This is a genomic window from Myroides guanonis (assembly GCF_900114085.1).
Taxonomy (GTDB): domain Bacteria; phylum Bacteroidota; class Bacteroidia; order Flavobacteriales; family Flavobacteriaceae; genus Flavobacterium; species Flavobacterium guanonis.
In genome coordinates this window covers 1-57,671 of sequence record NZ_FORU01000003.1, presented here as the reverse complement: position 1 = coordinate 57,671, position 57,671 = coordinate 1, and the positions used below count along the sequence as shown (strand labels likewise).

Annotated in this window: 28 protein-coding genes (1 of these 28 running past the window's edge); 20 read left to right on the top strand and 8 right to left on the bottom strand. The window is 33.6% G+C overall.

The genetic code is table 11. The features are described 5' to 3' along the window. Both glsA and BM024_RS03735 read right to left on the bottom strand, forming a co-directional pair. Window positions 1-259, bottom strand: the 5' end (the start) of a protein-coding gene (gene glsA / locus BM024_RS03740; protein ID WP_090678126.1) for a glutaminase A. The gene continues 743 nt to the left of window position 1, outside the view; the window shows 259 of its 1,002 coding nt (coding positions 1-259); it begins with the start codon at window positions 257-259; its stop codon lies off the left edge, out of view. 101 nt (window positions 260-360) lie between these two features. Beyond that, the gene (locus BM024_RS03735; RefSeq protein ID WP_090678125.1) at window positions 361-1,611 is read right to left on the bottom strand and encodes a DEAD/DEAH box helicase; all 1,251 of its coding nucleotides are present in this window, start codon (window positions 1,609-1,611) and stop codon (window positions 361-363) included. Window positions 1,612-1,799: 188 nt separating this feature from the next. Here BM024_RS03735 and BM024_RS03730 point away from each other — a divergent pair, with 188 nt between their 5' ends. From BM024_RS03730 to BM024_RS03710, 5 genes are read left to right on the top strand one after another with little or no spacing between them, the layout of a single operon-like run. Next, complete coding sequence (locus BM024_RS03730) at window positions 1,800-2,603, top strand: GLPGLI family protein (RefSeq protein ID WP_090678124.1); 804 nt, start codon at window positions 1,800-1,802, stop codon at window positions 2,601-2,603. Window positions 2,604-2,614: 11 nt separating this feature from the next. After that, window positions 2,615-3,418 (top strand): GLPGLI family protein, encoded by an 804-nt coding sequence (locus tag BM024_RS03725; protein ID WP_090678123.1) that lies wholly within the window; start codon window positions 2,615-2,617, stop codon window positions 3,416-3,418. An 11-nt stretch (window positions 3,419-3,429) separates the two neighbouring features. After that, window positions 3,430-4,233 carry a GLPGLI family protein gene (locus BM024_RS03720; RefSeq protein ID WP_090678122.1) on the top strand — a complete coding sequence of 268 codons (804 nt, stop codon included), beginning with the start codon at window positions 3,430-3,432 and terminating at the stop codon, window positions 4,231-4,233. Window positions 4,234-4,244: 11 nt separating this feature from the next. Next, complete coding sequence (locus tag BM024_RS03715) at window positions 4,245-5,036, top strand: GLPGLI family protein (RefSeq protein ID WP_090678121.1); 792 nt, start codon at window positions 4,245-4,247, stop codon at window positions 5,034-5,036. 28 nt (window positions 5,037-5,064) lie between these two features. Then, window positions 5,065-7,722 carry a peptidase associated/transthyretin-like domain-containing protein gene (locus BM024_RS03710; RefSeq protein ID WP_090678120.1) on the top strand — a complete coding sequence of 886 codons (2,658 nt, stop codon included), beginning with the start codon at window positions 5,065-5,067 and terminating at the stop codon, window positions 7,720-7,722. A 67-nt stretch (window positions 7,723-7,789) separates the two neighbouring features. Here BM024_RS03710 and scpA read toward each other — a convergent pair whose 3' ends face one another. From scpA to udk, 4 genes are read right to left on the bottom strand one after another with little or no spacing between them, the layout of a single operon-like run. Continuing rightward, window positions 7,790-9,907 (bottom strand): methylmalonyl-CoA mutase, encoded by a 2,118-nt coding sequence (gene scpA, locus BM024_RS03705; RefSeq protein ID WP_090678290.1) that lies wholly within the window; start codon window positions 9,905-9,907, stop codon window positions 7,790-7,792. A 7-nt stretch (window positions 9,908-9,914) separates the two neighbouring features. Next, window positions 9,915-11,291 (bottom strand): methylmalonyl-CoA mutase subunit beta, encoded by a 1,377-nt coding sequence (locus BM024_RS03700; RefSeq protein WP_090678119.1) that lies wholly within the window; start codon window positions 11,289-11,291, stop codon window positions 9,915-9,917. 12 nt (window positions 11,292-11,303) lie between these two features. Beyond that, the gene (locus BM024_RS03695) at window positions 11,304-11,627 is read right to left on the bottom strand and encodes an FtsB family cell division protein (RefSeq protein WP_090678118.1); all 324 of its coding nucleotides are present in this window, start codon (window positions 11,625-11,627) and stop codon (window positions 11,304-11,306) included. Between the two features lie 11 nt (window positions 11,628-11,638). Then, on the bottom strand, window positions 11,639-12,247 hold the full coding sequence (udk, locus tag BM024_RS03690; RefSeq protein WP_090678117.1) for a uridine kinase: 609 nt from the start codon (window positions 12,245-12,247) through the stop codon (window positions 11,639-11,641). A 155-nt stretch (window positions 12,248-12,402) separates the two neighbouring features. Between udk and BM024_RS03685 the strand changes: the two genes are divergently transcribed. The 3 genes from BM024_RS03685 (at window position 12,403) to mdtD (ending at window position 15,342) form a co-directional block, all read left to right on the top strand. Further along, the gene (locus tag BM024_RS03685; RefSeq protein ID WP_090678116.1) at window positions 12,403-13,218 is read left to right on the top strand and encodes a siderophore-interacting protein; all 816 of its coding nucleotides are present in this window, start codon (window positions 12,403-12,405) and stop codon (window positions 13,216-13,218) included. Between the two features lie 51 nt (window positions 13,219-13,269). Next, window positions 13,270-13,713 (top strand): copper resistance protein NlpE, encoded by a 444-nt coding sequence (locus BM024_RS03680; RefSeq protein ID WP_090678115.1) that lies wholly within the window; start codon window positions 13,270-13,272, stop codon window positions 13,711-13,713. Between the two features lie 168 nt (window positions 13,714-13,881). Continuing rightward, window positions 13,882-15,342, top strand: a complete 1,461-nt coding sequence (gene mdtD / locus BM024_RS03675) for a multidrug transporter subunit MdtD (RefSeq protein ID WP_090678114.1) — start codon at window positions 13,882-13,884, stop codon at window positions 15,340-15,342. 22 nt (window positions 15,343-15,364) lie between these two features. On the opposite strand, the gene BM024_RS03670 is transcribed toward mdtD, so the two are convergent. Then, window positions 15,365-16,957: a peptide chain release factor 3 gene (locus BM024_RS03670; protein WP_090678113.1), complete on the bottom strand. Its 1,593-nt coding sequence runs from the start codon at window positions 16,955-16,957 to the stop codon at window positions 15,365-15,367. Between the two features lie 824 nt (window positions 16,958-17,781). Between BM024_RS03670 and BM024_RS03665 the strand changes: the two genes are divergently transcribed. The 6 genes from BM024_RS03665 to BM024_RS03640 all read left to right on the top strand — a co-directional run bounded on the left by BM024_RS03665 (window position 17,782) and on the right by BM024_RS03640 (window position 25,965). After that, window positions 17,782-19,734 (top strand): peptidylprolyl isomerase, encoded by a 1,953-nt coding sequence (locus BM024_RS03665; protein ID WP_090678112.1) that lies wholly within the window; start codon window positions 17,782-17,784, stop codon window positions 19,732-19,734. A gap of 11 nt (window positions 19,735-19,745) precedes the next feature. Beyond that, complete coding sequence (locus tag BM024_RS03660; RefSeq protein WP_090678111.1) at window positions 19,746-20,612, top strand: hypothetical protein; 867 nt, start codon at window positions 19,746-19,748, stop codon at window positions 20,610-20,612. Then, window positions 20,596-21,969: a peptidylprolyl isomerase gene (locus tag BM024_RS03655; protein WP_090678289.1), complete on the top strand. Its 1,374-nt coding sequence runs from the start codon at window positions 20,596-20,598 to the stop codon at window positions 21,967-21,969. Before BM024_RS03660 ends, BM024_RS03655 begins: the two co-directional genes overlap by 17 nt. Window positions 21,970-22,265: 296 nt before the next feature. Next, the gene (locus BM024_RS03650) at window positions 22,266-24,530 is read left to right on the top strand and encodes an aconitate hydratase (RefSeq protein ID WP_090678110.1); all 2,265 of its coding nucleotides are present in this window, start codon (window positions 22,266-22,268) and stop codon (window positions 24,528-24,530) included. A 212-nt stretch (window positions 24,531-24,742) separates the two neighbouring features. Then, window positions 24,743-25,336: an HD domain-containing protein gene (locus BM024_RS03645; RefSeq protein ID WP_090678109.1), complete on the top strand. Its 594-nt coding sequence runs from the start codon at window positions 24,743-24,745 to the stop codon at window positions 25,334-25,336. A 50-nt stretch (window positions 25,337-25,386) separates the two neighbouring features. Beyond that, on the top strand, window positions 25,387-25,965 hold the full coding sequence (locus BM024_RS03640; protein WP_090678108.1) for a TlpA family protein disulfide reductase: 579 nt from the start codon (window positions 25,387-25,389) through the stop codon (window positions 25,963-25,965). Here the strand turns inward: BM024_RS03640 and BM024_RS03635 are convergent. Continuing rightward, the gene (locus tag BM024_RS03635) at window positions 25,962-27,611 is read right to left on the bottom strand and encodes a helix-turn-helix domain-containing protein (RefSeq protein WP_177190158.1); all 1,650 of its coding nucleotides are present in this window, start codon (window positions 27,609-27,611) and stop codon (window positions 25,962-25,964) included. The genes BM024_RS03640 and BM024_RS03635 overlap by 4 nt on opposite strands. Before the next feature lie 400 nt (window positions 27,612-28,011). Here BM024_RS03635 and BM024_RS03630 point away from each other — a divergent pair, with 400 nt between their 5' ends. The 6 genes from BM024_RS03630 to BM024_RS03605 form a co-directional block, all read left to right on the top strand. Then, window positions 28,012-35,481, top strand: coding sequence for a choice-of-anchor J domain-containing protein (locus tag BM024_RS03630; RefSeq protein WP_090678106.1), 7,470 nt, complete (start codon window positions 28,012-28,014; stop codon window positions 35,479-35,481). A 475-nt stretch (window positions 35,482-35,956) separates the two neighbouring features. Further along, window positions 35,957-37,813 carry a tetratricopeptide repeat protein gene (locus BM024_RS03625; RefSeq protein ID WP_090678105.1) on the top strand — a complete coding sequence of 619 codons (1,857 nt, stop codon included), beginning with the start codon at window positions 35,957-35,959 and terminating at the stop codon, window positions 37,811-37,813. 382 nt (window positions 37,814-38,195) lie between these two features. Then, on the top strand, window positions 38,196-44,264 hold the full coding sequence (locus tag BM024_RS03620; RefSeq protein ID WP_177190157.1) for a choice-of-anchor J domain-containing protein: 6,069 nt from the start codon (window positions 38,196-38,198) through the stop codon (window positions 44,262-44,264). A 186-nt stretch (window positions 44,265-44,450) separates the two neighbouring features. Beyond that, window positions 44,451-50,366: a choice-of-anchor J domain-containing protein gene (locus BM024_RS03615; protein WP_090678103.1), complete on the top strand. Its 5,916-nt coding sequence runs from the start codon at window positions 44,451-44,453 to the stop codon at window positions 50,364-50,366. A 402-nt stretch (window positions 50,367-50,768) separates the two neighbouring features. Next, window positions 50,769-55,883 (top strand): choice-of-anchor J domain-containing protein, encoded by a 5,115-nt coding sequence (locus tag BM024_RS03610; protein WP_090678102.1) that lies wholly within the window; start codon window positions 50,769-50,771, stop codon window positions 55,881-55,883. Window positions 55,884-55,940: 57 nt separating this feature from the next. Continuing rightward, the coding region (locus BM024_RS03605) for a choice-of-anchor L domain-containing protein (RefSeq protein ID WP_177190156.1) at window positions 55,941-57,671 on the top strand (1,731 nt) is incomplete at its 3' end.

The window sequence follows — 57,671 nt, the reverse complement described above, 5'->3', positions numbered from 1 at the left end:
TGAATTTTTCTTTGTAATCACCAGCTTTGTAAATAACACCTTTTGGACCTAACACACATACACTTATAGCTTGCGAGTTTGCTTTTGCTAATTCAGGTATGTAATCGGCTACTTTTCCCTGATTCAAATAGGAACTATTGTCTTTTATTACTTTTTCTAAGTAAGTGTTAGATAGTTTAGTTGGAGTGTTTTGCGCAATTATTGTAAAGCTCGAAAGAGCTGTTGCAAACACAAAAGCTTTAAAAATGGTTGGTTTCATATAAATAGCATAAGGAGTTTGGAAAAGTAAAGATACTTTTTTTGGTGTAACGATACTAGTTGAGGATTAAATAGAAACCATTGTAAAAGCAAAAACGCTGGTTAGTACCAACGTTTTTTATTCTTTTTAGAACTTTCTGATTTTCTAGAATTGCTCTTTGCTTTTTTATTAGAACCATTTTCTTTTGTAGGTTCTGTTTTAGCGTTTGGATCATCTGTCCAAGGATAAGGATGGTCAGAAATCGTTTTCACGCTCGCTTGAGTAAGTTTTAGAATATCGGTCCAATATGTCTTTTCGTCTTTAGAACAGAAAGAAATTGCTAAACCTGAGTTACCAGCACGTCCTGTTCTACCAATACGGTGGACGTATGATTCTGGGATGTTTGGAAGGTCAAAGTTAATTACATAGGGTAATTGATCGATGTCAATTCCTCTAGCTGCAATATCCGTTGCTACTAATACAGTACATTCTTTGTTTTTAAAGTTTTCCAATGCGCGCTGGCGAGCTCCCTGTGACTTATCACCGTGGATAGCCGCAGCTTCAACACCATTTTTCTTTAGGTATTTTACTACATTGTCTGCTCCGTGTTTTGTTCTAGAGAAAACCAATAAATTGTTTAGGTTTTCGTTGCGAATCAAATGATAAAGCAATTTTCTTTTATCTGTTTTCTCAACGAAATATACTTGTTGTTTAACCGTCTCTGCTGTTGAAGAAATAGCTGCAACGCTAACGTATTTTGGTTTTTTAAGAAAACTGTCTGCTAATTCACGAATAGCCATAGGCATCGTTGCAGAGAATAACAAAGTTTGTCTGTTATCTGGAGTAAGCTTAATGATTTTTTTCACATCATTTATGAATCCCATATCCAACATCTGATCTGCTTCATCTAATACCAAAAAGTGTAGATGATCTAAATCTAAATGTCCTTGCTTTTGTAAGTCTAATAAACGACCAGGAGTACCAATAATAATATCAGCTCCTTTTCGCAATTGTTCTACTTGTGGAATTTGAGACACACCGCCAAAAATGGTAGCTTGTGTAATATTAGTGTACTTTGCATATGCTTCAAAGTTTTCACCGATTTGTAAAGCTAATTCTCTAGTTGGTGTAACCACTAAAGCTCTTGCTTTTTTAGATCTTTTGGAGCTGTTTCCTATATTGTGTAGGTAGTGAATCATTGGGATAGCAAAAGCAGCTGTTTTTCCAGTTCCCGTTTGAGCACAACCGATAAGGTCTAATTCTTTTAATATAATTGGGATAGCCTGTGCTTGAATGGGAGTAGGTTCTGTATACCCCATTTCGCTAACCGCTTTGAGTATGTTTGTATTTAAGTTTAATTCTTCGAATGTCATATAATATGATAGGTATTTTGGGCAAAGGTACGCGATTTGAATGAAGTTTGTTTAAAAAACAATTAAAGACTCTATATAGACTCGTTTATAGTATGACAGAATTAAGTTTTTTTTAATTATTTTAGAGTAATTTTTTGTTAAAACAATATTTAAAAGTTAAGTTCGTTTACTTTTTAAATTATAACACTATGATTAGAAAAAAAATAATTTGCTTGTCCTTTTTGATTATTCCCTTTATTAGTTGGTCTCAAGAGTTTAAAGAGGTAATGCGTTATGAATACAAAATGACGTTTAAGCCTATTGTTGGTAGTGATATTGTGAAGAATGAAAATGTGTATTTAGATGTATGGGACAATAGCTCTCGGTTTGCATCAGAAGAGCGAGTAAAGTTTATTGAATTTGTATCAGATGAAAAGAATGCATTGTTTAGACGTGAAAGTATACAAGCTCCTGGCGGTAAGACTTCAGGTCAGAATTGGGTGATTCAGAAAGAAAAAAGAAGTGTTTATTATTACAGTCGTGTTGGTTCTTCTTTTTTAAAGACAGTTGAATCCTTGAATATTATTACTTGGGATATATCTTCTGAAATAAGCGATTATGAAGGCATGAAAGTACAAAAAGCAATGGCTGATTTTGGTGGACGTTCATGGACAGTGTGGTTCACCCAAGATATACCTTTAATAGATGGACCTTATAAGTTTAAGAATTTACCTGGATTTGTAGTAAAAGCAGAAAGTGCAGATGGCGATTATCTGTTTGAGTTTGCGAAAAGCGAAAAAGTACAAACAGTTTTGAAATATCATAATTATGAAACAGCAACTGTGATAAGTGTTTCAGAATTAAAGAAGCTTAGAGAAATTGCAGCTAACAAAAGTCTAAAACAAACGTTTGCGGAACAAGGTGTGAAAGTACTGACTTATGATGATCTTAATTTAGAACAACAATTAAATAAGAAGCAAGGAGACCCTGATAATTATATAGAAAGACTTTAATAGATACTATTATGATAAAGAATATTTTATGCTTAGTAACTGTACTGAGTTTTACTGTTTCAAGTTATGCACAAGAGTTTAAAGAGGTAATGCGCTATGAATATAAAATGACGTATAGGCCTCAAACTGAAAAAGATACTCTTATTGAAGATATTACCTTTTTAGATGTGTGGGATAATAATTCTCGGTTTGCATCAGAAGAACGAGTGAAGTTTATAGAGTTTGTATCCGATGATAAGAATGCCATATTTAGACGTGAAACCTTATGGGGGCCTAATAAGGAAACTTCTGGACAGAATTGGATGATTCAAAAAGAACAGCAAAGCGTTTATTATTATAATCGCGTTGGTTCTACTTTCCTAAAAACAAAAGAAATACTGAATACCATTACATGGAATATTACAGAAGAACTAAGTAATTATGAAGGTATGCAAGTGCAAAAAGCAACGGGAGATTATAAAGGACGTTCTTGGACAGTTTGGTTTACGAAAGAAATACCTTTGTTAGAAGGTCCATACAAATTTAAGAATCTACCGGGTTTTGTGGTAAAGGCAGCTTCTGCCGATGGTGATTATTTATTTGAGTTTAACAAGAGTGAAAAAGCACAAACAGTATTGAAGTATCATAATTATGAAAATGCTGCTGAAATAAATGATGTCGAGTTAAAAAAGCTTAGAAAACTTGTCGCAAATAAAAGTAAAAGACAGATTTATGCAGAACAAGGGGTAACCATGAATATAATTGATAATCCTGAGTTTGAACGAGATTTGAACAAAAAACAAGGAGATTCTAATAATTACATAGAAAAACTATAATACTTTATCCTATGCTGAAAAACGTTTTATGCCTAGTAACTGCGCTAGGGATTGTAGTTGCTAGCTATGCTCAAGAGTTTAAAGACGTAATGCGCTATGAATACAAAATGACCTATAAACCACAAATTGAAAAAGACATCATTATTGAAGATACTACCTTTTTAGATGTGTGGGATAATAACTCTCGCTTTGCAACGGAAGAAAGAGTTAAGGTTATTGAGTTTTTAATTATTGATAAAAAAAATATATCACCACTAGAAAATAGAATAGTTTCTGACCTTCCACCACTTGGACAAAATTGGGTGATTCAGAAAGAGAGGCAAAACGTTTTTTCTTTTAGTCTTGTTGGTGCTTTTTTCTTTAAAACTGAAGAATCTTTAAATAGTATTACATGGGATATTTCTTCGGAACTAAGTGATTACGAAGGCATGAAAGTTCAAAAAGCGACGGCAGATTTTGGTGGGCGTTTGTGGACGGTATGGTTTACAAAAGAAATCCCCTTGATGGAAGGACCTTATAAATTTAAAAACCTGCCGGGTTTTGTGGTGAAAGCAGCAAGTGCCGATGGGGACTATTTGTTTGAGTTCACCAAGAGTGAAAAAGCACAAACGATAATAGAATATGAAAATTATGAAACTGCGAATGTGATAAAAAAATCAGAATTAAAAAAGCTTAGAGAGGTTGCTGCTAATAAGAGTATGGAGCAAATACTTGGCGAACGTGGCATACGATTAATGTCAGAGGTTAGTTCTGAGTACAAACAAAAAATAAGTAAAAAGCAAGGAGACTCTAATAATTACATAGAAAAACTTTAAAAGAAACTATTATGATAAAGAAAGCTTTGTGTTTACTAACTGTAGCACTTTTTACAGTTACAAGTTTTGCGCAAGATTCGAAAGAAGTAATGCGCTATACGTATCAAGCGACGTTTAAACCATTTGATAAAAAAGAAGGTGTAACTCAAACACCTATAGTAGAAGAACTGTATTTAGATGTGTTGGAAAATACTTCGCGTTGTATGCCTGCTACTACTTTAGCCATGATAGAGGCAGAAATAAGTGATGAAGAAGACGATGTTTCAGAATCACAGTTTACTTGGTTGGCGGTTATTAGGGAAAACAAACAGCTTACAACTTTAGAACGATTAAATTCGTTGCAGTTATTTGCGGTTCAACAAGGTTACTTGGTAGAAGGATGGGAAATTTCTCGTGAACTAGAAGACTATAACGGTCTTCAGGTTCAAAAAGCAACATCTAAAATCGGAGGACGTCAATGGACAGCTTGGTTTACAAAAGAGATTCCTTTGATTGATGGTCCATATAAGTTTAAAAACCTTCCGGGCTTTGTGGTAAAGGTTATGGATAGTGAGGAAGATTATGTGTTTGAGTTTTTAAATAGTGCTAAAATAACTACGTTTTGGTTTACTGATATTCCAAATGCAGAAAAAATTAACGAAAAGGAATTTAAGCAAATTAAAAAGGCAAATACCAATAAGAATATGTTGCAAGTGATTGCAGAACAGGGAAGTCATTGGGCAAATGAAACTGAAGATCCGAATGTACGTGAGCAGATGACTAAGAAGTTTGGCAAAGAACCCAATCCTATCGAATTAGAATAAGGTTGTCTAATCCTCTTAAAACACTTTAATGAAATACCTTTTTATAATTTCTTTTTGCGTGCTATCGTGGTTTTCGCACGGACAGACCGTATTAAGCGGTAAAGTACTTAATGAGCAAGGAGGACCCGTAAGTTTTGCAACTGTTTCTGTAGAAAATCTAGAGACAAAAGCGGTTATCGCCTATGATTTACTAGATGAGTTAGGTGTTTTTTCCATTGCGCTTAAAACCGATTTAAAGGAAGTAAATGTGCGTGTAAGTGCTATGAATTATCGTGTTTTAAACACGGTGGTTGCTGCTAAAACGCAAGAGTTACTTTTGAAAGTAGAATCGGAAGTTACGGAGTTAGAAGAAATTGTGGTCAAAGCATCGGTAATTACGCAACAGAACGATACCATTGTTTTTGATTTGAATGCTTTTGCAGGAAAGAATGATCGGGTGTTAGAAGATGTGCTTAAGAAAATGCCGGGTATTGAGGTAGGACTAGGAGGAGAGATTAAATATCAAGGGAAGACAATTAATAAGTTCTATGTTGAGGGCAAAGATTTAATGGGGGGCAAATACAGCACCATCACCCAAGCTTTACCGAATATGCATGTGAGCAAGTTAGAGGTTTTAGAGAACCATCAACCTATTAAAATGTTGGAAGATAAGGTAGGGTCAGACAGTCCTGCTATAAACATTCGCTTGAAAAAGAGCGTTAGTTTTAGCGGTAGCGGAAAGCTAGGTGTTGGGGCAGGGCCTCTTTTGTGGAAAGCAGATGTAACGCCTATGTTGTTTACAAAAGAGTTGCAGTACGCGTTTAGTTATAGAACCAATAATACGGGACAAAGTCTTGGAGGAAGTTTAGATGGTTTTGGAAGTTATGGTTCTTTTGATATTCTTAATTATTGGAAAACGTTTGGCAATCAATTGCGTATCGCAGAAACACCCATACCGAATATTGACAACTCACGTTACCTTTTTAATACGTCTCATTATGCATCGGGCAATACTGTGTTTAACCTAAATAAAGATTTAGAGTTGCGCATTAACTTTTATTATTACAATAGTGAGGTAGAGCGAACTGGAGAACAGTACACGGAGATTAGAAATGGATTAACAGATTCGGCAAATGGAGAGATTATTCGTTATAGCAGAAAGAATGAAAGCGTTTGGTTTACGGAGAAACTCAATTCTCAATTTACTTTTACTAGAAATAACAAAGATAATTATTTGAAAGATGTATTCTCCTTCTCACTCAACAGACAAAAGGCAAGGGGAGTTTTAGCGATTAATGAAGATCCGTTGACTCAAATGACGCAGTCTCCTTCTTATAATTTACAGAATACGTTAAGCACGCTAATTCCCTTAAAGAACGACAAGTTTATTAATTTTAGGTCTATTGTAAATGTAAATCAAGATAGACAAAATTATACGGTAAGTCCTACACAATTTTTAAACACACCTAACGATTTTACAGCTCCTTACACAGCGTTAGACCAAATGTATGTAGACAATACTTTTTATACGCAGAATGCATTTTCTCTCTCTTGGAAACTTAGAAAATGGACTTTGACTGAAGAGTACAGTATTTTATATGAAAACAGTACTATTGATACCGATTTGTATGGAAAAGATACGGTTCGGGAAAGCGTTGGCAAACGATACATAAATGATTTAAACTACAATCGTTTAGAAAATGCAGCTAGAACTTCTTTTAATTACAAAGGCGTTAAATGGGATTTTAATATCAACTTACCGATTCAATGGAAAGTTTTTGATTTGAAAGACAAAGTAGAAGACGTAAAGAATACCAAGAATGCACTCACTTTTGAACCGTCTATTGGAACAACCTATCGCGCAACTAGTAGATGGACGTTTAGAGGAGGCGCTCGTACTTCTACTCACTTTACTCCTTTGAGTCAGCTTTTTCCAAATTATGTATTTAGCAGTTTAGACTTTAGTGCTTATCAAAGTAAAATAGAAAGCTCAAGAACGTATTCGTCTAATCTTAATATGGAATATAAAAATCCGTTTAATGGTATTTTTATGAATGGGGGTGCCTCTGTAAGCAGTAGTGAAAATAAGTTGTTGTACGGAAGTAAAATAGATGAGAACGGACAACAAATTATTGAAGCTATTGAACGTGATAATACAAGTGTTAGTCAATCGGCAAACTTAAATATCGGTAAATTTATAAGCGATTGGAGTACCAATATAAAGGGGAGTTTTACGTTTACTAAAAACAAAAGCGAAAGTTTGATTAATGAAAGCTTGCGCGATATTAGCATGTACAATTATGGTTATGGGTTAGAAATAACAAATAATCATTACGATTGGATGAATCTTACGTATAAAGCAAATTACGGTCAATCACAACGACTAGATACTGCATTAAAGACAAACAGTTATTCTCATAGTCAAAATGTTCGAATAGATGCTTTTCCAATAAAAAATCACAGTATTACTTGGTGGTTAGATTATAGGGAAAACACCTTTGACCATCAAACCTTTTCCAACCGCTTTATGGACGTAATGTATCGTTATAAATGGGATAAGAAAAAAATTGATTTTGAAATAGAGTGGCAAAATATATTAAACACCAAAGAGTATGAGGAGGTTATAATCAATTCTATTCAAACCTCAGCAACTAAATTTAAATTAAGACCCGCTCAGGTTTTATTCTCGGTTCGATTTAATTTTTAAAAATAAAAAATCCCGTAACGATTGAGTTGTTACGGGATTTTATATTTATGAGAAAAACTTCTTTCTTTTATTCTCCAATTAGAATATCTAGAATTGTAATAGCAGCTTCACTAATTTTTGTACCTGGACCAAATACAGCCACAGCACCAGAGTCAAACAGGTATTGATAGTCTTGTGCAGGGATTACTCCTCCTACAATAACCATAATATCTTCTCTACCATATTTCTTTAGCTCCTCGATTACTTGAGGAACCAAGGTTTTATGACCTGCTGCTAGAGACGAAACACCTAATATATGAACGTCATTTTCTACAGCTTGTTTTGCTGCTTCAGCAGGGGTTTGGAATAGTGGACCAATGTCTACATCAAAACCAACATCGGCATATCCTGTTGCAACAACTTTAGCACCACGGTCATGACCGTCTTGTCCCATTTTCGCAATCATAATACGAGGACGACGTCCTTCCATTTTTGCAAATTGGTCTGCTAGTTGTTTCGCTTTCTCAAAACTTGAGTCGTCTTTTATCTCTTTGCTATACACGCCACTAAACGATTTAATTTGTGCTTTATACCTGCCAAAAACAGTTTCCAAGGCATCGCTTATTTCTCCAAGAGTTGCGCGATGTTTGGCTGCTTCTACTGCTAAAGATAACAAATTTCCTTCGCCTGTCTTTGCCGCATTGGTCAAATCTTCCAATGCTTTGTTAACTAGGTCTTGGTTTCTAGATTCTTTAATAGATTCAAGGCGCTCGATTTGTTGTTTTCGAACGGTTTGATTATCTACCTCCAAAATGTGAAGTGGGTCTTCTTGTTTTAATCGGTATTGATTTACTCCAACAATGATATCTTGACCACTGTCTATACGCGCTTGTTTTCGTGCCGCTGCCTCTTCAATTCTCAGTTTAGGAATACCTGCTTCAATCGCTTTGGTCATTCCACCTAATTCCTCTACTTCTTCTATAAGAGCCCAAGCTTTTTCTGCAATTTCAGCCGTTAAGCTTTCTATATAAAAACTTCCTGCCCAAGGGTCAACGGTTTTGGTTATTTTAGTTTCTTCTTGTAGAAAAATTTGAGTATTTCTAGCGATTCTAGCTGAGAAGTCTGTAGGTAATGCAATAGCTTCGTCTAACGCATTGGTGTGTAATGATTGCGTTCCTCCAAATGCTGCCGCAGCTGCTTCAATGCACGTACGAGCTACGTTGTTGAAAGGATCTTGCTCTGTTAAACTCCATCCTGATGTTTGACAGTGCGTACGCAAAGCCAATGATTTTTCACTTTCAGGATTGAATTGCTTTAATAGTTTTGCCCAAAGCATTCTTCCCGCCCTCATTTTGGCTATTTCCATAAAGTGATTCATCCCGATAGCCCAGAAGAAAGAAAGTCTAGGAGCGAATTCGTCGATTTTCATTCCCGTTGCTAATCCTGTGCGGATGTATTCTAATCCGTCTGCTAAGGTGTAAGCTAATTCAATGTCTGCTGTTGCACCTGCTTCTTGCATGTGATAACCAGAGATAGAAATTGAATTAAATTTAGGCATGTTATTGCTGGTGTATTCAAAAATATCAGCAATAATTTTCATAGATGGTGTAGGAGGGTAGATGTATGTGTTACGCACCATAAACTCCTTTAATATATCGTTTTGGATTGTTCCAGAAAGAAGTTTTGGATCAACGCCTTGCTCCATTGCAGCTACTATATAGAATGCCATAATAGGTAAAACCGCACCATTCATTGTCATGGAAACTGACATTTCACCTAGTGGGATTTGATCGAAAAGTATTTTCATATCTTCCACACTGTCTATGGCAACACCTGCTTTTCCAACGTCTCCAACCACGCGTTCATGGGTAGAGTCGTAACCTCTGTGGGTAGCTAAATCAAAGGCAACAGAAAGTCCTTTTTGACCCGCAGCTAAGTTTCTTCTGTAAAAAGCATTACTTTCTTCAGCTGTAGAGAAACCTGCATATTGACGAACAGTCCATGGTCTGCGAACATACATGGTTGCGTAAGGTCCTCTTAAGTTAGGTGCAAAACCTGCTGCAAAGTCTAAATGTTCTAGGTTGTCTATATCGGCTTGACTATATGTTTTCTTAATCTCAATGCCCTCTGCTGTTGTAAAACTAACCTCATCGTTTTTTGATGTAGCAGGAGGGGTTATATGTAAATGTTGAATATCTTTTCTCATGTTCATCTTATTGTTTGGTTGTTTTCTTTTCTTCTTCTAATCGTTTTAGCTCTGTCTTTTCAGCTAAACGTTTTGGAATGATTGGGACAATAAGGGTTTTTCTAGGGTTAATTTTTACAAAAGGGTAAAGTTCTAAATCAGAGGACATAAGGTCTTGAGGATTCGGATATTTGTTAGTCCCTAATAAGATTTCTTTGCCTTGATCAAATAATTCTTGTTCTTTTTCAGCACTTTGAGAAATCTTTCGTTGGATAGTTCCTTCTATTAGTTGTGTAATGAAGCCACCATTTCGTTCGATATCTTTAAATAATGTAAGACCTTTCTCAGCAAGTTGATGGGTAAGGTTTTCAATATAATAAGCACCTTCCGCAGGGTTATTTACAGCGTTGAAATAGCTTTCTTCCTTTAAAATCAACAATTGATTTCTTGCGATACGGTCTCCAAATTCATTGTCTTTATGAAATAGGACATCATACGCTAAGTTTGTTATGGCATCGGCCCCTCCTAATATAGCACTCATGCATTCGGTGGTTGTACGTAGCATATTTACATTGTAATCGTAAATAGTTTTGTTTCGTTTTGTTGGTTTTGCCAGTATTTTGAATTCAATACCTGAATGGTATTCAGCTGCTAGAGTATTCAATACTAAACGTAAAGCTCTTAGCTTTGCGATTTCGAAAAAGTAATTAGTTCCGACTGCAACCTGAACAATTATAGTTTGTGCTTTTTGAGGAATGCGATTGAAATATTCATTTAAGTGAGCCAAGGTATATGCGATTTGCTGTACTATGGTTGCACCTGCATTTTGATATATTTCTGTGTTGATAGCAATAGAGCAGCTAGTGAACTCTTTGCTTATTTTTGATGCGATTGAAAAATCTTCATTCAAATTAGTAAACCAGTTACCATCCTTTGCTAACTGTGAAATTGGGTCTATTAATACGCAAACGTTTGCATTGTTTTCTTTTTTCCAATTCTCTATTTTTTGGATGTATTCGAACGATAAGAAACCTAGAGTAATATAAATCTCTGTCTTATTAAATGGAATAGCTTTTAAAAGTTCGATACAATCTATAGATTGAGTGTCAATAGTAAAATGAATTACTTCAGCTCCTCTTTCAAGAGTTTCTATCGCTTTAGAAATAGACTTTTGAAGATCAAAAACATATATTTCTTGAAGTACTTTAAAAGCGGAAGACTTCGTTGGAACAGCTATTGGATTGCAGTCTTCATCGTGATGATAGAAAGGTTTCACCTTAATACCTTCTAAGCTTTCCCAGACTAGGGTATCATTATAATCGGCTCCTTTAAGCTCAAATTGAATTTGTGTCTTCCATTCTTTGGAGGATACTTTATTAAAGGAATCAAACAAGGTCTTTGTCATAATGTAATAGTTCTATTTGGTAGGTATAGTATCAGTTTCTATGATATAAATATCCTCATTTTCTCGTTTCATGTAATATTTTTCACGAGCATATTTTTCAGTAGCATCACTGTTTTTTAAGCTTCGAATAGCCTCTCTGTCTCTCCTGATTTGTTCTTGGAAGTAGGCTTTGTTTTCTTCAAGTTTTTCTATTTCCTCATTGAGAACTCGATGTTCTAAATAGGAATAGTTATCTATGAATAGCATCCAAATTACAAAAAAAAGACCGGCTATAAAAAAGCGATTCTTTAATAGCTTTGGAATTCTCATTTTTGTTTTTGGTGTGTTCTCTTTCATAGTATGGTAAATTAAGAGATTTTTTGATTTATAACGGTTCTCACAATATCTATTGCAACAGTATTGTAAGTGTCGTTTGGAATGATAATATCTGCGAAAGCTTTTGATGGTTCGATAAATTGATCGTGCATTGGCTTTAGCGTATTTTGATAACGACCTAGCACCTCAACCATATCTCTTCCTCTTTCTGCTATGTCTCGTTTTAATCGACGTATTAATCGTTCATCAGAATCTGCATGTACGAAAATTTTTATGTCAAACATATCGCGAAGATCTGGATTAGAAAGAATTAAAATTCCCTCTACTATCATTACTTTTCTAGGATGCGTAGTTACATAATCTTTTGTTCGGTTGTGTTTTACAAAAGAATAAATAGGTTGTTGAATGATTTGTCCTGCCTTTAGTTCTTTAAGGTGTTCCACTAGCAATTCAAAATCTATAGACCTCGGATGATCAAAGTTGATAAGTGTCCTCTCGTCAAAGCTTAGATTGTCAGTTGCTTTATAATAAGAGTCTTGTGAAATAATTCCAACTTCTGTGTCAGGGAGTTCATTCATAATTTGTTGAACAACAGTTGTTTTTCCGCTTCCTGTTCCTCCTGCAATGCCTATAATTAACATGGTATTCCTATTTTTAGCAAAAGTAAGAATTTATCTGTTGATGCCTTACTGTTTAAATCAAAAAAAGGGCTTCCCTTAAATTGTATTTAATTATTATTTGGATTGATTCTAAATATAGGTATATTTGGTAATGAATAATTATAAAAAGAGAATTCATGGAGGTATTAACAAAACTGTTTTATTTAAAAAGACGGGACTATATAACACCACATTATATAAGAATGACATTAGAGAGTGATAGTGTTTCTGAGTATAAGGAAGTAACTTTAGGGGTGAATAATAAAATATTCATAGCTCCTGATGGAGTAAATAAGGTGTATTTGCCTGAATATGATGAAATAAGTAAAGAAACTAAACCTCTTTCAGAACTTTTGAAGCCAATCAAGAGAACATATACTTTTAAAGGGGTTGATGTTGAAAGAAAAGAAATGTATGTTGATTTTGTAGCGCACGGGGATGAAGGACCAGCTTCGAGTTGGGCAATGAACGCTCCAATTGGGGCAGAGTTGGGGGTTGCTATGAAATTAGAAAAAGGTAAAGCTTTAGTTCCAGATGTAGAAACGTGTTTTTTAATAGGTGATGCTACAGCAATTCCGGTTTTAGGAGCAATATTAGAAGAGTTAAAAGAGGATGTTCGGGTGTATGTTATAATAGAAATACAATCAGTTGAGGATATACAGCAATTGAAAACAAAAGCTAAGCTTGAATTGAAATGGTTGATCAATCCAATACCAGGTGTGAACTCAGAACTCAGCTTGGAGGGAATTCAATTTTTAGATAAGTATTCTGATGAAAAATCGTTTGCTTATGTAGCAGCAGAGTTTGAATCAGTCAAAAGTTTAAGAAACCATCTGAGAAATGTAAAAGGTTGGGATAAAGAACAGTTTTATGCTTATTCTTATTGGAAATATGGAAAGACGGAAAGTGTTTCGGAGGGTGAGCGTAGAGAAGAACGCAATAGAGTTGTTTAAATGATTTTTTTGGCATAATTTTAGCTGTAAAGTATATAAAATAAACGTGTTATGAAAAAGTTTTTAGTTTTAGGAATTTGTATTGCAGGACTATTGGTTTCGTGTAATCAGAAAAAATCAACACCTGATGAACAGGGTTTAGAAAGTTTAGAGATGGATCATCACACTGGGGAAAATTCTCTTGATATTGCAGGCGCTTACAAAGGTTTGTTACCTTGTGCTGATTGTGAGGGTATAGAAACAGTTATCATCTTAAATAATGATAAAACTTATGAGATAACTTCCATGTATCTTGGAACTAAAGGGAATGGTGAGGAGTTTGTTGAACAAGGTAGTTGGGATATTAATGGAAACATTATTAAGCTACACGACCACACTCAAGATGAATTGGTAAAACAATTGAAGATAGGAGAAGGGTATGTGAAGTACCTCGATTTAGAAGGTGAAGAGATAAAAGGAACTTTGGCGGAATTTTATATTTTAAAGAAACAATAAATTACACTTTTTTCAAGAAAGAGCTGTCTTTAATAGACGGCTTTTTTTGTTGTGTAACCTAGACAATGTTTTATTGAACCTGAATGTTAGGCTGTATAATTTTGGTTTTTTAAGGACCTAAAATAAATAGGATTAAGTTAAATTAAAATCTTTTCATTACTTTGTAGTATGGTTAAAAATCAAGCTGATTCTAGAAAAAAGTGGCATAAATTATTGCCTTGGGTTGCTGCTTTTGCACTTTTTATGCAGACGCTAGATTCTACAATTTTAAATACTGCTTTACCTTCTATAGCATTAGATTTAAATGAGTCTCCCTTACACCTACAATCTATTATTATATCTTACACGCTTACGGTTGCGCTACTTATACCTATGAGTGGTTGGCTTGCTGATAAGTTTGGAACTCAAAAGGTTTTTAGGGTAGCTATTCTCATTTTTACATTAGGGTCGTTGTGTTGTGCTATATCTACAACTCTAGATCAGTTGATCGCTTCAAGAATTCTTCAAGCTATTGGTGGTTCTATGATGGTACCGGTTGCCAGATTGGTAATTCTTTATGCCTATCCCAAAAGCAAATTATTAAAGGTTATTAATTTTATAACTATTCCAGCAATGGTTGGTCCTGTTATAGGTCCCACTGTTGGGGGTTTTTTGGTGCAATATGTTTCATGGCATTGGATTTTTTTAATCAACATTCCTATTGGACTAGCCGTGGTGTGGTTAGCTGGTTATTGTATTCCAAATTTTGTAAATAAGGTTAAGAAGTTCGATTATATTGGACTTCTCTTATTTGGAGGAGGTTTAAGTTTACTTACCTTATTGTTGGAATTAACCTCGTCTAATATCATTTCAGTTGTTACAGCTCTTTTATTGTTACTGTTGGCTATAAGTTTGTTATTGGCTTATGGATGGAGAGCTAAAAGAATTGATAATCCTTTAATTGATTTAAATTTATTCAAGATAAGAACGTTGAGAATAAGTGTATTTGGGAATATTGCAACACGTTTAGGAATTGGAGGATTATCTTTATTAATCCCTCTAATGCTACAAGTTGGGTTTGGGTATCCAGCATTTATAGCTGGTATGATTATGATTCCTTTTGCTTTGTCTAATTTGATCGGAAAATCATTTGTAGTTCCTGTTGTTACTAGATTCGGCTATAAAAAAACACTTATCTGTAATACATTGCTATTAGGGACTCTGATTGCTAGTTTTTATTTTTTAAGAATTACTACACCACTCTATGTTATTGTTCTCGTTTTATTAGTTCACGGCCTTATAAACTCAGTGCAGTTCACTTCTATGAACACGATTGCTTTAGCTGATTTGGATAAGACTAACTCGAGTGAAGGAAATAGTTTGTTAGCTGTTACACAGCAATTGGCTATTAGCTTTGGAATTTCAGTTGCTTCTTTTGTTCTATTGTTTTTTCAAAACAATGAAAATATTGAAGTAGGAGAGGAGAGTCATATTTTTAATAACTCATTTTTAGTTTTGGGTATAATTACTATTCTTTCATCACTTGTTTTTATGCGTTTAAAATCTACTGACGGTGAAAACTTATCTCGAAAAAAGGAATGGAAAGATAAAGGGATAAAGAATAAAGGACTAAAAAAGGCTGATTCTTGAGAGAAACAGCCTTTTAAATGTGTTATATAATTTCTTCCGATGTAAATCTTAGTTTTACAGTAGGGAATTTCGATTGGGTCATTTGGATTGAAAAGTCCGAATCTGCAAGAAAAACCAATTGGCCTGATTTGTCTTTTGCTAAGAATTTTTGTTTGATTCTCTTAAATTCTTTGAACTCTTCGTTTTTAGGATCTTCTGGTTTAACCCAACATGCTTTATAAGCAGGGAAGTTTTCATACGTACATTTAGCACCGTATTCATGTTCTAAACGGTATTGAATTACTTCATATTGCAAGGCTCCAACAGTACCAATAACTTTTCGTCCATTCATTTCCAATGTAAACAACTGAGCAACTCCTTCGTCCATTAATTGGTCAACTCCCTTTTCCAATTGTTTAGACTTCATTGGATCAGCATTATTGATATATCTAAAGTGTTCAGGAGAGAAGTTAGGAATACCTTTGAAAATCATTATTTCTCCTTCCGTAAGTGTATCTCCAATTTTAAAGTTTCCTGTGTCATGTAAACCAACGATATCTCCTGGATAAGAAATGTCAATAATTTCTTTTTTTTCTGCAAAGAAAGCATTTGGACTAGAGAATTTTAATTTCTTCCCTTGTCTAACATGTAAATAAGGTTTGTTTCTCTCAAAAACTCCAGAAACGATTTTGATAAACGCTAAACGGTCACGGTGTTTTGGGTCCATGTTTGCGTGTATTTTGAATACAAATCCACTAAATTCGTTTTCTGATGGTGCAACTAATCTGGTGTCTGATTCTTTTGGACGTGGAGATGGTGCTATTTCAATAAAAGCATCTAACATTTCCCGAACTCCAAAATTGTTTAAGGCTGAACCGAAGAATACAGGTTGTAATTCACTTTTTAAATAAGCTTCTCTATCAAATTCAGGATAAATTGCTTCAACTAATTCTAATTCTTCTCTAAGTGTATTTGCTGCTTTAGCTCCTACTACCTTATCAAGCTCATCTGTTTGAATGTCTTTAATACTTATTGTGTCTTCAATATTTTTTTTGCTGTCATCACTAAATAAGTTGATGTTCTTTTCCCAAATATTGTAAATACCTTTAAAGTCATATCCCATTCCAATAGGGAAACTCATTGGAGTTACTTTTAATTGCAATTTTTGCTCTACTTCATCCATTAACTCAAAAGCATCACGTCCCTCACGGTCAAGTTTATTGATGAAAATGATCATTGGAATACTTCTCATTCTACATACTTCAACCAATTTTTCGGTTTGTTCCTCGACTCCTTTTGCAACGTCGATTACCACAATTACACTGTCAACAGCGGTAAGTGTTCTAAAAGTATCTTCAGCAAAATCCTTATGACCTGGTGTATCTAAGATGTTTATCTTTTTATTTTTGTAATTGAAAGCCAATACAGAAGTTGCAACAGATATTCCTCTCTGACGCTCAATTTCCATAAAGTCGGAAGTAGCCCCTTTTTTGATTTTATTGTTCTTTACTGCACCTGCTTCTTGAATAGCTCCACCAAATAATAATAATTTTTCAGTTAAGGTGGTCTTTCCTGCATCGGGGTGAGCAATTACACCAAAGGTTCTTCTACGCTCGATTTCTTTTAAAAAACTCATTGTGACAAAAATTTAAGATGCAAAAGTAATTATTATTTATTGAAATCAAGTTTTTAAAGTTTTGGAAGCTATAAAACTCTGGACTGAATGAAGTGATAGACTTATTTGTGCCCCATCGCTTTATAAGAACTGCGTACATTGGATTATGATTCTACTTAGATTTTAGGATATCTTACATAATAGAAATTTAAGGTTGAAGTAGTAAAAAAATACAATTATAAAACGCAATATATTATTGTAACTAGTTGCTCTTTTTATATGTAGTGCATCTATACTCCATCTATAGATTAGGGGGTTTTTATAGACTGACTATAGATGGATTATAGTTAGTTTATAGATGAAAACAGACAGAAAGTCATTACTGTCTTTTTAATATTAAGAACATTTAGATAAAACGTAATGAAATTTTATTGATAAAAGTGTTTTAGATTGAACCAAAAGGTTTGCTTTAATCTCCCATTTAGGTTAGGAAGTGGAGTTTCTAAGTGGAATTGTAGTATATATGAAATTTTAAGTAAATGGGTATTATAGGTTGTGGAGTTGTTACACAAAGAATTTAAGTAGTAGTAAGCGAAAGGAGAGTTTTAGAAGAAAAACATAGAAGTTTCAAGGATGTAATGATGTAGTATTACACCAGTAGAAAAGAATGTAAAGTTATTATGAAACGATTGTTGTACTAAAAGGCTAGATAATATTTTGTTAATAAAAGACCTCAATTAAAACTATATGGGGCTTATTGTTATTTTTGTTTGATTCAATTCTTCCAAAATGATTAGATTTGAAACTTTTATACAAATCTAACAGCAACTGTGAATACTTCAATTATGAATTTAAAACGACTACTTACTATTTTGTGTATTGGAATGACAGTTAGTTATTCAGTGGCTCAAAAGAACGCAAAAGAGGTTTTATTTACAATTGATGAGCAACCGTATTACATAGAGGATTTCAACTATGTATATAACAAAAATATTGATTTAATTCCTGAATCAGAAAGGGATGTTAAGGAATATTTGAACCTATATATTGATTATAAATTAAAAGTCCTTAAAGCTAAAGAACTAGGATTGGATACTTTGAAACTCTACAAAGAAGAATTAAGTCAGAATAGAAATCAATTGGTTGCAAGGTATTTAAGTTCTGAAAAAATCACTGACGCATTGATACAAGAAGCTTATGAACGCTCTTTGAAAGAAATTAATGCTTCTCATATTCTTTTTTTATTAGATCCTAATGCTCGTCCTCAAGATAGTTTGAAGATGTATGACAAGGCAATGAGTGTCAGAAACGAAATACAATCAGGAGCCAGTTTCTCTGAAATGGCCAAAAAGTATTCTGATGATCCCTCTGCCCAAGAAAATGGAGGAAATGTTGGTTTTTTTAGCGTGTTTAAGATGGTTTATCCATTTGAAACGGGTGCTTATAACACTAATGTTGGTGATGTGTCATTACCAGTGCGAAGTCAGTTTGGATATCATCTTATTAAGGTAGAGGATGTTCGAGATACAAGAGGAGAGATTTCTATTGCTCATTTAATGCTTCTGAAATCTGAGGAGGGTAATATTGATAAAGATAAGGAGGTTGAAAAACGCATTAAAGAGCTCTATAAGCAATTGAAATCTGGGGCTGATTTTGAAGTACTTGTTAAACAATATTCGGATGACAAAATAACAAAAGATAGAGGTGGAGAGATTCAACGGTTTACTTCTGGTGCACTTCGAAATCCTGTCTTAGAAGATATTGCTTATGCTTTAAATAACCCAAATGAGATTTCAGAACCCATAGAGACGGATTATGCTTGGCATATTGTCCGATTAAAAGAGAAATTCCCTTTACCAAGTTTTGAGGCTATAAAAGGTAGTTTAAAGGTTAAGGTTAGAAGAGATGAACGATCTAGGGTTATCAATGATCATCTAATAGAAGAATTGAAGATACAATTCCCGATAGAGGAAAGTAGATTATTAGTAAAAAAACTTCCTAGTTATTTTTCTGAAAAGGTTTTGTCCAATTCATGGAAAGTAACTGAAATAGGTTCTTATAAAGATTCTTTTTTGGTGAAAATCAATAATTCAATGGAGTTGAAGCTATCTGATTTTTTTGGATATGTTGTAGGTAATCAGTTGACTGTTCGAAATTTTAAGGAGGTGCCTATTGCTATAGAGGTTCTTTACAAAAATTTCGTAGAAACAGAGTTAAAGAATTATTACACAACAAATTTAGAGGATTTAAATTTGGAATTTAAGGCTTTGATAACAGAGTATCAAGATGGTTTGTTGCTATTTGATTTAATGCAAAAAGAGGTTTGGCAAAAGGTGAAGTCAGATACAGTAGGATATACTGAGTATTATAATAATCATAAAGCTGATTATTATATTAAAGAGAAGGCTAGTGTATTGCGATTTAAATTGACAAATAAAAAAGAAGCTAAGAAAATAAAGAAATTGCTATTGCAAGGGAAAACTAAAGTTGAGGTGTTAGAATCTTTTAATTCGAAACATACTCAATCTTGGTTGGTTGATGAAATGATATTAGATACTCAAGAGCTATTAAAGGATATAAAGGAGCCGATTAAGGAAGGAGTATATGATTTCCAACATGAAAGCGAATTTACAGTGATTCAGGTAAAAGAAGTTTTTGTGGCTAGAACAGCATCTTTAGATGAGAAAAGAGATAAAGTAATTTCGGATTATCAAGAAGAGTATGAGCGAAAATGGATGGAATCGTTGAGAAGAAATAAAATTATAAAGCGTAATATGGAAGTATTAAAGCAAATGTAAAAAATAGGTTTATGAGAAAAGTACTACCTAAAAAAGCTGTGTTTTTATTGTTTTTGATTTTAGGGTTAACAAGCTCGTGTTTTAAAAATAATGGAAAAATCGAAGATTCAGTTGCTCGTGTAAATGATAATTATTTACCTAAATCTGAATTAGAAAGTTTAGTTCCATTAGGTACATCTCAGGAAGATAGTATATCAATGGTTAAAAACTATATGGATAGTTGGGCAACAAAGCAGCTATTGTTAGACGCAGCTGATTTTAATTTAAGTGATGAAAAGAAAGAAGAGATTCAGGAATTAGTTAATAATTTTAAAAACGACTTGCTTACAACGGCTTATTTAGATTTATTGGTACGCCAAAAGGTTGATACAGTAGTTCAAGATTCTGATTTAAGAGCTTATTATGAGCAAAATAAAGAACGATTACTAACAGATGATGTATTGGTACAATTACGTTATGTAAATGTCATGAATGGGAATACAAATTTAAGTAAGATTAAAAAATACTTTATGTCTTCTAAAAAAGAAGATTTTAGTAAGTTAGAAGATTTATCTTTGCAGATGAAGTCCTATGCGTTAAATGACACAGTATGGGTAAATGTGAATCAAATTTACGACCGCTTGCCGTTTGTTACACCTGAAAATGTTTCGACCTATTTGTCAGGAAATATGTTTTATGAGGTTCAGGATTCGGTGAGTACCTATATGGTAAAAGTGTTTAAGGTTTTACAAAAAAAGTCTATTGCTCCGTATGATTACATCAAGCCAACATTGGAAATGATGTTGTTAAACAATAGAAAAATGGAATTAATGAAAAAATTACAAAAAGATATTTTAGATGATGCAACAAAAAACAAGAAATATGAAGTTTATAAATAAAAGGAAAGCTTTAGTATTTGGGCTTTTATTGACTTTGACAGGAGTTGGAGTAATGGCTCAAGATGATGCTAAAAAGAAAGTCGATGGAGTTGTAGGGGTTGTTGGAGAATACGTGATTTTAGATTCCGATATAGATAAAACATTGGTAGAGCTTCAGGCGCAAGGAATTTCTACCGCGGGAATAACTAGATGTCAAATGTTTGGAAAACTTTTGGAAGATAGAATGTTTGCACACCATGCTATACAAGATAGTTTAGAAGTTACTGATGTTGAGATAAATGGTTTTATGGATCAACAAATCGAAACGATGGTGGAGCGCGTTGGGTCGATGAAAGAAATTCTGGCTTTTTACAATAAGAAGTCAGTTGAAGAGTTCCGTGAGTATTTCTATGATATTGTAAAGCAAAATAAGCTTACTCAAAACATGCAATCTCATATCGTGAAAAACGTACAGATTACACCAGAAGAAGTTCGTCAATTCTTTAATGAAATTCCAAAAGACCAATTACCTATGGTTGGAGACGAAGTGGAATTGGCAGAGATAGTTGTGAAACCTGTGGTATCTAAAGAACAAAAGCAAAAAGTAATCGATCGTTTAAATGAAATGCGTTCTGAAGTTTTAAATGGAGGAGGTAGTTTCTTTAGTAAAGCTGTTTTGTTTTCAGAAGATAAAGCGTCTGTTCCCAATGGAGGTTTTTATTCAATAACTAAGAAAACGGCATTTGTAAAAGAGTTTAAGGATGTTGCATTCAGTATGGCTGAGGGTGAGATATCTGCTCCATTTGAATCGGAGTATGGTTTTCATATTATTTATTTGGAAAAAATCAGAGGACAACAATTAGATTTACGTCATATCTTATTAAGTCCTAAGCCAACAGAAGAAGCTGTTGAAGAGGCAAAGGTTAAAATTGAAGGTATACGCAAGAAAATTGTAGATGGTGAAATAACTTTTGAAGAAGCAGCATTAGCTTCTTCTGATGAGAAGGATACTAGGAATAACGGTGGGATTTTAAGACATCCAATGACTCAAGATCCTCGCTTTGAATTAAATAAGATGGAAGATAGATCTTTGTATTCTTTGGTTTCTAATTTAAAAGAAGGGGAGATATCACAACCTGCAATAAAAGTAGGGCAAACTGGGGATAAATCATATCGTATTGTGAAAGTGAATAAGAGATTGAAAGAACATTTAATCGATTATGTAGAAGATTACACCAAAGTGAAAGAGCTAGCTTTGAATAAAAAACAAGGAGAGGCTGTCTCAAAATGGTTAAATGATAAGATAAATGACACTTATATTGATATTCAAGGTGAATATAGAGACTGCGAATTTCAAAATAATTGGTTGAAAAAATAAGAATTACCTATTATTTTAGGCTTAAAAAGACATTTTGACAATTGTTCAAAATGTCTTTTTTTTATGAAACCATGTCATTCATTTTGAATATGATATTTTAATGATTAAAAAATAAATAATTTCAAATTAAATGCCTCAAAGTATTAAAATCTTTAATTATAATTCATTAAACTAGAATGTTTATAAATAATAATACTTCGAAATGTCCGATTATTTAAAAATTTTTAAATATGGTTTTGTTTGATTAAATTTGTAACGTTAAAAAATATAATTCTAATTAAACTCTATTTATAGATATGGCTTTTGATATTGAAATGATTAAAAAAGTGTACGAAAAGATGCCAGACCGCGTTGCTAAAGCACGTGAGTTAGTTGGTCGTCCTTTGACACTTTCTGAGAAAATTTTGTATACTCACTTATGGGATGGTACACCAACACAGGCTTTTGAAAGAGGAAATGACTATGTTGATTTTGCTCCAGACCGCGTAGCTTGTCAAGACGCAACTGCTCAAATGGCTTTGTTGCAATTTATGCATGCAGGTAAAGAGAAAGTTGCAGTTCCTACGACAGTACACTGTGATCACCTTATTCAAGCGAAAGTAGGTGCAGCAACTGACTTGAAAGTAGCAGAAACACAATCATCAGAAGTTTTTAACTTTCTTTCATCTGTTTCTAATAAATATGGAATTGGTTTTTGGAAACCAGGAGCTGGTATTATTCACCAAATCGTTCTAGAGAACTACGCGTTCCCTGGGGGAATGATGATTGGAACTGACTCTCACACAGTAAATGCTGGTGGATTGGGAATGTTAGCAATTGGTGTTGGTGGAGCTGATGCTGTAGACGTTATGTCTGGTATGGCTTGGGAATTGAAATTTCCTAAATTAATCGGTGTTAAGTTAACTGGTAAACTGAATGGATGGACAGCTCCAAAAGATGTTATTTTAAGAGTAGCAGACATTTTAACTGTAAAAGGTGGAACTGGTGCTATTGTTGAATACTTTGGAGAAGGTGCTACATCTATGTCATGTACTGGTAAAGGAACTATCTGTAATATGGGAGCTGAAATCGGTGCTACGACTTCAACTTTCGGTTACGATGATTCTATGAGAAGATATTTAGCAGCTACAGGTCGTCAAGACGTTGTAGATGCAGCAGATAAAGTTGCTGAACACTTAACAGGTGATGCTGAGGTATATGCAAACCCTGCGCAGTATTTCGATGAGTTAATCGAAATTAACCTTTCAGAATTAGAGCCTTATATCAACGGACCATTTACTCCAGATAGAGGAACTCCAGTTTCTAAAATGAAAGAAGAGGCTGCGAAAAACGGATGGCCATTAAAAGTTGAATGGGGATTAATTGGTTCATGTACAAACTCTTCATATGAAGATATGTCAAGAGCTGCTTCTATCGTTGAACAAGCGGTTAAGCATGGAATTACTCCTAAAGCTGAGTTTGGTATTAATCCAGGTTCGGAGCTTATTAGATATACTATCGAACGTGATGGAATTATCGATACATTTGAAAAGATGGGTACAAAAGTATTTACAAATGCTTGTGGACCTTGTATTGGACAGTGGGATAGAGAAGGAGCTGATAAGCAAGAGAAAAACACGATTGTACATTCGTTCAACCGTAACTTCTCGAAACGTGCAGATGGAAATCCAAATACACATGCTTTCGTAACTTCACCGGAAATGGTTGCTGCGCTAGCAATTTCAGGGGACTTGAGTTTTAACCCAATCACAGATACGTTATTGAATGATAATGGAGAAGAAGTACGTTTAGTAGCTCCAACGGGAGATGAATTACCTACAAAAGGATTTGATGTGGAAGATCCAGGTTATCAAGCTCCAGCGGAAGATGGTTCTAGTGTTAGTATTGCTGTTTCTGAAACATCTCAACGTTTACAATTGCTAGACCCTTTCAAACCTTGGGACGGAAAAAATATTACAGGAGCTAAATTACTTATTAAAGCTTTTGGTAAATGTACAACTGACCATATTTCTATGGCTGGTCCTTGGTTGCGTTTCCGTGGGCACTTAGATAATATCTCTAATAATATGTTGATTGGTGCAGAGAATGCTTTCAATCATCTTGCAAATAAAGTTAAAAATCAATTGACAGGAGAGTATGGAGAAGTTCCTGCTGTTCAAAGAGCATACAAAGCGGCTGGTATACCGACAATTGTAGTTGGAGACCAAAACTATGGTGAAGGTTCATCACGTGAGCATGCTGCAATGGAACCTCGTCATTTAGGTGTTACAGCGGTATTGGTAAAATCATTTGCTCGTATTCATGAAACAAACTTGAAAAAACAAGGTATGTTAGCATTGGTTTTTGCTAATGAAGCAGATTATGACAAAATTCAAGAAGATGATACAATCAACTTCTTAGACTTAGTTGATTTTGCTCCAGGTAAACCATTGACTTTAGAGTTTGTTCATGCGGATGGCTCTAAAGATATTATTATGGCTAACCATACTTACAATGCTAGTCAGGTAGAATGGTTTAAGGCAGGTTCTGCTCTTAACTTAATAGCTGCAGGAAGAGCTTAATTTTTTTGCTAGTAGAGTCCCCTATAATTATAATTAATAGGCTGATTATTTTATAAAAACTGAAAACAGCAGTAAACTAAGGTTTATTGCTGTTTTTTTTTGCAAATATGCGCGATTCGATAAAAATCTAGATTACTCTTATTTATATATGAAATTAGAGAGTCTATCCTAAAATAGAATTAACTTTAAACAATCATTTTAATTTATTAGAAATGCATTCTGTAGAATTATTACAACAATTAGATTTTATTAAAGAAATTGATAAAATCAAATATATTCAGAGAAGAACAAAGCTGTTTGGTAGTGATAGGAACGAAAATGACGCGGAACATAGTTGGCATCTAGCTATGATGACTATTGTATTAGCGGAACATTCAAATGAACCAATTGATGTTCTAAAAGTGGTTAAAATGGTTCTTATTCACGATATCGTTGAAATCGATGCAGGGGATACTTTTATCTATGATGAAAACAAAGATCATTCAAATACGGATGAAGAAAGAGCAGCGGCTAATAGAATATTTGGATTATTGCCAAAGAAACAGTCGGAAGAATTGATTGGTATTTGGGAGGAGTTTGAAGCAGGAAAGACCCAAGAGGCTAAATTTGCTAGAGCCATGGATAGATTGGAACCATTGTTGCAGAATGCATCAAATAATGGAGGTACTTGGAAAGAGTTTGATGTTAGTTACAATAAAGTATATGAGAAAAAACAAGTGATTGAAGATGGATCTACAATTATATGGGATTTGGCTAAAGGTATAATCAATGATAGTGTAGAGAAGGGAATTCTATCTAAAGATTAAGAATTATGATTGTTAAAAAAGATATATTTTTAGTTCAATAATTAAGAAACATGAAAGAAGAGAAAAGTAAGAAGAAAGGGTGGGTGTCTAACATTATTTTTGTTGCGATTTTAGGTGTGATGTTTTTTACTCCATTGGGAACAGAATTAAAGATTTGGGTTAATCGATTATTTGCTTTTAGTCCTAGTGTAGAGGCTGTTTCAAATCAAGAATCTATAAGCGGAGCACATTGGTTTTTAAAAAATGAGAATGGTGAAGAAGTTTTGTTTGAAGATTTGGAAGGAAAAGTAATTCTTGTGAATTTTTGGGCAACTTGGTGTCCACCTTGTATAGCTGAAAAACCTAGTTTTCAGAAATTGTATGATGATTATAAGGATAAGGTTGTTTTTTTATTTGTGACTTCAGAATCGGAAGATAAGGTGAAAGCTTTTAAGCTAAAACATGGCTATACTTTACCAATTTATTATCCAGTCAGTGCACCACCAGAAGCAATGCAATCAAACTCAATACCTGCTTCATTTGTGATTGATAAAAAAGGTACTATTGTTGTGAAAAAATTTAGAGCTGCAGATTGGAATAGTAGTTCTTTTAGAACAATTTTAGATAGTTTGATAGAGGTTAACCCTTAGGAATAACGATTCTTGTTAATCTCACTTTGTTGTCTTCTAAATTTAAGAAAATCGTGTAAAGGAATCTGAGTGATTTCTTTAAAAGCCATGGAAAAACTTTTAGATGTTCTAAATCCAAATTCTTCTGATAGAGCTTCTATAGTGAATTGATGCCATTTTGGATTATTGGTAAGTTCTTTTACAGCATAATCTATTCGTAACTTCTTAATATATGACGTAAAACTCATTCCTTTAAACTCATTTATTACTTTAGAAAGAGTAGATCGATTGGTTGATAGTTTAATAGCTAAATCATCTAAGGTTATTTTTTCGAGAAACCCTTTACTTTTTTCAAATTCTTCGAGTTTAAAAAGTATGATTTGAGACGTTTCTAGTAAGTTTAGTGTATTAATAGATGTATTTGATATAAATTTTTGCGTTAGTGATTCGTGTAGAGTAAATTGAGCTTTGTCTATTTCATCTATTGATTGTTTATAAACTAGTATATCGAATTTAGATTTTAGCTTTTTTTGTTTTTTTTGATAATATATTACAATTGCTAATACTAAGAGTATCAAAGCTATTATTCCTAAATATGCGTTTCCAGTCCAATTTTTATTTTGAACTAGTTCCATTTCTAACTGAGTTTTAGCTTCTTTTAGCTTTCTAGCATCTAAATGAGTGTGTAGATAGCTTGCTAACTTTGTGTTATTCTTGTGTAAATTACTTGATATCTGTAATAATATGTTTGTATAATATAATTGATTTTGAATGTCATGAATATCTCTATAGTAATCAATTAAGTACTCATAGGCCTCACTTAATTCTACGTTAATAAATTTCTTTTCGAGATATAGCTTATCAATTTTTTTAAAATAATCTATAGCTAATTCTTTTTTGTTTTGTTTGAGAGCATTTTTCCCTAAATATAAATACACCAAATGTTCATTAGCAAAGTCGCCATTTTTTCTAAATTGATTTAAAGTGTTCTTTAACAGTGATTCTGATTTAAAGAAATTCATCCTTCTATAATTATACATGCCATTTACTAGATCAAAATAAGATTTAGTAAAAGCACGGTCTTCCTCATTTAACTTTTGTAAGATGGTGTATCCATGTTTTATAAGTATAGGTAAAGTATCGTTTTTCTCTAATTTAAATGAAGCTTTGCTTAAACTATACGAACTGTATGTGAAATTTCTAATACCGTCATAGGTAGTGTCTTTTCTATAGTAGTCAACGGCTTCTTTGAACAGCCTTTCAGATTTTTCATAGTCTTCTAAATGATAGTAAATGGCACCTATAGCACCTTTAACTAAGTTCAAAGTGAAATAGTCTTTTTCTTCTGTTAAGAATTTTTCTGCTAATAGTCCATATTCAAGTGCTTTTTCATAGTTTTTTTCTTTAAACTCTACAAACTTCTTGTAATCATAAGCATTACCTATATGTAATTTATTATTTGATTTTAAGGCATAGTTTAGTAGACTATCAGCATATACAATTCTGAGATTATAATTTTCAGAGAATAAGATCTTCTTCTGATATGCTTTGAAAATATCTATTTCTGATTTAGCTTTTTTAGCTTTTTGAAGGTAATTTTCAATGTATATATTATTTGTTTCAACATTTATAGAATCGGAATCTAATTGATTACGAAATTGTTCCAAAGACCAATTTTTATAATTCGTGGAATAGTTATGAGCATTTTGACCATTTGCAACAAGAAGGGATCCGATTATAATAATATATAGGAAAAACATCGAATATTTCTGTAGAGGCATATTTCAGTGATTAAATTTCAAGCCTGTTAATATACAAAATTAACATAATCAGTAGTTCTTGCATATGATGTAAATAAGGTTATTGTGTTTTTTAATTATCATAAAATCGATTTGTGAGTTCTAACTTGTTGAAATTCATGTTTGATTGATGTTTTGTCATATGTTTTGACGATTAAGACTATTCTATTCGGAGGGATGTCTTGTGTTTTATTTTTCGTTTTTATAGGTTTACTAAAACTAAGAAATAAGTGAGTCCGCTTTTTAGAAACTATATTAACTCGAAATTATGAAACAAACATCTTTATTTGTGCTTCCATGGCTTAGCATTATACTACTCACATTATTTGGAACTTCGATGTCGGCTAGTAGTCAATTTTGTTGGGAGAGAAATTCCTATTCTCTGGAATTGTACCTGATGCCCTATTATTTGACTAAGCCTGCAAGTACTTTGGAAATAACCACAACATGTATTACTAAAAAGACTCCATTTATAGAAAATTTCGAAGTGGATTCTGAAACTTTAGCATGTTGGACTATTGTTGATCAAAATGCAGATGTTGCACCATCTGCAAGTATGGGGAGTAATATTTGGAAGACTGTTAATACTGTCAAGTACGAAGGAGCTCAATCGTTTTTCTTTAAGGGAGCACAGAGTGATGTCAATAAGAGACCACATAATGATTGGTTAATAAGTCCTAATATAAAGTTAGAAAGTGGTAACAAATATAAGTTGACTTATTATTATAGAACTCCATCTGTTCCATTTTTATATGACTGTGAATTTGAAGTGTTATTATCAGAATCCGGTTCGTCGGACCTTTCTAAGTTCACCACAATACTTGTACCCAAAAAAAAGTATAGTGGGTCTAGTTCGATTTGGGGAAAAGAAGAGGTTATTATCGATGGTTCAGATTCAGAGATCAATATAGCATGGCATATTACTTCATCTTCTCAATATACAGAATTATACATTGATAAAGTTACTGTAATTGAAGAAGATAAGTGTCCTGGACCAATAGGTTTTGGAGTGAAGTCTTTAGAGACAAATAAAGCGACTCTTTTTTGGACAGATGATTTTGGTGCAACCGCTTGGGAATATTACGTTCAAAAAATGGATAGTGGAGTTCCTACAGTTAGCGGTGTAGCTACATCGATTAAGGAGGTTAACATAAGTTCAGAAACCTCTGGAGTTAACTTAAGTGAAAATACAAAATATGAATTTTATGTGAGAACAACTTGTATTACAGGGGGGTTTAGCGGGTGGAAAGGACCATTAATATTCAATACTCTTTGTAATTCGATTTCCCTTCCTTTTTCTGAAAGCTTTGATGTTGATTCTACTACAGAAGGTTGTTGGTTGATAGAAGATAATAATAAAGATGCTAAATCTCCTACGGATAGCAATGTGTGGAAAAAGTCAACTTCTAATTATTCGGGAACTCATTCTATGAGTTATTACGGAAATCAACCTGATGCATCCAAAATGCCTCATAATGATTGGCTGATTTCTCCACCTGTCAAGTTAGATACAAACAAGATTTATAGATTGAGTTATAATTATAAAACAAGTTCCAGTTTAATGTCAGATTTTCAGGTAGTTATTTCTAATTCAGGAGTTGTACCAAGTGAATTTAAAACAATTTTATTAGATAAGAAAAATAGTAAAGTATCTGATTGGGAGAAAGAAATTTTGTTTATTCAAAATATTGGAGGTCAGGTAAATATTGCTTGGAATATAACTTCTGATGAAGCAACGACAGAGTTGTATATTGATAATATAAAAATTGAAGAGATAGAATGTCCGGACCCCATAGACATAAAAATTGCCAACGTGAAATCGAATCAAGCATCCGTTTCTTGGAAAGATGATTTTAGTAGTGAATGGGAGTATATTGTACAAGAGCCTGGAGAACCATTTCCTACTGGTTCCGGGACTTCAACTACGAATAAAGATATAGTCGTAACTAAGGATAAGAACGGAATGAATATTAACGAAACTACTGAATATGAGTTTTATGTACGTTCGAAATGTTCAAATGGAAAATTTAGTGATTGGATTGGACCATTAGATTTTACGACGATTTGTAAGACTATTACTGTTTATCCTTTTACTGAAAGTTTTGAAAAAACATCAGAAACAAAAGACTGCTGGAAGATTATAAATGTGAATTCTGATAGATTTGTAAATATTTATAAAGAGGTAGAAAATGAATGGAGTTTGTATAATTCTCAAGCGTACAGTGGGGGTAGTTGTATGAATTTTTATGGAGCTTCTGGAAAAAGTCACGATGATTGGTTGATTAGTCCAACTGTTTCAATGGATCCGGCAGAAATTTATCAATTAACTTACTATTACAAAAACAACACTTATTTAGATAGTGAGTTTGAAGTACTACTGTCTACTTCAGGAACAGAAGTAGAAGATTTTACAACAACTTTAGTAGCTAAGAACAAGTATATAGGAAATGTTTATAAAAAAAACAGTGTTTATATAACTGGTGTTTCAGGAGAGGCTAATATAGCTTGGCGTGTTACTTCAAGTAATGCCGCAGCTTATCTATATCTGGATATGATTTCTATTGAAAAGTTAGATTGTATGGTTCCGTTGAATATTGAGGTAAAGGATATAAAGAAAGATGAAGTGACTTTTGAATGGGAGGATAGTCTTAATTCAGAGTGGGAATATTTGATTCAAGAGACGGGAACCTCTCTACCGGTTGGTAGTGGTAATATTACGAAGAGTAAAAAAGTTACCGCTAAAAAGACATTTGGTACATCAGGTTCTAATTTATTACCGAATACTCAATATCAAATTTATATTCGGTCAACTTGTAAAGATGCTAAATATAGCACATGGATTGGTCCAATTTATTTTACGACTGCCTGCGACGAATATACTATTCCATTTTGGGAGGGTTTTAATACGGACTCAAAGTCTCTTTCGTGTTGGACAATAATAGATAATAATAATGATGTTTCAGGAAGTTATAATAGGTGGAGGACAGAAAAAAACTATCCCTCTGAAGGAAATCAGGCGATGCATCTTTTTGGTAATACAGCAACTACTAATTTGCCATTTGATGATTGGCTTGTCTCTCCTAAGCTAAAGTTAAATCCCCTTAAATTATATAAGCTTAGTTACTATTTTAAAACATCTACAAATACGGGTAATGATTTCAGAGTTTTACTTTCTAATACGGGTACAGATCCATTAGAGTTTAAAAAATTAATACTTGATAAGACGAATTATAACGATAAGAATTGGGATAAAGAAGTATTATATTTTAGCGGTATTGGTGGTAATGTTCATATTGCATGGCAAGTTTCATCAGTTATTTCACCTACTTATCTACAAATAGATGATATGTTAGTGGAAGAGGTTGAATGCGTGCAACCTGTTAACCTTGGGAGTAAAAACGTGACAGAATCGAGTGCTGATATTTATTGGGATGATGATTATGGTTTTGGAACTGAATGGGAATATGTTGTTCAAAAGGCGAAAAGTAGCACTCCTAATTCAGGAATATTAATAAAGAACAAAACAGCAACAATAACACAAGATAAAGGAGGAAAACCTTTAGAACACAATACAGAGTATGAGTTTTATGTTCGTACAAAATGCGATAATGGAAAGTTTGGAAATTGGTCTGGTCCATTCGTTTTTAAAACGAATTGTGGTGTCTTTAAAACCCCGTTTTTTGAGGAATTTAATCCAAAGTTTTCTGAAACCTATAATTGTTGGTCGTTTGTAAATGACAATGGAGATTCGAATGCGTGGAGTACAAGTACAACAAAATACGAAGGAACTCATTCTGCATATTTTTCTGGAACATTAGCGAATGCTCCGCATAATGATTGGATGATTACTCCTACTATTGAATTTGTTGCAGGAAAAACCTATAGATTAAAATATTTTTATAGAACAGGAGTAAGTTCTACAGATGATTATGAATTTGAAGTGTCTTTGTCTAAGTCTGGTGTTGACATTAGTAAATTTACTACGGAAATAGTGTCAAAGGCGAAGTATACAGCAAATATAAAATGGGTTGAAGAGTATGTTTTTATAAAAGGTGTAAGTGGAAATGTGAATATTGGGTGGCATATAACTTCTAATACAGCTATTGACTTCTATATAGATAGTGTTTCGATTGAAGAAGTAAGTGGATGTGCTGAACCAATTTTATCTGAGATGGGAGTGAAAGATTTGGAAAGTGATCAAGTTACAATTTTTTGGGCAGGAGATTCTTTATCTAAAAAGTGGGAGTATTTTGTCCAAGAGGCAGAAGGAGGTTTTCCGAAATCGAATGGTAAGACCACGACGGCCATTGAAACTGTTGTTACTCATGAAAATAATGGTAAGATTTTAAAACATAATACCGAGTATGAATTCTATGTAAGAACAGATTGTGGAAATGGAGAGTTTAGTATGTGGCAAGGACCTTTTAAATTTACAACCTCTTGCGGTGTTTTTACGATTCCTTTTTGGGAAGGATTTAATGCGATTGATAAATCATTTAAATGTTGGACAATTTTAGACGCAAATGGAGATGCTACTTCTCCTACAGGGAATAATATTTGGAAAAAACTTTCTTCAGTATTAGAAGTTTATGAAGGAGATGGTTCGATGGGTTTTAATGGTACGAGTATTTCTCATGATGATTGGTTGATTTCACCTTCTCTTAAGATGGAACCTGGAAATTACATTTTAAAATATCATTATAAAACAACAAGTGTTGACTCATTAAATACTTCTTTTGAAGTATTAATGTCTACAAGTGGTATAGATAAAAGTAAATTTACCACAACTGTGATACCAACTAAGGTGTATAAAGAAGGAGGGTTTGTTGAAGAAGTGAAATTCTTCAATGGTATTTCAGGTATTATAAATTTAGCTTGGCATATAAACTCTAAGGAGAATTCATATGTTCATTTGGATAATATCAGCTTAAAGAAAATAGATAGTTGTCCAGAACCTTATGATGTGAAGTTAGTTAATCAGACATCAAATAGCATTGATGTAGAGTGGAAACAAGTTGGAGGTGTGAATGAGTGGGAGGTTAATGTAATGACATATGGAGGAAAAGAAACAGACATTCCCATTGTATCAAAGATTGTAAAAATGACTCCTAAAGCGACAATGGCAGGATTAGTTGCAGGACAAGCCTATACCGTTTACGTACGAGCAAAGTGCGTTGAGGGAGAGCAGAATAGTGAGTGGTCTACACCTATAGGTGGTGCTACATTAGTAGGTGTGAATGACAATTGTTCGGGAGCAATCAATATACCTGTAAATAGTGGGAAGGAATGTGATAAAAAAGTATCTGCTTCTTTTATAGGTGCCTCAAGTGAAGTTTCATTTGAAGAACCAACATGTGATACTTTAGTAAAAAAAGATATTTGGTTTGAGTTTACTGCAACCAATGAGATACATCAGCTAGCGATTAATGATTGGATAGATTTAGCTAAATCATCTTTGTCTCCTATATATGGTGCTCTTTATGATAAACCATGTAGTTCAATAGATAAGGATGCAGCACTAGAATGTTTTAATTTTAATGTATCTACTAGAACCAAAGTGTTTAGAAATTTAATTCCTGGACAGGTATATTATATTCGATTGGGGGTGGATGCTGAAAACTCAGATGTTAAACAAATTTTTAGTCTCTGTATAACTTCATTATTCTTCCACATATCGGTTAGTCCAAGTGGAGAAGAATATACAACAGAGGAGTTGGTTAAAGATGTGTTTGTGAATTCAGATTGTGATTTGGTGTCTAATGTTCGGTATCAAAATGGAGATGGAAGTGCAAAAGCGATGGCTTATAACACAATAGGTTATTTTAATAAAAACAACACTGACTTTCCTTTTAAAGAAGGAATTGTTCTTTCAACCAATGAGGTACAGTATGTTCCAGGACCAGCAAAGGGTTCTGTGGCTTCAAGAGGTGATAATAATGAAAGGTGGATTGGAGATAAAGATATTAATGACGCTATTGACGATGCAGGCGGTTTTGACGGTGGAGATAAGAAAAGAGTTACGCAATTGGAGTTTGACTTTATCTCTCTTAAGGAAACTGTTAAATTCGAGTATATGTTTGCTTCAGTAAGTTATCATAATATGTGTGTCGTTCGTTGCAGAACAGGAGCCCTATTTGCTGCTTGGTTAGTTGATACGGTTACAGGAGAAGGACAGAATTTGGCAAAAGTGAAAGAAACTAATGTGCCTATCGCAATTAATACAGTAGTCGATAGTAAAAAAGCTAGCCTTGCATGTGAAAGTTTACATCCAGAGCTATACTGGAAGCATTATGTTGATGGAGTTGATAATCCAGCGGAAGCTTATGTTGATTTTGTTGGATTGACTCATGCTATGGAATCTAAAACGGTTAAAGTAATTCCAGGACGTAAATATCACATTAAATTGGCAGTAATTGATTTTTGTGAAAACGTACAGCATTCATCAGCGGTATTCTTTAATTCAGGAACATTTGATTTAGGTTCTCTTGATCTTGGAGATGATCTTTTGATTGAAACGAATAATGCACTTTGCGATGAAGAATCTAAGATCATTTCTGCTTCTGGTGTTGCTACCATAGAAAATGCAGCAACAATTATTGAATGGTATAAAGATGAAAAATTAATAGTTGGAGAGAATAAACCTAAGTTGGAAGTTAAAGAGAGTGGGAATTATAAAATCGTTGTAAAATACCCCAATTTAGGTTGTGAAAATTCAGGGACTATAGTAGTTGAAATATATCCTAAGATTTCGGATATAGTCAAAAAACCTAACCCTTTTGAAGTATGTAAATATTCATTAGAAGCACGGGTTTTGGATTTAAATACTATTACGAACGAGATGTTTACAGACGTCAAAAATAAAGAAGATTTTATTGCAACATATTATTTAGAGGAAGTTGAGGCTATAAATGGGTCTGATAAAATTCTTGATACGAATTATTTGATTGAAGGATTTGAGAATAGAGTTATTTATATTAGAATCGATAATACTCGCACAGGCTGTCAAGAAGTGTTCCAATTACCTATTCGAATTCTTAAAGGTGAAGAACCTGATATTAGAGAAAGTGTCTCAATTTGTGGTGAATATATTTTTCCTGAATTAGAATCTAATCAGTATTATTATACAAAAGCAGGTGCAGGAGGACATGAATATAAGGCAGGGGATGTTTTAAATATTCCAGGGGAACATATTATTTATGTTTTGCAACTTAATGGTGATGAGTGGTGTTATGAAGAAACTTCATATCAGGTTTCTATAACTCAGGTAGTTAAAGCAGCGATTTTTGATGATAAAGTTTTGGATTGTGAAGTGTATGTTCTAAGTGATTTACCTGCAAATAATGCCTATTTTGATGAAGCGGGCGGACAAGGAAATGAATTGCTGCCAGGTTTTCCTATTCGAACGGATCAAACTATTTATGTGTATGCTTCCTCAAATGACGGCTTATGTGAAGATGAAAGTAGTTTTACGATCTCTTATGAAGATTGTCCAATTCAGAAAGGAATTTCTCCTAATGGGGATGGTTTAAATGATTATTTTGATCTTTCAAATCACGGAGTTAGTAGTTTGAAGATATATAATCGATATGGGTCTGAGGTATATAGTTTTGAAGGACAATATACAAATGAATGGGTAGGGCAAGGTAAAGGAAATAAAATTCTTCCTGATGGTACTTACTATTATGTTGTGATATCTCATTTCAAAACTAGATCTGGATGGGTGCAAATTAATAGATAATTATGTTAGCTAGTAGTGAGGAGGTTAAGAGGGTATGAGTTTTTTTACAACAATTAAATTTTTTCTTCTTAACCGATACACTCAATAAGTACTTAGAGATTTGAATTTTTTTATCAGATAGCATGTGCCTTTCAAGAAAGAAGAATGATACTTGGTTCTGTTAAATATCAATAGAGTTTTATTTAATATATTAGTCAATATTTTGAAAACTAAAAGCTATCCAAGTGGGTAGCTTTTTTGTATGTAATAATTTGAAGTGTAATTGGTAACATTTTAGCATAGGGGTGTCTCTATTAAATCCTATCGATAGTCAAAAATTAGCATTAGCCATTTATAAATAATTAAATGTTATTGTATAAATAATAAATTATCTAATGTTTGATATAATCTCTAAGACTTTAAGAGTGCTTTTTTTGTGGAATACGTAAAATCATGTAGTTTTAGGGTCTAGTAGTATGTTAATTTAATTATAAACATGAAGGGTAAGCATAAAGTATTTTTGATTGGATTGTTTTTAATTGTAGTATCTCTGTTTTTTTTCTTCTTTAAAAATAAAGAAAGTAAGGTTAGGGATAGTGTTGCTGTATCTAATAGTAATAGTTCTTATGCTAACATGGATTCTTTAATTAAGTATAATTCCCCAGAATTGGAATATCAGGTTAAATTTTTATACAGTAAAGCTCTTGAGTCTGGAGATTCATTGAAATTAGCTTATGCGAATTATTATAAAGTAAGAGCTGATACGAAAAAATACAAAATGGATAGTATATCTGTTGATTTGGATAAAGCATTTTATTTCTCAAAGTCAAGTAAGAATAGTGATATAGAGGCTAGGATTAACTATGAATATGGGGTTTTACATGGGTATAGAGGAGAATTCGACCGTAGTTTAAAGTATTTTTTTCTTGCGAAAGATTATTTTGAAAATAGAAATGAAAAGGAACTGATAAGGGTATATATCATGCTTGGGTTAACTTATTTTTATTTAGAAAACATTGAAAAGTCTCAACTTAATTTTAACAATGCTCGTTCTCTCTTACGTTCAAAAGAAGATCCAGTCTCTAAAGCTGTTTTAGACACTCAAGAAAGTTTGGTGTTTGTTCATGAAAAAGAGTTTGATAGAGCGAGGGTTGGATTAGAATCTGCTTTGAAAACATTTGAATCTTTTAATGACACTCTTAATGTTACCTATACTTTACTTTTGTTATCAGATCTAGAAGTAAAAACTGAGAGGAGTGAAAAAGCAATTGAGTATCTCGATTATCTGTATGAAATAACTTCCAAGTCTTTTAATGGTTCTTTTTTAGGACATGTTTTTTTACGTTATGGAGATGTCTATTATTTAAAGGGTGACTACGACCGTGCAATTGCATATTATAAAAGGGGGTTAGAAAGAACTGGGGATTATCATTTTGATTTTAAGACATTAAAAAATGTTTCAGATTTGTATTTTAAAATTGGGAAATACAATGAAGCATATCATTATTTGGATAGATACCATGTTATTAAAGATAGTATTCAAGGTAAAGGTGTATTCAATAGAATTGAAAGTATGGAGAATGAGTATAGCCTTAAGGAAAGAGAACATGAGAAAGAGTTAAACACACAAAAATATAAAAGTCAGATGAACCTTTATCTGATGTTTATAATCTTAATAGTTGTAGGGATTTTATTTGTGTATTTCTTATATACGAATAAAAAGAAGTCTTTATACATTGCAACTATAGAGAACAAAAGGTTAGAAGAGAAGATGAAGAAGGAGAATGAAATTCAAAGAATTAGAATGGAACAATATGAATTAGAATTGAGTTCAAAAGAAGAGCTTCATATTTTACAAAAACAGTTACATCAGTTCGAGAAATCTGCCAACAAAGAATTACAAAGCCTTCATGCTAAGCAATTTGATATGGATATGGAAGCAATGAATAGAAAGTTGTCAGCTATAAACCTTCAATTGCTGTCAAAGAATGAACTGTTAGATGAAATAGAAAGTGTTATTAGGAATGGTGCGGATAATTCAGATCAATTGCTTGTAGATTTAAAAGACTCAATTAGAGGTTTTCGAAACCATGAAAAGGATTGGGAACGATTTAATGAAGTGTTTTTAAAGCTTCATCCCGATTTTCAAAAGAATCTACGATTTAAGTATCCTGATTTAACGAAAACAGAAGTTCGGGTCTGTATGTACTTAAAAATGAGATTGGATAATACTGAAATTACAAGTCTATTAAATATAACTCACCAAAGTTTAAATAGGACTAGATCTCATGTTAGAAAAAAGATGAGTTTGAAGAGGGCTGATGATTTGGATGAACTCATTAGTTCAATTTGATTTTAATGTAAAAAAAATCGGAATAATGTAAATTAGTTCTATTATTCTATTGTTAATATAGATGAAATATAAAGCGAGTGTTTTTGAGAAAAAGCACTCGCTTTTTAATTAGGCTTTTAGATAGGGTATTGGCTTTTGGTGTTTAATGTGTTGATTTTTACATTTTAGTGTGTTTTAGTGAAGTAAAAAGGGTATTGGAATGGTGCTTTTTATCCATTGTTAATATAATCTTAACTATATGTAATGTTTGTATATTTGGCTTCTACAAATGTGATATAATTATTGTTTTTCGAATTAGTCAGTGTTTATCGGTAAGATATTCTTCTAAATGATAAAGCAAATAGCACATGAAATAATTAGTTATACACCAATTTTTTACATTATGAAAAGTAAATATAGATATTTAAAAATAGCTTTACTCTTTACGGTTGTTGTTACAACGTATGGTTTTTCTCATTGGAAGAAGTTTGTATTGACTAGCGATTTTAGTATCGGAAAGTCTGAGATTTCTTTCGTTGACAATAGTGCTTTAGACTTGTTTTTTTCTTGTGCTGAACCTGGAAACTTGAGTGTTAATAAAATTAAAGAAAATGAAGCTACCCTATTATGGGAAGATGCTTTGGGTGATAGCTGGGATTATTATGTGGTTCCTGATGGCGATGGAATCCCGGCAGTTTTTGTGACTTCTACAACAAGAGAAGTAACTGTGCTAAAAGATGCATTAGGAAATAATCTTGCTCCTAATACAGAATATGATTATTATGTTCGAAGCAATTGCGGTAGTGATGGTTATAGTAAATGGATTGGTCCTTTAAGCTTTAAAACGCTTTGTATACCGCTACCTTTACCATATATGGAAGACTTTACTATAGCTACTGTCTCTAATTGTTGGAGAATAGTGGATGGAAATAAAGATTCTACTTTCCCAACAGGTGATAATATTTGGAAGTATAATAGTAATGCTATACTTTTTAAAGGTGCTTATGGAGTAAGTAAAAGTGATGATTGGTTGATTTCTCCAACAGTTACCGTAGATGGTACAACGATATACCAAATAACATTTTCTTACAAAGCAAGTTCGTCTTTCCCGACAAGTAAGTTTGAAGTAAAACTATCAACAGATGGGGTTGATTTGAATAGCTTTACGACAACTTTATTGTCAGAGGATACTTATAAAAATGATGGTTTTGAGAAGAAGGTTTTATATGTTACTGGAATCAGTGGAGATATAAATATTGGATGGCATGTAACATCTGGTGCGTATACTAATTTAACACTAGATGATGTTATTATAGAGAAGGTTGATTGTATGCAACCTGATAATAATATTGTAATAAAAAACATTAAGAAGGACGAAGCAACTTTTTCATGGTTGGATAGTGTTAATTCGAATTGGGAAGTAATTGTTTTGAATTTAGGTTCAGGTGTACCAACTAGTAGTGGAGGTTTGGTTAAAACTACTTCAAGTACTATTACTAAAACAGGAGCAGGAGCAAACTTGATTCCTAATACAGAGTATGAGTTTTGGATTCGTTCGGAATGTGGTGTGGGTAAGAAAAGTAAGTGGATGGGACCTTATTATTTTAGAACGTTATGTGATGTTCAACCTTTACCTTTCCACGAAGGTTTTAATAATGTTGAGAGTTCAACGGTTGATTGCTGGACAGTTTTAGATGTTAATAAAGATAAAAATTCTGCTGGTAGATATATTTGGAAGTCAGATGCGGCAATTAAATATGAAGGAGATAGGTCTATGTACTTTGATGGAGGACCTTCAAATGATGATTGGTTGATCTCTCCACTATTTACATTAGATGCAACGAAAATCTACCGATTGAAATATCATTATAAAGCCAATACTAATAAGAATGATTTTGAAGTGTTTCTTTCAAATACTGGTTTACTTCCTTCTTCTTTTACACACAAGTTGATTTCTAAAAATGATTACAAAAATGATAAGTGGGTAGCTGAAGAGGTTTTTATTACTGGTGTTGGTGGACAAGTAAATATCGGTTGGCATGTGATTACACAATCGACTCTTGGAAACGCACTCTATCTTGATAATGTTTTTCTAGAAGAAGTGGAGTGTCCTAATCCAATTAATTTAGGAAGTAAGGATGAAGATAAGGATAAATCTACTATATATTGGGAAGATGATTTCAGCTCAGAATGGGAATATGTAGTTCAAAAAACAGGAGGAAGTACTCCAAAAATGGGTGTAGGAGGAATTAATACGAAAAATAAAGAAGTCTTAATAAGTCAGGATATAAAAGGAAATGGTTTATTATCAAATACAGAGTATGAATTCTATGTTAGGTCTAATTGTAGTGGAGGCAAATGGAGTGAGTGGACTGGACCTTTTCGATATAGAACTACTTGTAATATCGTTACGCTACCTTACTATGAAGGTTTTAATAAAAAAGAACCTTTGTTTTGTTGGACGATAATAGATGAGAACAGAGATAAGACGGCTACTACTGGTATTTGGAAAACACATAATGTGCTTCCATTTGAAGGTACTCATGCTATGTTTTTTACTGTGAATGATTATTCAGGAACTCTTAATTCTAGTGATTGGTTGATTTCTCCAACTTATATTTTTCAACCAGCTAAAACATATCGTTTGAAATATTATTACAAGACAGGGTCACAAGCCCATCTAAAGAGTGATTTTGAAGTTCTTGCTTCAAATAAAGGTTTGGACCTTAAAAATTTTAGTCACGAAATTGTTAAGAACGAATTATATACAAATGATAATTTTTTAGAGGAGAAAGTCTTTATTTCGAATCTGGACGGAGAGGTTAACATTGCTTGGCATATAAAAGGTAGCGGTTTTAAAACTGTTTATATAGATCAAGTTTCTGTAGAAGAAGTAATAGGTTGTCCTGAACCTTTAGGGTTAAATGTAAAAGACTTAGAAATAGACAAAGCGACAATTAATTGGGTAGATAATTTTGGAGCTACTGAATGGGAGTACTATATTCAAGAAGCAGGAGGAGTATTACCTTCTAGTAAGGGGATTTCTACGAAGAAGAAAGAAAACAGTATAACAAAGGACATTCTTGGAAAAAATCTTAAAGCCAATACGGATTATGAGTTTTATGTACGAACAGCTTGTAGTGACGGATCTTACAGCATTTGGGCTGGACCTTTTAAATTTACAACAGCGTGTGATGTTTTAACTATGCCATTTTGGGAAGGGTTTAACTCGACGTCTAAAACATGGGGGTGTTGGGAAATTATAGATGGAAATTTAGATGCTCCTACGCCAATAGGTAGCAATATTTGGAATCTAAATAATACAACTACAGGGATTTTTGAAGGAGATAAAGGGGTGTCTTTTGTTGGGACTAATGTTCAACATAATGATTGGTTGGTGTCTCCTACTTTTAGTATGGATATTAGTTTATATGTTTTAAAATATCGTTTTAAAACCAGTAGCGCTACTGCATATAATAGTTCTTATGAAGTATTATTATCTACAGGAGGTGTTGATGTAACAAAATTCACAACGACAATACTATCAACTTCTATACATAAAGAAGGAGGTTTTGTTGAAAAAGTGGTGTTCTTTAATGGTATAAAAGGGGATGTTAATTTGGCATGGCATATTAACTCTCTGGGAACAACTTATATGTATTTGGATGATGTAAGTCTTAAGAAAGTAGAGACTTGTCCTGAACCTTATTATGTAAAAATAATTAATCAGACAGCTTCAAGTTTAGAAATAGATTGGGAGCAAGATGGCGGAGTGGATGAATGGGAGGTTATTGTAGTAGAATATGGTGAAGATTATACAGCAATACCAGTAAAAGAAATGACTGTTACTGGAGACAGTAAGGCAATAATTATAGGATTAGATGATGGGACTGCATATACCATTTTCGTCAAAGCGAAATGTAGCGATAATAAAAGCCATAGTGACTGGTCTTCATCTATCAATACAGGAACAAAGGTAGGAGGAAATGATGATTGTAGTGGAGCATTGGTTATCCCTGTTAATAATGGACTTTCCTGTGATAAAAAAATCCATGTATCTCTAAATGGTTCTACTGAGTCTCTAGTTGATAAGCCTATTTGTGTTAGTAATATGAAAAATGATATTTGGCTTGAATTTACGGCTACATCCTCTGAACATAATATAGCATTAGATAATATGTTGGTTTTATCTGGTGGTAGTTGGCCAATTCTTTATGCTGCACTATATGATAGCAGTTGTGCAAATTTATCTACATCTAGTTCATTACTTTGTTTCTCCTATGCATCTTATAAGACAAATCAAATTCTCAATAATTTGGTGCCAGGACAAAAGTATTATTTGAGAATTGGTGTTGCAATGCTAACTACTGATTATTTTTTCGATTTATGTATTACTACCACTGATCTTGATCCTTTGGAGGTTTTACCAATGAATAAAGATCTTACCGCTGAGGACTTGGTAGATGTATTGATTCAGTCTGAATGCAGTTTGGTTGACAATGTTAGTTATAAAATTGGAGACGGTACTTTAACAGGTTCTCTTACAACATTAGGTTCGTTCAAGAAGGGGAAATCTATTTTTCCTTTCGAAGAAGGAGTTGTCCTATCTACTGGAGAGATTGGATTTGTTGAGGGACCTTTTAAAGGAGATGGATTGTTGAGAGGAGGTATTAAAAATAGATGGGTTGGGGATAAAGATATTAATGATGCTATTGAAGATGCTGGAGGTGGTCCTTTAGATGAAAAACGAGTAACCCAATTGGAGTTTGATTTTATACCGGTTAAAGACTCAATTAGTTTTGAGTATCTTTTTGCTACTAATAGTTACATTAAAAGCTGTGTATATGCTTGTAATGTTGGAGCTATGTTCGCTGCGTGGTTGATTGACACAGAAACTGGAGAAGGTCAAAATCTAGCTAAGGTTAAAGGAACAGATATGCCTATCTCAAACAACACAATTAGAAATTCAGAAAGTTCGAAAACCTCTTGCGCAAGTATTAATTCGGAATATTATTGGAAACATTACAGTGAAGGAGTGGATAATCCATTAGAATCACCAATTGATTTTATAGGGATGACCAATGCGATGAAATCTGAAACTGTACACGTTATTCCTGGAAGAAAATATCATATAAAATTCGCGGTTATTGATTTTTGCACAAACATTGGGCATACCTCTGCAGTGTTTTTTAATGCGGGGAGTTTTGATTTAGGCAAACTTGATTTAGGTAAGGATTTACTTATTGAGACTAATAATGCGATTTGTAGTGATGGCACTGTGTTGATAAAATCGGGTATTGGTGTTTCAGATGAATTGGTTATAGATGTTGAATGGTTTAAAGATGGTGTTTTAATACCTGGAGCTAATAGTCCTAATCTAGAAGTTAGTGAACCCGGTGTTTATAATATAAAGGTAGATTTTCCTGAGTTAGGGTGCTCTTCATCTGGAGCTATTAAGGTGGAAATGTATCCTGCTATTTCAAAAGAAGTCTCCCAGCCTGATGATATTGTGGTTTGTAGATATTCTTTAGAGGATGTTATAGTAAATCTAACAGAAGTGGAGAATGGTATGTTTACTGATTCAAATAGAGAACTTTATAAAACTTCTTATTATGAATCTTCAGAGGAGGCTGCTTTGGGAGAGTCCTCTACAGAAAATATCCATGATTATTCATTAGGAAATTTACCTATTGAAAAATCTATTTATGTTAGAGTTGAAGATGTACTTTCGGGTTGTTATGAAGTTTTTAAGTTTAGTATCGTTGTCGTCGCTGGCGAAAAACCGACTATTAAAGAGGATGTTCTAGTTTGTGCAGCCTATGTATTTCCTGATTTAGAACCTAATCAAAATTATTTTTCACAACAAGGAGGGCATGGAATAAAGTATAAAGAAGCTGATGTTATTGATATACCAGGTGATTATATTATTTATGTTCTTCAAAGAAATAGTGATGAAGGATGTTATGAAGAGATTTCTTATAAAGTGTCAATTACAGAAAAGGTAAAAGCTGATATTTTTGAAGATGAGGTTTTGGACTGTGAAATTTATTCTTTAAAGCCTTTGTCTTCTAATAATAAATATTTTGAAAAAGCTGGAGGTGAGGGGGATGAATTAGCTATAGGGACACCGATTCGATTAAGTCAGACTATTTATGTATATGCATCGTCACAAGATGGTTTATGTAGTGATGAAAGCAGTTTTACAATTAAATATGAAGAATGTCCTATCCAAAAAGGGATTTCTCCAAATGGGGATGGTATTAATGACTTTTTTGATTTGAGTAGTCATGGGGTATATGATTTAAAGATTTATAATCGCTACGGTGCAGAGGTGTATTCATACAGAAAAGGTTATACCAATGAATGGGTCGGACAAGATAAGAATGGTAATGGACTCCCTGATGGAACTTATTACTATGTTGTACTATCTCATGGGAAAATAAGAACGGGATGGATACAAATTAATAGATAGAATTTATGGGAGTGAAATTAGGAAGCGGGAAACTTGTTGGTTGACTTGAAACCGCTTCTTTTTCCTTCCTGTTTTAATTAAAAGGATGGGAAAGCCTTTGAACATGATTTAGGGGTTTTAACCTAATCTATAACTATCCTACATTAAGAAAATACAATTTTATATAGGTTCCAAAATATCAAAAATATGAAGAAAATTACCTTAGTATTTATTTTATCAATTATTTCATACTCGCTTTCTTTTGGAGGGAATAAAGAAAACGATTCCTTATGGGAAAGAAAAAGCTATTCTCCTGAGCTATTTCTATTGATTTATCATAAGGTAAATTCTATGGATACAATGCAAAATGAGTATAAAAATTCAAATGCTTTAACAGCTTTTAGTTGTTCTGCATTCAATGCACCTTTTGTTGAAGGATTTAATTTAGACTCAACTACTTTTGATTGTTGGACTTTGTTAGATAACAATAACGATAGAATATCCTCAGGTAATAACGCTTGGAAGCAATTTAACTCTATTCCTTATGAAGGTGATCGTTCGATGTATTTTTATGGTACTTCTGCAATTCAGGATGATTATTTAATTTCTCCTAAGGTTGTTATGGCGGGCGGAATTTATCAAATAAGTTATTACTATAAAACCAATACTACTAACACGAATGATAATGAATTTGAGGTATTGCTTTCAACAAGTGGTATTGCTACTGTAGACTTCACAACAGTATTAGAACCTGCAAAAAGAAGAAATGTTGGTACATGGACTAAGAAGAGTCTCTATGTAAACAATGTTATTGGAGATGTAAATATTGCATGGCATGTGAAAGGAAAAGGACCATCTTTTGTTTTTATTGATAAAGTTACTATTAAGAAAGTCGATTGTATTGGCCCCGATGAAGAAGTTACAATTAATGATATAGGGACTGGTAGTGCTGTATTTGAAATTACAGATTTAAATAATAGTGAATGGGAATATTTTGTTCAGAATTCAGGAACTGGAACAGTACCTGTAGGAAGTGGATATCTCTCCAAAACAAAATCAATTTTTGTAGATAAAGTTAATGGTGCAGGAAGTGTTAAACTTAGTTCAAATACGGAATATGAGTTTTTCTTTAGGTCGTCTTGTGGTGGTGGAAAAAACAGCGATTGGATGGGGCCTATACTGTTTAGAACGTTATGTGATCCATATGGACTACCCTTCTTTGAAGGGTTTAATAATGGGTCAACCACACTTTCATGTTGGACAATTATGGATGCTAATAAAGACTCTACTTTTCCTACAGGACCAAATATTTGGAAAACGATGACTATTAAGTATGAAGGTACTCATTCTATGTTTTTCAATGGAATGAACTCAATTATTTCTGAATTGCCTCATAATGATTGGTTGATTTCTCCACCACTCAAAGTAGAACTAGCAAAATATTATCGATTGAGATATCATTATAGAACAGCAGGAGCTACTAAAAATGATTTTGATGTGAAATTTTCTACAGACGGTATTAATATTAAAGATTTTAATAAAACACTTATAAGTGTTAAGGAGCATAGTGGTGATGCTTGGGTAGAAGAGAAAACCTTTGTTACAGCTGTTGATGGGGTAATGAATTTGGCTTGGCAGGTTATTTCTGCTTCTTCTGCCACAAGTTTGTATATAGACAATGTCTTTTTTGAAGAGGTTGTGGGGTGTCCAGAACCTATGAAATTAAATACCAAAGATGAAAAGGAACAGAGTGCAGTATTGACATGGAATGATGATTTTGGTGCAAATTGGGAATATATTGTTCAAACATCAAAAGGTCCTACTCCAGCTGGAGGGGGAACCGCGACGAATTCTAAAGAGGTAACTGTAGGAGTAGACCACCTTGGAAATACGTTACAACCGAATATCGAATATGAGTATTATGTTCGTACTATATGTGGTAACGGTGAATATAGTGTTTGGGTTGGACCTTTTGCATTTAGAACCACTTGTAGCATTTTTAAGACACCTTTTTGGGAAGGTTTCAATAACGACACAAATACAGTGAATTGTTGGACTACTGTGGATGTAAATAATGATTCTAATAACTCTTCAGGTATTCCTACTGGTTATAATACATGGAAGACTTCATTTGCGAATTTTGAAGGTTCTCATTCTATGTACTATCAAGGTAATGTAATAGGAGTAAAATTACCACATGATGATTGGATGATTTCTCCAACAATTCAATTTGAGGCAGGAAAGGTGTATAGATTAAAATATCATTACAGAACAAATACTGCATTTGGAAGTGAATATGAGTTCGAGATATTGGGGTCCAACAAAGGAGTTAATCCTATTGATTTCACGAAAATTATTGCTAAAAAAAAGAAATATGATGCTAGTGCTTATTGGGCGGAAGAATATACTTTTATCAGTGGTTTAAGTGGGGATGTTAATATAGCTTGGCATGTAACTTCTAATACACAATCGACGGCTCTTTATTTAGATAATATTTTCATAGAAGAGGTGTTCGGATGTGTAGAGCCAATGAATTTGAATGTCGATAATGTCGATATAGATAAAGTAGATATTATGTGGGAGGATGATTTTGGTTCTAGCAGTTGGGAGTATTTTGTGCAGGAAAGAGGTAAGGGAATGCCCACTTCAAATGGAACAGCTACTACTACTAATAAGGTAAATGCTATATCTAAAGAGCAGTCAGGTCAAAAAATGAAGCCAAATACGGACTATGAGTATTATGTTCGCACAACTTGTGGAGGGGGACAATATAGTATTTGGCAGGGACCTTATACTTTTACTACATCGTGTAGTGTTTTTGAAGCACCTTTTTTGGAAGGTTTTAATTCAGATTCAAAGTCTACAAGGTGTTGGACTTTAGTTAATAAGAAAGGTGAATTGGTGGACCTTGGGGTAACATGGAAAAACATTAAAGCTGCTAATACTATGTATGAGGGAGATCAAGGAATGTTTTTAAACACTTCAGCTGATTTTACCAATGTTTTTTCAGATTGGTTGATTTCTCCTACTATTAATTTAGATGGAGGTATGTATGTATTGAAATATTATTTTAAAACGAATACTACTCCAACTTACAATAATGAATTTGAAGTTCTTTTATCAACGGAAGGGATAGATGTATCTAAGTTTACAACTGTTGTGGTTCCTTCTACTATACATAGAATAGGTAGTTTCGTAGAGCAGGTAGTGTTTTTAGATGGAATAAAGGGCGAGGTAAATATTGCGTGGCATGTAAACGGATCTAACACAAGATATTCAAATCTGTATTTAGATAATATTAATTTACAGAAAGTGGAGGGGTGTCCAGAACCATACTACATAAAGGTTGACAATATAACTAGTTCTACACTCGATGTGGAATGGACTCAGGATGGTAGTGTAACCGAGTGGGAAGTGATTGTTGTTGATTATAAGCAAGCCGCTACAGCAGTACCAGTTAAAACTGTAATAGTTAAGAATAATCCTAAAACAACAATTACAGGTTTAGATTCAGGTAAGGCTTATACTGTTTATGTAAGGGCTAAATGCACAGATGGAAAGACTAACAGTAATTGGGGAACGGGTATCGATTTTGCAACTCTAATTGGGGCAAATAATAATTGTGATGGGGCTTATGAAATACCCATTAATGATGGATTAGATTGTGAGAAAAAATTGACAGTATCTTTTGTAACACCTGGGTTATCATTGGTTAAAGAACCATTGTGTAATCCAAGTATAACAAAAACGAGATTTGATGTTTGGTTTGAGTTTACTGCTACAAATGATATACATATTTTAAATTTAAAAGAAAGAACTAGCATGAATGGTTCAGTTTTAAGTACTATTTATGGAGCTATCTACAGTCAAAGTTGTTCGTCGATTACTGATATTTCGATTCAGTGTTTTACTTACACTACTGAGTCAACCGAAGTGTTTTTAAAAGATTTGATTCCTGGAAATAAGTATTATGTAAGGTTGGCTGAGAATATTGGCTTGGTAAAAGAAGTTTTAAGTCTGTGTTTGACTACTGCTTCCTATTTAGAAGTAAGTGCGAGTGGAGATACATATTCAGTTGATGATCTGGTAAAAAAGGTGTTAGTGAAATCGGAATGTGATTTAGTATCAAATATTAATTACCAAAATGGAGATGGAGGAACTAAAGCAATGTCTTATAATACTTTGGGGTATTTTAACAGAGGTAAAACAGATTTTCCTTTTAAAGAGGGAATAGTATTGTCGACAAATGAGGTTCAATACGTCCCAGGACCTGCTCAAGCTTCTCCTTTTGGAGCGAGAGGGGGAAATGCGGAACGTTGGATTGGTGATGTTGATATAAATGAAGTGATAAATGATGCTGGTGGTTCTCCAAATGGAGTTGGGGACAAGCGAGTTACTCAATTGGAGTTTGATTTTATTCCAGTAAAAGACTCTATAAAGTTCGAGTATTTGATGGCATCAAATAGTTATCATAAAGATTGTACAAATGTGGGTTGTGCTGCAGGAGCATTGTTCGCTGCTTGGTTGGTTGATTCAACTACAGGAGAAGGACAGAATTTAGCAAAAATAAGGGGAACGGATATACCTATATCATTAAATACAATTACAGATTCAAATAGAACAGGAAGATCGTGTGGTAGTTCATATCCTGATCTTTACTGGAAGCATTACAGTGTTGTAGGTGATAATATTTTAGGGGCTTATGTTGATTTTGTAGGTTTAACGGTTCCGTTGGAATCGGAAACAGTACACGTGGTCCCAGGTAGGAAGTATCACATAAAATTAGCCATGATAGATTTTTGTGCGACAGTAGCTCACTCTTCGGCGGTGTTTTTTAATGCGGGAAGTTTTGATTTAGGGAGCCTAGATTTAGGAGAAGACTTATTAGTAGAGAGTAATAATGCAATTTGTTATGGAGAAACAGCAATAATAGATTCTGGAATTAAACTTTCAGATGAATTAAAGACAGAGATTGATTGGTTTAAAGATAATGTTTTAATAAAAGGAGCTAATCAACCAACTTTAGAGGTCAGCGAATCTGGAGTATATGAAGTGAAAGCAAAATTCCCTGAACTTAATTGTGAGTCTTCTGGAACTGTAAAAGTGGAGATTTTTCCTGCAATTTCAAAAGTAGTCAATCGACCTGAAGATATAATTGTTTGTGCAAATTCTTTGAATGAAATAGATGTGAATCTTACAGATGTTGAATTGGGAATGTTTGGTTCTTTAGGAAAAGATGGTTTTACTACAAGTTATTTTGAGACAAAGGAAGATGCAGATTTGAAAGAATCTCCAATCGAGGAAGCTAACACTCTTGTTTATTCATTAGGAACTTATCCAAAGGCAAAAAACATCTATGTTCGAGTTGATAATACTATAACAGGTTGTCACGAAGTTTTTGTACTTAGAATTGTCGTAGAATCAGGTGAGTTCCCAATAGGAAGAGATGATGTTTTTATTTGTGCTGTTTATACATTTCCAACTCTAGAACCTAGCCAATATTATTATTTAGAATCTGCAGGAAAGGGTGTGGTATATAAGGCTGGTGAGGTATTAGATGTTCCGGGAATACATACTGTTTATGTTCTTCAAAAAAATAGCGAAGAGGGGTGTTTTGAAGAAATCAATTATGAAGTTTCAATTACAGAAGCTGTAAAAGCAGATGTTTTTGAAGATAAGGTTTTGGATTGCACAAAATATAAGTTAGAACCTTTATCAAAATACAATAGATATTTTAGTGAATCTGGTGGGAATGGATATGCGTTGGAAGCAGGAACTGTTATTCCTTATGCTCAAACGATCTTTGTTTATGCAGAATCAGAAGATGGATTGTGTTCAGATGAGAGTAGTTTTACAATTGAATATGAACAGTGTCCAATTCAAAAGGGAATTTCTCCAAATGGAGATGGACTTAATGATTTCTTTGATTTAAGCAATAATGGAGTTTATAACTTGAAGATATTTAACCGTTATGGTTCCGAAGTTTATGCTTTTGGAAAAGGTTATACCACAGAGTGGATGGGACAAGATAAAAATGGAAATGCACTACCTGATGGGACCTACTATTATGTAGTGATATCGCATGGAATAACTAGGACTGGCTGGGTGCAAATCAATAGATAATGTAAAAAAATCGCTTATCTAAAATTGTAGATTTAGTATTAGTTATTATATTACCAAAGTTTCAATTAATAGATTAGTCAATATTTTGAAGCTTAAGACTGCCCTTTATGGGCAGTCTTTTTTGTTTATAAAGCAAGGTGAGTTTTGTTGATTTGATTAATAAATTTTGAAATAAATTGTGTTATGATAAATAGTGTAAGTGTTAATTGATTAAGTTATGAGTATGTTAAAATTTTTTTTAACATAGGTCTTGTGGTTTTTATTGTGTTAATCGGCTGTTGATTAGGTTATTGAAAGTTTTACAGGTGGATAATGAGGGTTTATTATAATTCATTGTCACAAAAAAAGGTTAATATTTTTAGCTATATTTGGCACATTAGAATCAACAAAACCTGTTAAATAATGAAACTAAAATTAACAACTATTTTTTTAGCGCTTACCATGCTTTGTGGCTATTGGTTATTTGCTCATCAAAAGTTACAAACGTTTTCTTTATCGGATTTCATATCCGAAATAATTAGCCCATCTAAGGATGCTTTTAATGAAACCTTGAACGCTTCCTTGGCTCTTGCCACGGGCGAAATTTTTAATGATGATTTCGAAACTCCACAGACTTGGAGTTTAATTAATTCTGATGTAAACAAATGGTATGTCGGAACTGCTGTTGCAAACGGTGGTAGTAAATCGTTGTATATTTCGGATGATAATGGCGTTACTAATAATTATGGAGCGTCTATTACAACTGAAGACGTTAGTTTAGCCATTAGTCCTGCATTTACGGTGCCTGCTGGAGCTACCGATTATGTAGTGAGTTTCGATTGGAGATGTAAAGGAGAAGGGAATACTCTTTTCATAAGAGATGCATTAAGCGTATGGATTATTCCGGAAACATTTTTGCCTCCAACAAATCTTAGAATCAATGCTAGTTCTGGTGGATTATTATTGAAAGAAGATATGTACAATCAAGATTTCTTTAAAAAAGAAATCTTAAAGGTTAACCTGAGTAAATACGCAGGAACAAAAGTAAAAATTGTTTTCCAATGGAATTCTAATCAATATACTTTTAATCAACCTCCAGCAGCAATTGATAATGTGTCTATATATGAGGTAACTTGTTTAGAGCCAAAAGGACTCGCTGTCAAAGATATTGAGTTGGATGAAGCGACTGTTAATTGGACAGCTCCAAATGGTTCTATTACAGATTTTGAATTATTTATTGGAAAAGACCAGAAGTATCCTACGGGAACCACTGGTGTTATTCCTGCAAAAGGTGTAACTACTTATACTTTTCTAAACTTGGATGCTAGTACTTACTATTATGTTTGGTATCGTTCCGTATGTTCTACCTCGGAAAAAAGTTATTGGGTTGGTCCTATAAAATTCATGACCAAGTGTGGTGTATTTCCTACTCCATTTTACGAAACTTTTGACACAAATTCTTTGAATGTAGAGTGTTGGACATTAGATACTAGTAAATCTTCAAGCGCAAGTGTTTTTCAATTGTCTACGAACTACAAGATGGAAGGAGATAGAGGATTATTTCTTAATTCATATACAGCTACAGATATTCACGATAGTTATGCAATAACACCTAATTTTGAATTAGATGGTGGATTGTACAAATTAACGTACTATTATAAAACTTCTTCTTCTGGTGGAAATGAATTTGAGGTCTTATTATCTAATAATGGAGGAAAAGCACCAAGTGATTTTACTACTACTCTTCTTCCGAATAGCATCTATCAAAAATCGAACTTTGTAAAAGAAACAATTTTTATACATGGTATAACTGGAAAAGTAAATATTGCTTGGCATCTTACTGCTAAGGGAGGAACTTGGTTTTATTTAGAGAATGTTAAACTTGAAAGTGTCGTTTGTACTGAGCCTCTAAGGGTATCTGTGTCAGATTTTAAATTGGATAGCGCAAAGTTCAAATGGGACGATGATATTGCAACGGAATGGGAATATTTAATTATAGATGCTGCGACTGGTACCATTACAGGTACTCCTGTGAAAGTAACTAAAAATGAGATTGTAGGAGATAAAGATAATTTTGGAAACAATCTTAATGCTGATACGGAATATTATTTTTATGTACGCTCTAAGTGTCTGGATAATACATATAGTGATTGGGTTGGACCTTTGATTTTTAAAACAGAATGTTTTGCAAAAAATGTACCATATAAAGAAGGGTTTAATACAATTGAGAGTGATTTAAATTGTTGGAGAATTATTGATGTTAATAGTGATGTAAGTGGTAGTGGTAATAAGTGGGGACAATCACAATATACGGTTCATGAGGGAGATAGATGTATGTATTATGCAGGATATTCACCAGTGAATGATGATTGGTTAATTTCTCCAGGATTTAATTTGACGGGAGACTTGTATGCAGTTACATTCTATTATAGAATAGATCAAAATACAACGGCAAATGTAGAAGTGAAGCTTTCCACAAGTGGAATTGATCCTTCAGCATTTACTCAAACAATAGGAACTACATTAACTTATAAAGGGCCTATTTATACTAAGAAAATTGTATATGTAGATGGCGTAACAGGGGTTGCTAATATTGGTTTTCATGTGACGGGAACTAAGGGGCAAATACAAATAGATCAATTTAGTATTGAAAAAGTTACTTGTCGTGCTCCAGAAGATCTGGTTATTACAGAAAGTAAAACTACAAGTGTAGATTTATCTTGGACAGATCCTAAAAATGAGTCATGGGAATATTATGTTATGCCCGAGGATGGATTGAATACTCCACCAGTTGGTTCAGGAACATTGGCTAAAAGTAAGCCAACTACAATTACTAAGACAAATAGCCCAAGTGCTCCGTTAAAACCAAATACGGAATATAAAGTATATGTTCGTTCAAGTTGTGGTGAAGGTAAATTTAGCGCATGGGTAGGTCCTTTGGTGTTTAGAACAGAATGTGAGATTATGCCTATTCCATATCAGGAAGGGTTTAATTCAAATACGGATACGCAGTATTGCTGGAAGATTGTAGATGGAAATAATGATAGGCCATGGTATGGTGGATTTGGAGAATGGTTTGCAGCAGATTATAAGGCTTATGAAGGTGATAAATCCATGTATTTCTCAAATTCATCAAATAATAAAAATGACGATTGGTTGATGTCTCCTCTTTTTAAATTTGAGAAGAACAAAATTTATCGCGTTACTTTTATGCATCGTACAGAGCCAGGTGTTAAATCTGAATTTGGAGTTAGATTGTCAAAATCTGGAAGAGAGAAAGAGAAATTCACTCAGATTTTATTGCCTAATACTGTTTTTGAAAATGTTCCATGGAAAAAGCATAAATTCTTGCTTAGTGGAATTGAGGGTGAAGTGAGTATTGCTTTCTTTGCTGAAGACTTTAAAAATTGGGGGTCACGTATCTATATTGATGATTTTAGGATTGAAGAGGTTACTACTTGTACAGAACCCCTTACCCAAGGAGCTGAAAATATAACGGGAACTTCGGCAGATATCTTTTGGGATAATGATTTCGGAACTACCAATTGGGAATATTTTGTACGAAAAAAAGCGTTCTTGATAGCTCCTCCTTTAAAAGATGGTACTGCGACTTCTAAGAATAAAGTAAATGTTACTAAAGATAATTTTGGTGGTAATTTAGAAGGAAACACATGGTATGAATTTTATGTTCGTACGAAGTGTGGTGATGGTTCAAAAACCGAATGGACGGGACCTTATTATTTTAGAACTGGATGTACCTATTCTACGCTACCTTTTTGGGAAGGGTTTAATGGAACTGATAATTCACTTCCTTGTTGGTCTATGGTAAATGGTAATACGGGAGCTAGTCTTTGGAAGCAGAGCACTTCTAATTTATACGAGGGCTCTCATTCAATGAGTTTTGTTCAATCTGGTGCAGCTGATTCTAACGATTGGTTTATATCGCCCTTGTTTAAGAACTTAGATGCTACTAAGACGTATCGAGTTAAGTTTAATTATAAAGGTACAGGTAGTGGGAACAATGAGATGGAAGTTTTAGCTTCTACTAAAGGGACTTCTTTAGCCGATTTCACACAAACGATTGCTCCTAAAATGAGCTATAAGTCTGCTACTTTCAAAGATGGAATCTATTTCTTTACTGGGATTTCTGGAGATATGCATTTAGCTTTTAGAGTTAGTGGTATTGGCGCTAAGAATATAACCATCGATAACTTGTTTATAGATGAAGTTACGACTTGTGGTCAGCCACTTAATTTAGGGGTTAAGGATATTCTAGGTACCAGTGTGAACTTAATGTGGGATGATGCTTTTGGTGCTACAGCATGGCAATACATGATTCAGGAAACCAAACAGATAGCTCCTACAGATAAGGATGCTGGAATGCCAACAACATCCAAAGATTTTGTTGCAGATAAGGATATCAATGGTAAAGCACTTGTATCAAACACGGATTATGTGTATTATGTTCGTACCGATTGTGGAAATGGTACATTTAGTGAGTGGAGTGGACCGTTTGCATTTGTCACGGCTTGTGATATTTACACAGTTCCTTTTACAGCTGGATTTAATAGTGATTCAAAACAAATTCGTTGTTGGACAATTGCTCAAGGTGTTGGAGCAACAACTAAATGGACTGCAAATACTACTTGGCCGTTTGAAGGTAATGGATTGATGCAGTTCAACCAAACATCTACAACAGCACAAGCGGATGGATATTTAATTTCACCTACTATTGCTTTTACAGCGGGCACTAATTATGTGTTGAAATATCGTTATAAAACAAATCCTAAAACCCTGAATGAGTTTGAAGTGTTACTTTCAACAACAGGCGCAGATATATCGAATTTTACGACGACTTTGTTAAGTAAGAAAGGTTATAATAATGAAATCTACAAAGAAGAGGTTATTTATATTTCAGGTATTTCTGGAAATGTGAACATTGCATGGCATGCTATGACAAAAGGTGCTATGACTATAGGACTTGATTACGTTACAATTGAAAAAGCAACTTCTTGTCCAGAACCGAGTAATGTAACAGTAACAGATTATACAACCAATACGATTGATGTTGAGTGGACGCAAAGCGGAGGAATTACTTCGTGGGAGGTTTATGTAGTGGAATATGGTACACCAATTCCAACAGGAACAAGTGGTGTAGTAGTTACAGGAACTCCTAAGTACAAAGCAACTGGACTTACGAGTGGTAAATCGTATCACATCTATGTTCGCGCGAAGTGTCCAGGTGGAACGGATATGAGTAACTGGTCTACACCAGCAAACGGACCGACGAAAGTTACTACAAATGGTGGGTGTGCAGGTGCTCTTACAATTCCGGTTAATTCTGGAGCAGATTGTGTTAGAAAACTTGGCGTTTCGAGTGTGGGGGCACCTGTTGTTTCTACTCCTGGAAAGCCTAATCCATTTCCAAATTGTATGGGTTTTTTACATGAAACTGAATTGTGGTTTGAATTTACCGCGACTTCATCCTCTCATTTGTTGTCTTTTGATAATTTTATAAGTGTTGATAAGTTTGAGTGACCATCTATTTCTTATCAGGTTTTTTCAGGTAATTGTTCTAATATTTTTACTTCTTTTGTGGATTGTTATCAATTTGATAGTTCATATGGGACTCCGTCTAAGGATGATAGGTCTTTTACTATTAGTGGTTTAATACCTGGTAATAAATATTATGTTCGAGTTGGTTTACCAAAAGGGAATTTTTTGTTTACTATGTGTATTTCTACTAGTGAGTATAACTATGTAACAGTAAGTAAAAATGGCGATAAATACACGACTGAGGAGTTGGTGAAAGAGGTGTTGATTCAATCTGATTGTGATTTAGTAAGTAATGTTGTTTATAAAACAGGACCAAATTTAGGAGGGAAGTCTTTGGGTTATTTTAATAAAAATGGTTCCACCTTTCCATTTGAAGAGGGAATTGTTTTAGCAACTCATGATATAGCAACTACCCCTGGTCCTTATTATGATTATGGTGTTGCTGGTGGACCTGCAGGAGTAAGAGGAATGATACCGGCTTGGGAGGGTGATGAAGATTTAAACAATGTAATATCAAGTGTTGGAGGTGATGTTTGGGCAGGTACTAAGTCTGTTTCTACTTTAGAGTTCGATTTCGTTCCAATCAAGGACACTATTAGGTTTGATTATTTATTGGCATCTGAGAGTTATTTGCATAATTGTACTGTTGTTTGTTGGGGTGGAGGAGCTCTTTTCACAGCTTGGCTCTCTGAAATTGAAACAGGACAAGGACAAAATCTTGCATTGGTTCCTGGTACAAATCAACCTATATCTCTTTCAACGGTTCGTGATACCGATATTTCTGGAGCTGATTGTTTTAGTGTTAATCCAGAGTATTTTGGGAAATATTACGGAAATGGGCATGATGATCCTATTACAGCTCCGATTAACTATATCGGGATGACTATTCCAATGAGTTCTGAACCCACAGCTGTAAAACCAGGTGTGAAGTATCGAATTAAATTTGCGATGGTAGATTATTGTAATACGAATCACGTTTCAGCTGTGTTTTTTAATGCGAGAAGTTTTGATTTAGGTGGTTTGGATCTTGGAGCAGATTTATTGATAAAGGATAATACAGCTATTTGTGATTCACAATCGAAAACAATTGATTCTGGATTATCTCCAAACAATGTTAAGATTAGTTGGTATAAAGATGACGAACTTATAGTTGGGGAAGACAAACCAAGTTTAGAGGTTAGTGAATCAGGTGTATACAAAGCAGTAGGTTTTTACGAAGAAGTAAAATGTGAGATTTCAGGAAGCATTGTAGTAGAAATGTTCCCTCCATTATCGGATAAAATAAAGTCACCAGCTGCATTGATTTTGTGTAGCCATTCATTGGAGGAGCAATACGTTAATTTGACTGATGTTGAGACAGGTATGTTCAAAGGTTTGGATAAGACAAACTATGAGATTAGCTATTACAATACGGAACAAGATGCTAATGATGCACTAAATGCTATAGAAACTACTGATCATTATTTAATTGAGTCTTCTGCTTCAACGATTAAGAAGTTTATACGCGTGGTTGATTTAACTACGGGTTGTTATGGTGTTTTCGAGATGAGTATTCGTTTTGAAGTAGGACAAGTTCCTACAAAACCAAATGATGTAGATGTTTGTTCTCAATATACTTTCCCGGTTTTAGAGGCTAATACGTATTATTATACAGGAGCTGGAGCAACAGGAATTGAGTATAAGGCGGGAGATGTAATAGACAATTCAGGAGAATATACTTTCTATGTTCTTCAGCGAAATGGCGAGGAAGGTTGTTATGAAGAGGTTACT

What these genes read in the sequence shown, in the direction of transcription:
- BM024_RS03655 (WP_090678289.1), top strand. Translation starts at nt 20,596, where the DNA reads ATGAAGTTTATAAATAAAAGGAAAGCTTTAGTATTTGGGCTTTTATTG.
- mdtD (WP_090678114.1), top strand. Translation starts at nt 13,882, where the DNA reads ATGGTTAAAAATCAAGCTGATTCTAGAAAAAAGTGGCATAAATTATTG.
- BM024_RS03695 (WP_090678118.1), bottom strand. Translation starts at nt 11,627, where the DNA reads ATGAAAGAGAACACACCAAAAACAAAAATGAGAATTCCAAAGCTATTA.
- udk (WP_090678117.1), bottom strand. Translation starts at nt 12,247, where the DNA reads ATGTTAATTATAGGCATTGCAGGAGGAACAGGAAGCGGAAAAACAACT.
- BM024_RS03610 (WP_090678102.1), top strand. Translation starts at nt 50,769, where the DNA reads ATGAAACTAAAATTAACAACTATTTTTTTAGCGCTTACCATGCTTTGT.
- BM024_RS03650 (WP_090678110.1), top strand. Translation starts at nt 22,266, where the DNA reads ATGGCTTTTGATATTGAAATGATTAAAAAAGTGTACGAAAAGATGCCA.
- BM024_RS03700 (WP_090678119.1), bottom strand. Translation starts at nt 11,291, where the DNA reads ATGACAAAGACCTTGTTTGATTCCTTTAATAAAGTATCCTCCAAAGAA.
- BM024_RS03680 (WP_090678115.1), top strand. Translation starts at nt 13,270, where the DNA reads ATGAAAAAGTTTTTAGTTTTAGGAATTTGTATTGCAGGACTATTGGTT.
- scpA (WP_090678290.1), bottom strand. Translation starts at nt 9,907, where the DNA reads ATGAGAAAAGATATTCAACATTTACATATAACCCCTCCTGCTACATCA.
- BM024_RS03710 (WP_090678120.1), top strand. Translation starts at nt 5,065, where the DNA reads ATGAAATACCTTTTTATAATTTCTTTTTGCGTGCTATCGTGGTTTTCG.
- BM024_RS03615 (WP_090678103.1), top strand. Translation starts at nt 44,451, where the DNA reads ATGAAGAAAATTACCTTAGTATTTATTTTATCAATTATTTCATACTCG.
- BM024_RS03670 (WP_090678113.1), bottom strand. Translation starts at nt 16,957, where the DNA reads ATGAGTTTTTTAAAAGAAATCGAGCGTAGAAGAACCTTTGGTGTAATT.
- BM024_RS03665 (WP_090678112.1), top strand. Translation starts at nt 17,782, where the DNA reads ATGAATTTAAAACGACTACTTACTATTTTGTGTATTGGAATGACAGTT.
- BM024_RS03625 (WP_090678105.1), top strand. Translation starts at nt 35,957, where the DNA reads ATGAAGGGTAAGCATAAAGTATTTTTGATTGGATTGTTTTTAATTGTA.
- BM024_RS03640 (WP_090678108.1), top strand. Translation starts at nt 25,387, where the DNA reads ATGAAAGAAGAGAAAAGTAAGAAGAAAGGGTGGGTGTCTAACATTATT.
- BM024_RS03645 (WP_090678109.1), top strand. Translation starts at nt 24,743, where the DNA reads ATGCATTCTGTAGAATTATTACAACAATTAGATTTTATTAAAGAAATT.
- BM024_RS03620 (WP_177190157.1), top strand. Translation starts at nt 38,196, where the DNA reads ATGAAAAGTAAATATAGATATTTAAAAATAGCTTTACTCTTTACGGTT.
- BM024_RS03730 (WP_090678124.1), top strand. Translation starts at nt 1,800, where the DNA reads ATGATTAGAAAAAAAATAATTTGCTTGTCCTTTTTGATTATTCCCTTT.
- BM024_RS03630 (WP_090678106.1), top strand. Translation starts at nt 28,012, where the DNA reads ATGAAACAAACATCTTTATTTGTGCTTCCATGGCTTAGCATTATACTA.
- BM024_RS03725 (WP_090678123.1), top strand. Translation starts at nt 2,615, where the DNA reads ATGATAAAGAATATTTTATGCTTAGTAACTGTACTGAGTTTTACTGTT.
- BM024_RS03660 (WP_090678111.1), top strand. Translation starts at nt 19,746, where the DNA reads ATGAGAAAAGTACTACCTAAAAAAGCTGTGTTTTTATTGTTTTTGATT.
- BM024_RS03735 (WP_090678125.1), bottom strand. Translation starts at nt 1,611, where the DNA reads ATGACATTCGAAGAATTAAACTTAAATACAAACATACTCAAAGCGGTT.
- BM024_RS03715 (WP_090678121.1), top strand. Translation starts at nt 4,245, where the DNA reads ATGATAAAGAAAGCTTTGTGTTTACTAACTGTAGCACTTTTTACAGTT.
- BM024_RS03685 (WP_090678116.1), top strand. Translation starts at nt 12,403, where the DNA reads ATGGAGGTATTAACAAAACTGTTTTATTTAAAAAGACGGGACTATATA.
- BM024_RS03720 (WP_090678122.1), top strand. Translation starts at nt 3,430, where the DNA reads ATGCTGAAAAACGTTTTATGCCTAGTAACTGCGCTAGGGATTGTAGTT.